The sequence below is a fragment of the Mucilaginibacter sp. PAMB04274 genome (assembly GCF_039634385.2).
GTDB lineage: Bacteria > Bacteroidota > Bacteroidia > Sphingobacteriales > Sphingobacteriaceae > Mucilaginibacter.
This window is the reverse complement of the sequence record NZ_CP155081.2, coordinates 3,460,008-3,517,678: the sequence shown is the minus strand read 5'-3', so window position 1 is coordinate 3,517,678 and position 57,671 is coordinate 3,460,008. Positions and strand designations below refer to the sequence as shown.

The window sequence follows — 57,671 nt, the reverse complement described above, 5'->3', positions numbered from 1 at the left end:
CAACCGTACCTGTCAATAGTTTAAATACCAAATTTACGAAAAAATTAGCTTTTTAGTATAGCGCTAAAGCGGCTTAAAGCAGTGCGCGGCAAACATTTAACAGTAGATACGTTTTATAATACTATTAAACATTCTGATCATGAAAATTGCAGTATTTGGCGCAAGCGGTAAGATAGGCAGCCGCATAGTTAATGAGGCTTTAAGCCGCGGGCATTACGTTACAGCGGTGGTACGCCACCCCGAAAATTACAACCCCGATAAACTGAACCTCAAGGTATCCAAAGGCGATCTCTTCGACTCGCAGGAGGTAGAAACCGGAGCATTCGATCATGATGTGGTAGTAAGCGCTTACAATAATACACATGGCGCACCGGCATCAACCATATACGAGGTCGTAGTACCGCTTTTAAACGGTGTACGGCAGGCGGGTGTTAAGCGCCTTATTATTGTAGGCGGTGCCGGTAGCCTGGAAGTCGCACCCGGTGTACAACTAGTTGACACGCCCGATTTTCCGGAAGCGTACAAGGCTGCGGCATTAGCTCACCGTGAGGCCTTAAAGCTGTACCAGCAGGAACAGGAGGTAGAATGGACCTATGTTAGCCCAGCTGCCGAGATTGCACCTGGTGAGCGTACCGGTGCCTTTAAAACAGCTACCAATCAGTTAATTGTTGACCAACAGGGCCACAGCTTCATCTCGATGGAAGATTATGCTGTTGCCATAGTTGATGAGATAGAGCAATCCAAACACATTAGGGAACGGTTTACTGTAGGGTATTAATTAAAGATTTGGTTAGGAAGGACTATGTGAAAAAGGACAAATGATTTAGTTTGTTAAAGATTTAGCGGGCTAAGTGGTTTTTGACATGCTCAGGTTATTTAAGGAGGCTGCTGTTAAGAGGATTATCATTATCGTCGAGCATTTGTACTAACAAATTACTTTTAAAGCCCGTAAGCTTACCGGTTATTTTGTAGGCTTAGGCTTGAGCAAACCGATAGCCAGCGTTGCTAACACACTAAAAAGCAGTAGTTTTTTCATTTCAATAGATAAAAACTTGGTGCTATTTCGCTGAGTCGTTCTTCACTTAGTCTTTCGTCCTAAATGTATATTTCGCCCTTTAAATAAGTAACTGCCTTTCCGCTCATTAGTACACGGTCGCCTTTGTGCTCGCACCACAGCTCGCCTTTGCGGGCCGATAGCTGGTAGGCATGCAGTTGGGTTTTGCTCAGTTTTTCGGCCCAGTAAGGTATAAGGTTGCAATGCGCCGATCCGGTAACCGGGTCTTCGGGCACACCCGCAGCAGGGGCAAAAAAGCGCGATACAAAATCAACATCCTTGCCAGGTGCGGTAATAATTACACCAATGGCATCTACTTTGGCCAGGGCAAAGTGGTTAGGCTCCATGTCGAGTATGTCCTGCTCATTCTCGTAAACCAAAAAATAATCGCGTGAGCGAAGCACCTGAACGGGCATTTTGTTATTCAATCCTTCCAGTAAACCATCAGGTATTTCGGCCGGGTAGGGTGGGCGCGATGGGAAGTCGAGCGTGTAGCGGTCGCCGTTTCGGGTTACCATGAGGGTGCCTGCTTTTTCGGTACTGAAGTGTACGGTCGCTTCGGCGTACCCCAACTCAGTATAAATAATATGTGCGGTAGCTAAGGTGGCATGGCCGCAAAGGTCAATCTCCAGCTCTGGTGTGAACCAGCGCAGGTGGAAGCCTTGGGCTGTTTTTACAAAAAATGCAGTCTCGGCCAAGTTGTTCTCAGCCGCAATCTTTTGCATTTGTGCATCGGGTAGCCACTCCGTTAAAGGGCATACAGCGGCTGGGTTACCGCCAAACAGCTGGTCGGTAAAGGCATCGGCTTGGTATATGGGGATAGTCATGGTTTAGCGGTATTACTTACCGCTAAGATAACCGTATGTAATTAACTCGTCTGCATTTTCGATTAATTTTGTGGCACCATTGGCAAGCAGTACTATCTTATCACTTACTTCCAATATATTGTAGTATTGATGATCGGTTATGATAAAGCCTTTATGAGCTTTACGTTTGCGGATAATGGCTTTGATCTCCTCGGCCTGTATGGGCGATACATGGGTAAATGGCTCATCGAGCAATATGTAATTGGCTTTGCTGTATAAGATCATCAGTGTTTCCAGCTTACGCAATTCGCCGCCCGACAGCTGGCCCGGCGTTTTATCATAAAAACGCTGGTATAGGTCGTATGCTGTAAACTCGTGCCAAGCCTCATCGTCAACCAACAAACGGGCCGATTGCTGTATGCTTAAATGACTGGGCAGGTAATTATGCTGAGGCAGGTAAGCAATATGGTTACCCACGTAGCCTTTTGCAACGGGTTTGCCGTTTATGCTGATATACTTGTACGAGGGGTTAAGTGTACCAAAAATTATCCTCAGCAAGCTCGATTTGCCACTGCCATTACGGCCCAGTAAACCGGTTACCTCGCCAGCTTTACAGTCAATATAAATATCCTGTAGTATTTTGCGGTTACTAAATTCCAGGTAAACACTATCAGCCTTAAGCATATCTGTTATGGATAAATATGCTTAAGCAGGCCAATAGTGAATACAAACAAAAATCGGGAATACATGAGTATAGATACAAGCGCCGCATAGATATGCCTGCATTGCGGTAATAAAAATACTCGCGCTGATGAAAGTAATGCTGATAGAACACGAAACCTACATAGCCCATCATTTTTAGCGGTAAAGCGAGTATAAAAGCAATAGCTCCCTGACTAAGCAGTAGATACAAACTTAGTCCGGAAAAAGATAAATGGTAATACAAAAAAGGCTTATAGAATTGGAATAGCAGCGTACGTGTTTTTTGCATAGCTGGCGCAATGATTCAGGTTAAGTTAATGAAACTGCGTTTTGCGTGGTTTATTGTAAGCAGCTGAAGGAATTTAAAACATAGACAACTGCGAATGCTCGCCTGGCCCGTTCTCTACCCGAATTTTGTTCACCAATATATGTGCCTGCCGGGTGGGTTCGGGTATACGGTAGCCCTTTAGGCAGTGTTTAATAATCTGTACGCTTTGCTCCATGCTTACACGGTGGCCTGGGGAAATGAAGATGGGATTACAGTTGCGTTTGCTGCGGATAGCCACGCCAATAACTTCCTCGCGGTCGTACATCGGGCTTTGCGCAAAAGGCTCATTGGCAGGGTCATCGTAGCGGCCAAACAAGCGGCTTTTGGCGCTGCCGATGGTGGGCGTGTCGGTTATCACACCAAAGTGCGAAGCAATGCCCATACGGCGGCGGTGTGCAATGCCTTGTCCGTCGAGCACCAACAGGTCGGGTTTGGTTTCCAGTTTGTCCCAGGCTTCCAGCAGGGCCGGCACTTCGCGAAAGGCCAGCAGGCCTGATATGTAAGGAAACGTAGTTCGGCTAATGGCTGATGAGTGCCCGATAATCTCCATCTCCGGATATTTAAGCAACACAATACCGGCATAAACTACTTCTGAATATTTGTTAAAGGAGATATCAGAACCGGCTATGATACGGATCGGTTTATCCAACGGCTCAATCCTGATCTTTTGCCTTAGCTCTTGCTGTAAGGCTATAGCCTGTTCGGGCGTTAGTTGCTCATATTGTGTTGGTAGCATGCCTATATAACAAAAAAGCCCTCCCGATGTGTCGGGAGGGCTTCATATGCAGTAGGATTAACCTAAATACGATTTTAAGATTTTGCTTCGCGATGTATGGCGCAAGCGTTGTAAAGCTTTGTCTTTAATCTGACGTACACGTTCGCGGGTCAGGTTAAATTTCTCGCCAATCTCTTCAAGAGACAGGGGATGGTTGGTGCCTAAGCCAAAGAACAATACGATGATCTCGCGCTCACGCTCTGTTAAAGTTGACAGTGAACGTTTAATCTCTTCAGACAACGATTCGTTGATGAGGATAGAGTCGGTATTAGGCTCCTGGTTTTCCAGTACGTCTAACAGCGTGTTTTCTTCACCTTGTACAAACGGCGCATCCATAGATACATGGCGGCCGGAGTTGCTCAGCGTGTCTGATATTTTATCAACCGTAGTTTCCAGGATGTCGGCTAGTTCTTCAGGAGAAGGCTCGCGCTCATACTCTTGCTCGAGTTTAGAGAACGCCTTGCTAATTTTACTTAATGAGCCTACCTGGTTTAATGGCAGACGTACAATACGTGATTGCTCAGCAATGGCCTGCAAAATGGATTGACGGATCCACCAAACGGCGTATGATATAAATTTAAAACCCTTGGTTTCGTCGAAACGTTTGGCCGCTTTAATCAAACCCAAGTTACCCTCATTAATCAAATCGCCCAGGGTAAGGCCTTGGTTCTGGTATTGCTTAGCAACCGATACCACGAAACGTAAGTTGGTTTTAGTTAAGCGTTCTAAGGCGGCCTGGTCGCCTTCGCGTATTTTTTGGGCTAATATTACTTCTTCCTCGGCAGTTATCAGGTCAACCTTACCAATTTCGTGCAGATATTTGTCAAGCGATTGTGACTCACGGTTGGTAATGGATTGGGTTATTTTGAGTTGTCTCATCTACGTTATTACCTCGATTCTTGTTTTAGAATTGAACGTGCAAAGGTATAAATTTGTTACTGAATATCCTTATTGTATTTGATAATTACAATATAATTATTTATACAAATTCACTTTCACACGCAATTGTTTGCATTTATTGCCACATCAATTGTACCAAACACTTAATTTTGAATTAAATGTCTGTCAATTTAAAAACATCTTTTGCACGTATGCCTTTTTCTGTTTGCTGCAATGTGCAGCATTCATTAAGTGCGTCATGCTCAAAAAACAGGATATAATCATTCTCCAGCGCCTGCTGTAAGTAAGTACGTTTTTCATCCATGGCTTGTAAGGGAAACGTGTCATAAGCAGCTACGTAGGCAATAGGCAAGTGGCCAACAGTGGGAAACAGATCGGCCACGTAAAGTATTTTTTTGCCCTTATACTGCAACAATGGCAGCATCATGGCCTGCGTATGGCCGGATACAAAGAATACCTGCATGTTGGCAGTAAAAGATTCGCCCTCTTGTACGTCTACAAACTTTAGCTGCCCGCTTTCCTGTAGCGGTATGATGTTTTCAGTTAAGAAGGATGCCTTCTCACGAACGTTGGGGTTAACTGTAGCCCAGTCCCAATGCTTTTGGTTACTCCAATAGGTAGCGTTTGGAAAGGCCAGAACCAGTTGCCCGCCTTCTTTTGCTACCGCACCACCCACATGATCCACATGTAAGTGCGTCAGAAATACGTCTGTAATATCAGCCGGGGTAAAGCCGTGTTGCGCTAAAGATTTTTCCAGCGTATCATCACCGTGCAGGTGGTAATAAGGCAAAACTTTTTCGCTGAGCTTATTGCCTATCCCGGTGTCAATCAAAATCAGTCGGTCGCCGTCCTGCAGCAGTAGGCAGCGCATGGCCAGGGTGCACAGGTTGTTATCATCTGCCGGGTTGGTTTTGCTCCATATAGCCTTAGGCACTACACCAAACATGGCTCCGCCATCCAATTTAAAAAGCCCTGTGTTAATGGAAAATAGTTTTGCTCCCCCGCTTCCTGAAGGGGAAGCAGAAGATTGACGATTGATGATCATATATAAGTATCAAGCCCTCCTGATACGAAGAACAGGAGGGCTTAAAATGTGTTTGGTTATTTTCGTACTCCGCCTTTTAGGCGGCTGGTGATTATAAATGGATCACTTCGCCGTACGCGTCGGCAGCAGCTTCCATTACAGCCTCGCTCATGGTAGGGTGAGGGTGCACCGATTTAATAATTTCATGACCGGTTGTTTCCAGCTTGCGGGCAGTCACAACCTCGGCAATCATTTCGGTTACGTTGTAGCCAATCATATGCGCGCCTAAGAATTCGCCGTATTTGGCATCAAATATCACTTTAACAAAACCGTCTTTTGCACCTGCTGCACTGGCCTTGCCTGATGCTGAGAATGGAAAACGACCAATTTTAACTTCGTATCCGGCTTCGCGGGCCGCTTTTTCGGTATAACCTACTGAAGCAATCTCCGGAGAGCAGTAAGTACAGCCCGGAATGTTATTGTAATTTAACGGCTCCACATGCTGACCTGCAATTTTCTCAACGCATATAATACCTTCGGCCGATGCCACGTGTGCAAGCGCCTGGCCTTTAACAATATCACCAATGGCGTAAATGCCTTCAACGTTGGTTTTGTAAAAATCATCAACCAGTACTTTGCCTTTGTCGAATTTAACGCCAGCTTCTTCAAGGCCTATACCTTCCAGGTTGGTAGCAATACCAACGGCCGAAAGTACAATCTCAGCTTCAAGCGTTTCAACACCTTTAGCGGTTTTAACGCTTACCTTGCACAAATCGCCTTTGGTATCAACCGATTCAACAGTTGAGCCGGTCATGATGTTGATACCTTGTTTTTTTAATGAACGAGCCAGTTGTTTTGAGATTTCTTCGTCTTCAACAGGTACAATGTTATCCAGGTATTCAACTACAGTTACCTTGGTACCCATAGCATTGTAGAAATAAGCAAACTCAATACCTATAGCGCCCGAACCTACAACTACTATGGATTGTGGTTTTTTAGGCAACACCATAGCCTGACGGTAACCTATAATTTTTTTACCATCCTGCGGCAGGTTAGGTAACTCGCGTGAGCGGCCGCCGGTAGCCAATATAATGTGTTTAGCTGTATGCTCGGCAACGGTACCATCGGCAGCTTTAACCTCAACGGCTCCTTTGCCTTTGAGTTTGCCGAAGCCCATAATTACATCAATCTTGTTCTTCTTCATTAAAAACTGAACACCCTTGCTCATGCCATCGGCTACGCCGCGGCTGCGTTTTACAACCGCGTCAAAATCAGGTTCGCCTTTTACGTCTACTTTAATACCGTAATCGGCCGCATGGTTTATGTATTCAAACACCTGGGCGCTCTTTAATAAAGCTTTGGTTGGTATACAGCCCCAGTTAAGGCATATACCACCTAATGATTCTTTTTCAACGATGGCTGTTTTTAAACCCAGCTGTGAAGCGCGTATAGCTGCTACATATCCACCAGGACCAGATCCGACAACAATTAAATCGTAGTTCATTATGTTTTACTTTTTCAGTTCGGCACCAAAGCTAAATAAAAAGGCTGATACAATAAAGAGCACTGGGTACCTTAACGAGGGTATAAACAGTAATATGATTTGGCTGTGATTTAGGTGGTAACACACTGTTAACACACCTTGGGTAAATTATAGGGCATTATGTGACTAATTTTGCACAATGTTTAATGAAATGCAATTTTATACGATATTATGTTGAATATATCAACAATATTTTTACGAAATGTGAAAAATTTCTAATATTTATTAACATTAACTTAACACTGAAACTGAAGCCTTTGTATATCTTTGCATTGAATTTAAAACTATTTAAACGTTCATTAAACAAAAACAAAAAGCATGAGAAAAAATTTACTTCTCGCACTTCTATTCTTGTTTACTACCGCTATTGCCTTTGCGCAGGTAACAACCGGTACCATAACAGGAACAGTAAAAGACTCTAAGGGGCAGCCGCTGCCGGGTACAACTGTTGTTGCTACCCACGTACCAACCGGTACTAACTACAGCACGGTAACCCGAGGTAACGGCCAGTACACTATTCCCAACGTACGTGCCGGTGGTCCTTACACCATTAAAATTACCTTTGTTGGCTTTACTACAGTTACTTACAACGATTTAGCTGCCAGCTTAGGTCAGCCGTTAAAGGTTGACGCCGTATTGTTGGAAGAAGGCCGTCAGTTAAGCGCCGTAACGGTAAACGCTGCACGTCGTGGTAGCGTAATCAGCCCGCAAAGAACAGGTACTGCAACTAACGTATCATCAGCGCAATTACAAAGCTTGCCTACTGTTAACCGTAACATTCAGGATTTTGCCCGTTTAACGCCACAAGGTGTTTCACGTAACGGTAACAGCGATGGTTCGGCATTTGGTATGGAGTTCGCCGGTCAAAGCAACAAGTACAACCAGTTTACAATTGACGGTGCTTTGTCTAATGACGCGTTTGGTTTAGCAAGCTCTGGTACTAACGGTGGCCAGGCAAGCACTAACCCTATCTCTATCGAAGCTATCCAGGAGTTGCAAATCCTGCTTTCTCCGTATGATGTTACCCAAGGTGGTTTTACCGGTGGTGGTATTAACGCAGTAACTAAAAGCGGTACAAACACTTTCCATGGTTCGGTTTACGGTTTGATGCAAAACGAAGACCTGCTGGGTAAAAGCGTTTTAAACGACACTAAATACCAGCAATTTAAAAATCAAACAGCCGGTATCAGCTTAGGAGGTCCTATCATTAAAAACAAATTGTTTTTCTTTGGTAACTACGAGCGTATCCGTAACTCAACGCCTTTGCAAAATGACCCAACCATTGCTGGTTCGGGCTCGCAATTTAACCCTACTGTATTGGAGGATTTACGCAATTATGTGTTAAACACTTATAAATATGATATAGGCGGTTACGGCGAAATATTGAAAAGACAAGAATCTGACTATGTATTTGGTCGTTTAGACTGGAACATTAACGATAAAAACCGTTTAACTGTTCGTCATAACTACACCAAAGGTTTTAGTGATAACCTAAGCCGTAACGCAACCACCATGACGTTTGCTAACAGTGGTTACACTTTTAATTCTAAAAACAACTCTTCGGTTGTAGAATTAAACAGTACTTTATCAAACAATGCTTCAAACGTATTGCGTTTTACTTATACATCAACCCGCGACTTTAGAACAACCGGTGCATTCCCATCTGTATATATACAGCAAAGCGGGTTAAACTACAACTTAGGTTCTGAAGCTTCATCTGCTCGTAACAGGTTAAGTCAGGATAATTTTACCATTACTGATAACTTCACACTTTATAAAAACAAGCACACGATTACCTTTGGTACCGATAACTTCTTTTATAAATCGAACAACATTTTTGTTCAGAACTATTATGGTTATTATAACCGTTATACCACTATACAAGCATTTAAGGATAACACCACAGCACCAACTGGTTACCAAGCTTACTATTCTGTTGATCCAAGCAGCCCTGATGCTCCGTCAATCGTTAAATCGGCTCAGTTAAGCGTTTACGGTCAGGACGTATGGTCAATCAGCGATAAGTTCCGTTTAACTTACGGCTTACGTGTTGATGCACCTATCTTCTTTAACGATCCGGCCGAAAACCCTACTTTCAACAACTCTAACATTGCACAGCAATACGACCTGAAAACCAACAGGCCGCCAAGCACTTCATTACTGTTTGCACCACGTGCAGGCTTTAACTGGGATATCCATGGTGATGCATCTACTCAATTACGTGGTGGTGCAGGTTTGTTTACAGGCCGAGTACCTTACGTTTGGATTTCAAATCAGTATGGTAAAACCGGTGCTACCATTGTTAGCTACAGCGCAACTGGTACTGCTTTAGCGCCAATTCGTTTCAACTATAATCCGAACGATTTACACCTGGGCGCTACTACCGGTGGTAGCAATGCTCCTAATGAGATCAACGTTACCGACAAAGACTTTAAATTTACTCAAACTTTACGCGCTAACTTAGCCGTAGACCAAAAATTAGGTTTCTGGGGTTTAATTGGTACGTTTGAAGCGTTGTATACCAAAAAGATCAACGATATCCTTTATCAAAACTTAAACGTTGGCCCACAAGTAGGTACAGTTAAAACAGGTAATATTAACCGTCCGTTTTATAACGGTGTGAGAGCTAATACCGGCTTTACTGATATTATTTACTTAACCAATACCAACAAAGGTTCTGCTTACAACTTAACCTGGCAGGTGCAAAAACCAATGAGCAATGGGTGGGTAGGTAGCTTAGCTTACACCTTCGGTCACTCTACATCATTGAACGATGGTACCAGCTCAACTGCTTATTCTAACTGGCGTTTTGCTTACTCAGTTAACGGTCAAAACAACCTAGATTTGGCTACTTCTAACTACGATCCGGGATCACGTTTTGTAGGTTATATATCTAAAACTTTCCGTTATCTGCACGATCGTATGGCTACTACCTTTGGTTTAGTGTATACAGGTCAATCAGGTCAGGTATTTAGCTGGTTATACAACGGCGACATCCACGGTGATGATGCAACCAACAGAGGAACTGGTGCTGCGGATTTAGCTTATGTTCCGGCTACTTTAGCTGAAGCACAATTTGGTACTACTTCAACTTTCATTGTTCCAGCTGCACAGCAATGGGCCGATTTCCAAGCGTTTATTGCTGGTAACGAGTACCTAAGCAAGCACCAAGGCCGTGTGGTTGAGCGTAACGGTGACCGTTTACCATGGGAAAATCACTTCGACTTAAAAGTTAGCCAGGATTTTTACGTGTACAAACAACATAAACTTTCAATCACTGCCGACGTATTAAACGTAGGTAACCTGTTGAAAAAATCATGGGGCCGTTCATACTTCTTAAGTAACTTAAGTGCACCATTATTCTACAATGCAACTACTACTGCAAACCCTCAGTTTTACTTTGACAAATCAAGGCTTAACTCAATTGATGGCAAATTGCAACCGTACCAAATCAGCGACTTCAACTCACGTTGGAGAGCACAGTTAAGCGTACGTTACTCTTTCTAAGCTATTATCATTGCAATAGTTAAAAGGCCGGTTCAGTATTTGAACCGGCCTTTTTTTGTTTAAATATCTCATCCTGAAATAAGTGAGCCTCGTTGTTAACCTATTTATGAAGGTTCAAAATATTAGCAGGTAGCCAATTAACCGGATGTTTTTAATGTTTATACGTATTAAATAACCTGTCCCAAATGGAGGTATAAAAGCCAAAGTTGTAGCCTTCATCGCGGTGATGGTTATGATGAAATGAAGATGTGCCCAATAATTTTAAGGGCATTTTGTTTTGAACACGTTTTGGCAGGGGTTCGATACCTAAATGGCCAATAATGCCAAATAGCACGTTGAGCGTAAGGTATATGGCTACAGCATAAAAATTAAACGCATACGCGCAAAGTACCATAAGCCAGAGTGCACCAAAGCCAACTGTTTCTAAAGGATGAAGAACATATAGATCAACTGGCGTTGGATCCTGATAGGTATGATGAAGGCGGTGTACCCATTTGTATGCAAATGAGTGGTGAATGGCATAATGGAAAAGATACATAGCCAAATCCATAGCCAGAAACAAAAGCAGGCTATCTGCCATCATCCACCAGTTAAACGAAAAGCTTAAGGCTATGTAATGATATACCCAAAGCTTAAAACCTGCATAGGTAACGGCTGTGTTTATTAAGTTAGTACCTATTCAAATAACATATTCGCGTGGAGTTGCCTTGCCTTGTTTTACTTTGCAAAGCCTAAGTATCAGGGCGCCAAATAAAAGCGAACTAACGGTAACTGCTAAATTTTCAAGTAAAAAAACGAGCCAAAGCATTTCATCCGTTTGGCAGCTTAAATACTTTAACAGTTCCACTTAATTATATACAAACTCGCCAAACTCCGATTTAACGGTCACTTGCTTTTTGCCACCTTCAACACGGCCAATAATTTGGGCGTCGATGCCAAAGTTTTGTGATATTTTGATCAAGTCGGCAGCAATCGATTCGGGTACATAAAGCTCCATACGGTGGCCCATGTTAAATACCTTGTACATTTCCTGCCAGCTGGTGCCCGATTGTTCCTGGATTAGCTTAAACAGCGGTGGAATAGGAAACAGGTTATCTTTAATCACATGCACATCATCCACAAAATGCAGCACCTTGGTTTGCGCGCCACCGCTGCAATGCACCATACCATGTATCTGGCTGCGGTAACTGTCTAAAATAGTTTTAATAACCGGTGCATAGGTACGGGTAGGAGATAACACCAGTTTACCGGCTGTGATGGTTCGTCCGTTGCCAATGTCAATTAAATCCGTAAGATTTTTACCGCCCGAAAATACCAGGCTCTCAGGCACGGCAGGATCAAAGCTTTCGGGATATTGTTGTGCTACGGTTTTATTAAACACATCATGGCGCGCAGATGTAAGTCCGTTGGAGCCCATGCCGCCGTTGTATTCTTTTTCGTAAGTGGCCTGCCCGTATGAGGCTAAGCCAACAATTACATTACCCGCCTGTATGCGGTGATTGGAAATTACATCTTCGCGCTTTAAACGACAGGTTACAGTAGAGTCTACAATAATGGTACGTACCAGATCGCCTACATCGGCGGTTTCGCCACCGGTAGAGTAAATGCCGATGCCGTGGCTGCGTAAATCTTCTAAAATTTCTTCGGTGCCGTTAATAATGGCGGCAATAACTTCGCCGGGTATCAGGTTCTTGTTACGGCCAATGGTTGATGAGAGCAGGATATTGTCAGTAGCGCCAACGCATAGCAGATCGTCCAGATTCATGATAATGGCATCCTGAGCAATGCCACGCCAAACTGAAACGTCGCCGGTTTGTTTCCAGTACACGTAAGCCAGTGATGACTTGGTACCCGCGCCATCCGCGTGCATAATATTGCAGTATGCAGGGTCGTTGGTTAATATGTCGGGGATAATTTTGCAGAATGCTTTGGGGTATAAGCCTTTATCAATATTCTTGATGGCCTGGTGCACATCATCTTTAGAGGCCGAAACCCCACGCTGATCATATCGTTGGTCAGAAATCATGGTCAAATATACGGCTTACCGTATTAAAAATCGTTACTTTGCCTTACATCATCCGGCCTATGTTAAAAACAATATTAGTAAAACTGAACCATTGGCGTGCACGACAAACCTCGCAACGTAGCTTCTTGATATTTTGCAGCGTACTGGTAGGCCTTGTTGGTGGCCTGTCGGCAGTAGCATTAAAGTATATGGTGCACTTAATGGAACACTTAAGCCGTGAGCTGGCTTTACATGTTCCATATCATTACAGCTTTTTATTACTGCCTGCCATAGGTTTACTTTTGGCTGTGGCCTACCAGCACGTCATAAACCGCGACCAGATACAGAAAGGGATCGGCAGCATTCTCATTAGCATTAAGAAGAATAAAGCGAACATGGCCTCCAACAATGCTTATTCTCACCTTATCAGCAGTTCGTTAACGGTAGGCTTTGGCGGCTCGTCGGGTTTGGAAGCACCAATTGTGTGTACGGGCGCGGCCATAGGGTCTAATATTGGCCGGTTCTTTAAACTAAATACTTACGAAAAAACCATACTGCTGGCAGCAGGTGCGGCGGCCGGTATTGCTGCTGTATTTAACAGCCCTATAGCAGGGGTGCTGTTTGCACTCGAAATTTTAATCGGCGAAATCACTATTCCTACATTTATTCCGCTACTAATTGCTTCGGCAACCGGCGTTGTAGTTGGTAAGGCATTGCACTCCGGTCAATTATTCCATTTGGTTACCGAAGGCTGGCTTATTGAAGCTCTGCCATTTTACCTCATATTAGGTATATTGAGCGGACTGATAGCGGTATATATTACCAAAGTTGCCGATAACCTGGAGAAAGGTATTTTTATGAAGCAAAATCGCTATGTACGTGCGGCTGCAGGCGGTTTGCTCCTGGGTATACTGATCTTGTTATTCCCGCCGTTGCTGGGCGAGGGGTATCATTACCTGCAAGCAATTCTGAATGGCAATATTGAGGTGCTGAAAGAAGAATCTCTGTATGCCGATTGGCTGTCGGAGCCATTGGTTATGCTGTTGTTTATTGCGGCATTAATATTAATTAAAATTATAGCGGCAGGAATAACCCTCGGAGCTGGGGGTAACGGTGGTACGTTTGCGCCCACCATGTTTACCGGCGCGTTTTTAGGACTATTGCTGGCTTATGGCGTTAACCAAACCGGCCTTATACATTTAAACACCAGTAATTTTATTGCAGTAGGTATGGCTGGCGCACTAAGCGGCGTTTTGCACGCCCCGCTAACGGCTATATTTTTGATTGCCGAAATTACCGGTGGGTATGTTTTGTTCATTCCGTTGATGGTGGTTTCTGCTATATCTTACATTATTGCACGGGCGTTTAATCCGCACAATATGTACTGGCATACGCTTATTCACGAAAAAGAGGTATATCCGGATGCTGACTACAGCACATTGAACAACATACAATTGGAAAGCATTATTAACAAGCAGTATACGGCGTTAAACCGGGATATGCCGGTGTCAGAATTTTATAATATTTTATCAGCCAGTAACGCCAATATTTTTGCGGTGCTTAACAACCATCACCAGTTGGAGGGCGTGATATGGATGGACGAAATACGCAAGCAACTGTTTAAGGCTAACCAACCTGATGCAGTAGTGGCCGACATAATGGTGCAACCTCCGGCTGTAATTAGCTACAGCCAGCCTGTAAGCAGCGTAATGAATGTATTTGACCAGTTGGATGTATGGCAGTTGCCTGTAATACGTGATGGTAAATTTGCAGGGTTTATATCTAAATCGGGCTTGCTTAACCAATACCGGCAAGTATTTATTCAACAGCACAAGGATGCTGATTTATTTGCAGCCCGTTCGGTACAGTCTCCGCACAGATAATTAAATGTGCATAATAGACACCGCAATGGTAAAGTAGATAATAAGCCCGGTAACATCAACCAGTGTGGCTACAAATGGTGCAGATGATGTGGCAGGGTCTAAGCCAAGGCGTTTAAGCAGTAATGGCAGCATGGAACCGGCTAATGATCCCCATAATACAATGCCAACCAGTGCCAAACCTACCGTTAAGCCAACTGATACCCAATGCGGACCATAAATATTGCTGAACAGTGTCCACATAAATATCCTGAAAAAGCCAATAACTCCCAGTGTAACGCCCAGCAATAGGCCCGACAGGATCTCGCGGCGCATTACGCGCCACCAATCTTCCACCGTAACCTCGCCCAATGCCATGGCCTGTATGATGAGGGTTGATGCCTGTGAACCGCTGTTACCACCGCTTGATATAATTAGCGGAACAAATAACGCCAGCACCACTGCTTTTGCAATTTGCCCTTCAAAATATCCCATTGCCGTAGCCGTTAGCATTTCGCCCAGGAAAAGAATAATAAGCCAGCCTACACGTTTTTTAACCAGCTTAAGCAGGGGCATATCCAGGTAAGGCTCGTCCAGTGCTTCGGTACCACCAATTTTTTGTATGTCTTCGGTATACTCTTCGTTGGCTATCCACAAAATGTCATCAACTGTTACTATACCCAGTAGTAGGTTGTTGTTGTCGGTAACGGGTAAAGCCACGCGGTTGTTCATCCTGAAGATGTTGATGGCTTCTTCCTGAGGGTCGTTCACTTTTAAAGAGATCAGCCGGTCGTCCATCAGGCCGCTTATTTTAGTGGCCGGGTCAACCAATAGTATTTCGCGTATACGTATATCATCCAGCAGAACACCGTTTTCGTCAATTACATAAATTACGTCGATGGTTTCGGAATTTTTACCATACCGCCTGATGTGCGAAAGAACCTGCACCACATCCCAGTTTTTTTTAACGGCAATGTAATCGGGAGTCATGAGCCGGCCAACGCTGTCTTCCTCATAACCCAGCAGGGCCAGGGCTTGCTTGCGGTCGTGCGGTGGCAGGTGCAGTATGAGGTTCTTTACTGTGTCGCCGTGCATTTCACTAAACAGCGATGTGCGGTCGTCGGGCGGCAGCTCGTTGATCAGTTCTGCAATCTTTTTTCCTGAAAGTTTTTTGAGCAGGCGTTCCTGGGTGGGGAAGTCGAGAATACGGAAAACGTTTACCGCCCGGTTAAGCGAAAGCAGGTCGAGAAAAACAGGGCCATGCTCGGGCAGTTCGCCCATCAGTTCCTCCACCTCCGATATGTTTAGGTTGTTCAAATAGTCGCGTAGCTGTTGTTTATCGTCGCTTTCCAGTAACAGCTCTACTTGTTCAACCATTTCTTCCATATCAGGCCCTCTTGTTTACATTTTTAGTGAATGTTTTCCGTTTACTTAACGCCCGCAAAAGTCGTTTATTTTTTCAAATTTTAAGGTTGTTTTTATATTATCTTTGCGGGAATTTTTGGTGGTGGTTATTGAGTTACTTTGTTATTAAGTTGATACAAGTAAGTTATTAAATAGTTGTAATATGAATTGCGCTATAAACCTCAATAACCTATGAGCCAATAACTAAAAAACGAAAAATGGGTTTACAATGTGGTATAGTAGGTTTGCCAAACGTGGGCAAATCAACGCTTTTTAACTGTTTATCAAATGCCCGCGCACAGGCGGCCAACTTTCCTTTCTGTACAATTGAGCCCAATGTGGGTGTAATTACCGTTCCGGATGAGCGCCTCACTAAGTTAACCGAACTGGTTAATCCGCAGCGCGTGGTGCCTAACGTAATTGAGATTGTTGATATTGCCGGTTTGGTAAAAGGCGCCAGTAAAGGTGAAGGCCTGGGTAACCAGTTTTTGGGCAATATCCGCGCAACCAACGCTATTATCCACGTACTGCGTTGCTTTGACGATGATAACGTAATACATGTTGACGGCTCTGTTGACCCGATACGCGACAAAGAAATTATTGATACTGAGCTACAGTTGAAAGATTTAGATTCGGTTGAAAAGAAATTACAAAAGATAGAGAAGGCCGCAAAAATTGGCGATAAGGATGCCAAAAAAGCGTTTGAAGTACTGAGCGTGTACAAAGATCATTTGCTTAGCGGTAAATCGGCCCGTACAGCACCGGTTGTTGAAGAAGATAAGGAACATATAGGTGACCTTTGGTTGCTTACCGCCAAGCCGGTGATGTATGTATGTAACGTGGGCGAAAGCGATGTAAACACGGGCAATACTTACGTTGAAAAAGTGCGTGACGCCGTTAAGGAAGAAAACGCCGAAGTGCTGATCATCTCTGCCCAAATTGAATCGGAAATTGCACAACTGGAAACCTACGAAGAACGCCAGATGTTTTTGGAAGACTTAGGGTTGGAGCAATCAGGCGTTACTAAACTTATTAAAGCCGCTTATAAGCTGTTAAACCTAAGTACCTACTTTACCGCGGGTGTGCAGGAAGTACGCGCCTGGACCATCACCAAAGGCTTTACAGCACCACAAGCAGCCGGCGTTATTCATACCGATTTTGAGAAAGGCTTTATCCGAGCTGAAGTAATTAAATATGAAGACTTTGTAAAGTACGGTTCAGAAAATGCCTGCAAGGAAGCCGGCAAACTAAGCGTTGAAGGCAAGACCTATATTGTAGAGGATGGCGACATCATGCACTTCAGGTTCAACGTATAGCGTTTGAGATCCAGGAAACAGGAGCCGGGAGCTAAGACTACAATATAAATAGGAAGTTTTCTCTTGGGTAGTGTTTCTTGGCTCTTGGTTCTAAAAAAACAATATATTTGCACCCGCAATGCTCCCGTAGTTCAATGGATAGAATTATGGTTTCCGGTACCATCGATAGGGGTTCGAATCCCTTCGGGAGCACGTCAAAGCGCTTTGGGATTGTCCTGAAGCGCTTTTTTATTGGATGTGTATAATTATTAATCAATTTAAACTGCAGTTCTTGTTTACGACTGCCAACTTGGTAAGTCTAACCCGATAGAACAAATGGCAGTGCCAGCACGGTCAGAACCATTGCTTTGGTATCCCCACTTACTTAACGAGCTTCTCAAAATCGATTTCTGGATCCTCATCGCCATAATAAGAGACTATACCATATTTGAATGCAACATGACAGAAGCTTAATCCATATTTGCGATAATATTGCTTGAAGAACTTTGTGTTCATCCGGTTCAGTTCTTTAGATAGCTTATCATAAGTGGTTTTACGTTGTTTAATTAAATAATCATTCAAGCTCTCTCGCAACTTGCACATCTGAGCTAGACTATCTCTCAGGTGATTCGAACAATAAGGTTTGCAATAGTCTTCTTACGTCTAAGTTGATATGTTTGAAAGTATAAAAGCTTAAGAGCTTCTTTATTTTTATATGAAAAGGTACTGTCTGCAGTATGTGCTAGAAGTTTGCGTACAATGCCGGCATGCTTTAATGTTGCTGACTCTTCTGACAAAGACCAGTGTAAAGACTGTATGCTTGCACTTATCTCTTTTGTTTGACCTGAATTGAGGTCCTTGACTGTAATAACAAGAATACTGGGCGCTGTAGATGGACCGGATTTGACAACTTCTAAATATGCTTTCTCCTCAAAACTTTGTGCATAAGTTAGTAAGGATATAAACACAAGGTACAGCAAAATGGCAAGTCGGTGCATTGAGGAAAAGGTTCGATGCTAAAGTAACAATTAATTAGTTAAGCCTGTGCTTGTACAAGTGCAGGATAGGTTTCTACTAAACTAGAATCTTTAACATGAGGATAGGTCGACATACAACGACTTTAACTTTATTTGGTAATATACAGTATAGTAAGTTATCACTAATCCTTAATCGATCCTTCAAATGTAATTCGGTAGTGATAAAATTGTACAGACAAGTGTCACTACAGTCAGAACCATAGCATCCCTTAGCTCGAAGAGGTTGTTTACGCGAGAAAGGCATGCTCTGGATCTTTAGGTTAGTCCGCTTTGAGACACGAGGAAGATAGGTATTACGCAACACCAATGCTTCTCAAAAGCAACCGCCAGATTTCGTTACGTTCAACAAGCTTTGCAAGCACGTTTCACTCCACTGCTCCATACGCGCAATGCAGCACATTTTTATTTCAATTCCTATATACTAATACCATCCGGAAATAGAATGTGCAGTTATTTTTGCCCTAGCTTCGCAATCTGTCACTCGCTTTGAGTTTAAGCAAAGGTGTTGCTCCATGAAACCTTTCTCTGCCGCTGGTAGCATTACGCTAACGCTCCATTACAACCAAAGTCAAGCGGTTTCCACAATTTTACTCACCTACGTATCGGAGAAGACTTCACAACTGTCATGGGATTTGATTACCTAAACGCACAGGCCCCAGCTTCAAATCCAACGCCAGTTTTTTGTGTGAAGCATTCCTTGTAGTCGCACTCCGTGCTTTCTCTACAAGGATCTTCTCCTCAATTCGTAGCCGGTTCGCGACGATTTGCAAATGGCAGACAAACTAAGTAAGTTGGGGCTACATATGAAACGCCTAACGATTACATCATTTATACTGCTCTTAGCCTTGTTCTCTAAGCTCAAATGCAAGAAAGTGATAAAATTTATTGGACAGCGCTTGATGAGTATACTAAGTATTTAGATACCGCTTACTCACAAAGGTCAGGTACTTTAGTTGAAAAAAGAGAGCTGTTTACTTGAAGAAGCAGGATTTTATTGATACAATTCCTGAGAAAGTAAATGGGTATCCGATAATACTTCTAACCTCTGAAAATTATAAAAGGCTATACAAAGAGCATAAAGGAAGGTTAACTCATACAATTATGTCTCCTGTTAAAGTTAGTGATAGTACCTTAGAGGTTACAATCGTACCTTATTCCGGAAATTTGAAGCGCAACCATCTTAAATTAGGAGTAAGTGGAGGATCCACAATTACCTTTCAATTTGATTGTGTGCAGCACAAGTTTATTGTTAGCAAAGTAAATAGTTGGGGCATATAACATGAATTGGATAATAAGATATAGTAGCAAGATGGAGTTCCATACTCATCTGAATGCGGTGCTGAAACCGATCATGGATGAAATCAAAGGTTGGAACTGGCTCATATCAGACCTGGATTACTTTCCGGACACAATAGCTAATCTACCTGTTGACTTCGAGCGCGATTACTTTATTCTTTCATCTGAAGAGTTTCGAACGCTGGTTGATGCAAACCCACAAATCATTTGGGGAGTGGTGTTAGGTATGCCAAGGACATCTACTATAAGGGTTGATGAGGAAAACTTGCCATATGCAGAATTCAATGAACTCATCTGGAAGAACGGCAACATACAGCACCCTAATGCGCAAGTAGAGATCGTTTGCTTTGATAGTGGTTACACCATAGTGAAATTCAGAGATCAGCACTTGTCGGATAAGTTTAAAGCTTACTTCGAAGAAGCTATTGAGCTTGAGTCGTTCAGCAATGATTCAGCGCCTAATTACTAGTATTTATAATTCTGTTAATTATGATGGAGAAGCTGCAAGCAAGACATATTAGTGATCAAGAGCTTCAATTGGTTAGCTATCTAATCAGTATGACAAAGATAGACCAGATGGACTCATTATACCAAATACTGTATATCCAATGAATGATGGTGGTATGGGAAGTATTCGCTTTGTAGAGAATGATGATCCCTACATATATCAAAGAGATTTAGTTCAAGCAGATTATACCGACGAAGATGATGTGCCAGTATTCATATCACTCAACTTGAATACAGATGATAAGTTATTCGAGCTTGACATCTTCAAAGGTGACTTTAGTCCATTGAAGATGTATCCTACACCTCAAGACTTGCGTCCCATGAGATAGTCCAAAGCTTCTTCCATTCAGGCCCTCACCCTCACTCCACTCGCATACGGCTTCGCAATCCTGCACTATAAATACAGATTGAAGCATTATATTTGACTTGAGTTGTTATTTTTAAAATCAGTTTCACGGTAGGTATGAGAATCACAGAACAAGAAATTCGAGAGGTATCAACCTTAATACCAATTGAACGTTACAAATACACGATTAAGAGAATTGCTGATGCAGAAAAGTTGTACTATTTGCAAGATAGCGATGGAAGTTGGGCAGTATCCGAAGTTAGGGATAAAACACTTTTTCCGATATGGTCTGCAGAAGAGTTTGCTAGGATGTGCATCAATGGCGCTTGGGCTAACTTCAATGTCATTGAGGTTGTCTTAGAGTTGTTTCAGGAGGAACTAATTTATGCAATTCAAGATGAAGGCTTTCTGTTAAATGTATTTCCTGTCAATGACACAACGGGTTTCGTGGTTAATATTGAGGAGTTTGTGCGGGACTTAACAGACGAACTACAGAATTATTGACAGAATCAATTACACTCAGCTGCTATTAAGCTCTTCTATCCTGTAGTTTATTTTCATTTATAAATGATTTGAGACGTTGACGAAGTGTTAATCACAAAAGGGTGCCTCACGCTCGCAAATAGTCACAGACGCATTAAGCTTAAACTCCATTAAAGATCATCCTGTCTTAACTTAAAGTGGGATGAATTCCTATTACGGCATCTTTGCAAACAGTACAAACCAGTCCAACCTCTAAGCCTGACCCTAGGTAGTCATTGTGATGGTTAATAACAAATTCTGGTAGGCTATATTTAAGACGAAGTTTCTCAATATCTAACACACAATTAAAGTATACCCACTCACGGCAGTTAGACGACCATGCTTTACCTCTAAATGTTTCTTGTTTGCCTGCCCAATAATAGGTCTCCTTCTAAAGCTTGTAGGTGTTCACATACTAACATAGTTTAAAGATATGGATTGTAACGTCATCTATTCTCTTCTCAAAGTTAGCTGAGCCATCCGCACACAGGTTGAGCTATGGTTAAAATATATATTACCTTAGCAAGATATGCCCTTTACCTTTGCTCATCCAGCTATTGTGTTACCATTAGGTAACTTAAGTAAAAGATGGTTTTCTTTGACTGGCTTAGTAATAGGCAGCATGACACCAGACTTTGAATACTTCATACGCATGAGGGTTAAAAGTATCTACAGTCATACTTTAACAGGGTTGTTTTGGTTTGACTTACCTCTAGGTCTGATACTTGTTTATATTTATTTGAGATGGGTTAAAAAACCTTTAATAGATCATCTCCCCAAACCGTTGAACGAAAGATTGTCATCTTTCAAAGCACACTCAATAGATATAGGGTTCTCTTGGATGTACTTCGCAGTTTTAAGCGTATCTATACTTATAGGTACCGCATCACATTTACTTTGGGATGGCTTTACGCATCCGACAGGATACTTTGTTTCTGCCGTACCCATACTAAAACATATAGAACACATAGGAAGTCATCAGGTTTACACTTATAAGCTGTTCCAGCATCTTAGTACTTTACTTGGTTTGGCCGTTATCTTAATTGCCACTTTTAAGCTACCTAAGCATAGGCAAATCTTACATGTAGACATTAGTAGCTATTGGTTTCAAACAGCAGGAGTTACAGCAATAACACTTTTAATACGATTACTTAGTGGTCTTTCCTATCGTCAGTACGGCCACGTAGTTGTTACCGCCATTGCTGGTTTTTGGTTGGGTTTGCTCTTAGCATCAGTACTGTCTTTGAGAAAAGGAAGATTAGATTGACTTCATTCTCACCACAAAGTTACCCTCACATCCGCACATAGTCGCTAACACTTCAAGGTAGTATCTCGTAATTGGGTATCCTTTAAGTAGCGCTCGCCACAACTCTGTGTGCTCTCATTACCCCACCACATGAATACCGGACTGGGGTAGTTTAAGCACATTATTGAATGCGAATCTAAAATAATATTAAAACCCTTGGATTAGCTATAGAAATCCTCATTCTTGAAATATGCGTACCAGCTTAAAACTCATTATCTTAGTTTGTTTCTGTATAGCTTCCTGTAAACCAACGCCATCGGGAAAGCTACCAGCCGACTCGTTTTATACTGACACCGGGGACTTTGACATGGCCCGGATTCCGCTTATTAAGCCTTATGAGGCTACTGTTCCAGCTACAGGTAACCAAGATTGGATTGTGGTATCAACTGATACAAGTGTAGTACCGTTAACTATTCCAGGAACAAAGGAAGTAAGGGTTGTAAAGGACATCATATTGGTACATAGCAAAAACACTGCGTTGGATTATCAACCTATCAAAGAAGCTTGGTTCGTAATTCTTCGAGCTAAGCGGAAAGTGAAAGGCTTTAAGTCTCATCAGGAGCACTTAACCTTAATTAAACAGATGGGACTTCCGTACGAGCCTGAGTTATACAGAATGAGCGATGTATTTGACTACTTTGATCGCTATGGCTATATCAACTGGAAGAAGATGTAATGGAATTGATTAGCCAACTACTGACATTAGTATATAATAGCCAGGGGTATTCCTTCTCTCGTCTAAAGTAAGCTTCCGGCCATCAAATTGTACACTTCGTTTAAGGTAGTACATGAACCCTGGGTATCCTTTTACAGTCTCAATATCTCCAGCTTGCTGTCAGCAATTCCCGTCTTAATACAGGCGCAATACATTGTAAGCATAGATTGCAAACTTAGCCTGAACCTGGTTGTTAGGGTTTAATGTTATTTTATAATAAGCAGTTATAAACATTTGAAAATGGAAACAGCAGTGCCCGGTTTATTTTTGTACCCTGATTTTATTGACGAGGCCAGAGAAGAGCAGTTGTTAAACGAAATTGACAGCCAAACTTGGATTGTAGATTATTTAAGAAGACTGCAATATTACGGCTATCGCAATGAACTGGACAAACCTTATGATCTGATACCTTTTCCGGTCACCATGCCGCCACTGATGCACCAACTATCCCAGGAAATGGTGGAGAAGAGTATCATACTGCTGCAGCCGGATCAGGTAATTATTAACGAATATGTTCCGGGTGAGGGCATCAAGCCCCATAAGGACAGAGCTTACTACGAAAATCAGATCTGTGGCGTAAACCTTGGAAGCGGCTGCATCATGCGGTTTATCAGGGGTAAGAACGAGGAAGTGATAGACGTGGAAATTCCGAGACGCTCTGTATACGTTATGCAGGATGACGCCCGTAAAAAGTGGAAGCATGCGATCCCGCCCAGGAAGAAAGATAACATAGACGGTAACATAAAGCACCGCGAAAGAAGGGTGTCTATTACATACCGTAAAGTCAAACCTAAAAAAGTACGCCCTATCAATCCTGAGGGTAAAGTTGCTAAACTGTTAGACGAGACATTTGGTATAAGCCTTGAGCAACTAAAAGACTTAGGCTTAGCTTAATGATTATACACAGTCGTTGAACTTATAATTAAACCCCATTTTGGCGGAAAGAAGTAATCAATGCGCTGGTGGGAGCTTTGGAAGTTTACCTGACTCTTTACAAGTTGAAATAGCTCACATGAACTCACTAAGCAATGACTTTTACAGAGGCTACAAAGTGAGCACTACAGTGGTTAATGGTTACTACATGCCTTACTATATCGAGTTTACAGAGCCTGAGCAAAGCTATATGTGGCTTAAAACTTTAAAGGAACCTGCATCTAAGTTTGATAAACCATTTGAACCTGTAAGAGCAATGCACAGCCTATCAATGGCATTCAGGGTAGCTTATTTTAGACAGGCTACTATACCTTAACGACACATACAAACTAATTATTATCTTGGACATCATTTTGCATAAAACCACATGTTCAAATCACTTCTAGCATTATCACTTTGGTGCTCTTTCGCATGCTTACACGCCTTTGCTTAGCAGACGAGAAACATCCCTTTGGTAGTCCAGGTCAATGATGAATTAGAACTTCACTTAACAGCATTGAAGTTAAGCATTCAAAATGGTGACTCTATCAAAGTGATTTATGCTGATTATGCTCCGGGGCGTTTAATAGTTAACGAAACGGATGGAGAAAGTGTGCTTGATGCGTCTAAAGTAATACTTACGTTTGACCACTATGCTTATCCAAAAGGTAATCAGACTTTGGACAATTTAAAGGTGACCTTCTCATCTGAACTATTTAAGCAACGCTATCTAATCATAAACTTCTATGTTTTCAGTGATAAGCGATACAAGCACTGGTACAAAATGAACGATGACCAAGAGTTTGCTGTCAATCTAACTTATCCCAACAGTGGCATCCTTGTAAGAAAGAAGTAATAGTAAAATTGGGCTTTCTATCCCATATTCCCTTAATGGTATTCAAGGTAGCCGCTTTTAGAGGTTTACCGTTTAAAGTAGTTTACTTAGCTTTATACCTAAATCTATGTCGATTATGCGTAAAGTCGCCTATAACGTTGCCCACCCAGACGTTTTGAAGCTAATGATATATGAATTTGATGGTGGAGCATACCTCTTCGGTTATGATAATCTTGCTGACACTGCATGCACTTGGGATGAGTGGTATGAGTCAATTGAAGAGGCAGAGGAACATGCCAATAGCAAGTTCAATGTAAACACAGAAGACTGGATTATAATAGCAGAACCTTGCTCAACCTGCAAACATGATCTTATAACTACTACGGGCGTTGAGTTAAGCGGTAGGAAGTTACTTAACTTTAAGGGCCTGACCGGGAACGAAAGGTTGTATTTAAGTGGATTGATAAAAGAGTTTGACAAGGCCAACGTAGCTGATAAATTAAAAGCTAGGAGGATACTCGAAGCACTGAACTTTGATCAACTATCCATTACGGAGTTGCTTTAACATATTCCTTTACAATCTTCCCTTATAAAGAGTAGTCAAGCGCTCAATTGATTCTTTAAAAGTTAAACTGCTTAAATAAACACCTTATAGTTAGATTAGTACTCCTTTATACAATGAGTAGTCTCGACATTAAGCAACACCAGTTCAATCTTGTCTCCATTAAAGACCTGGTCAATGACATAGATATTAGTGAAAGCAAATGGAACGACACGTTCGATAGCTTAACAAAAGACTGTGAGGCATTTTATTTCTATAGCAGCAGATTGAATCTTATGGATGACGAGTACCAGCCCTTACTAAACTCTCTTGCTGATAAGACTATGATTGACGACAATGGCAGCTACTGGCGGGTGCTATGTAGACTTAAACCAATTGCTTTGATGTTCAACCGGAAGCAACTGGCAAAGCTGTGGCAATACTATGAGCATCCGGCATTAATTGCTCTCAAGCACGAAAGAGATGAAGTTACATTAGTTGCAAAGTGTAAGACCAAGTGCTACTACGATGAAATCATCAGCGCTATCAATGGCGCAGCGGTTATATACCAGGGCATGGAACTGGATGTTGTGTGGATAAAGACCAGCTAGAGAAATGCAACATTATTCTTATTCAGGTATAGATGCTATACCTGAATAAGAATAATGTTGCACTATATTTGAATACGAGTACCTAACTGAAGGCTATTAGTTACTACAATCGCTGGTTTACGCTTGTAGAGCGTAACCTTACCACTGACATGCATCTTGCTGTCAATCCATGTTCTAGGATCGGATATAATATTTCTTCCTTTAATGAGAATGGCGAGAGCATCCTTTTGAGTTCTAGTTCCGATGTAAAGTACAACCAGCCTATCATTAATGACCTTGTAACTGTATATAGTGTCGTTAACGTAAACATCAGAACCGACCAACTTACTTGCCTCCACCGCTGATAATCCTGGTTCGTCCTGATTCATCAACTTATGACCAAGTAGCTTTTCAACTTCCTCCTTGGTTTGCGCTGATGCTTTACAAGTTAACAATGCTACAAAGGCTATGATAAGCAGGCGTTCCATACTATGAAGATAAGGAAAGATTGCTACATTGCAGTAAGTAAATTATGAACCTAAGAGCGTCAACTTTTAAACAAAGAATGCTAAGTCCACTCGGCATTGCTACCATATGTTCTCTCTTAGCGTGCAATCAAACTGTCCACAGGAAAAACGAAATAACAAAGATAGAGTTCGCAACGAGTGGAATGTGTAGATTACCTAAAAGGGCTATGATGCTTGACAGTTCTCTTGCTTTCAAATTTTATGTTGATAGTGGATATTGCAATACTGAAGGGCCACCAATTAAGCTTTACAATGGAACTGTAAGCCGGGAGCTATGGGATACTTTGAACATAAAGCTGGAACAAGTCAACTATAAGCAGATTGATTCTATAAATAAGGAAGAGCGTGAGATCAATGATGCTTACGGAGTAGAGATAATTGTTCACTTGAATGGAAAAACAAAAAGAATAAGCAAACATCTCTCGCCATATCCGATAACACCTTTAGACAGTCTTATTAATTGGTTGATTAACACTCCCTCTACAATACTCTTAAAACCATCGAAAGATACATTCCAACTTACAACTACCTACCAGAAGCGCACTTTTGTTGATTAGACAGATCCGTTTTACGCCATATTGGTTAGAATCTTAATTTGTAATCGAAAATGCTACATTGCAGAGAGTAACCATGAACTTAACAGCCTTAACTTATAAACGAAGCACCCAATTGCTTGCTATGGTAAGCCTAGGCTTATTGACGGGATGTGTAAGACAAGAGATTAAGGAAATCACTCGGGTAGAATATGCTAAAAGCACTTGCTTAACCCCATGCATTCCTATGGCTATCAGCATGGACAGTTCTCTTCGTTATCAGTTTTATGCCGATAGTTCCTATGTTAAGCGTGCAATTGCGCAAAGAAGTTATAGAGGAAGGATTAATAGACGATTGTGGAACGAATTAACTGACAAGCTTGACAGCATTGATTACAAGCACTTGGATACATCGCGCATGCAGTTCCCGAGTGATGTTCAGCATGTTGAGCTAATTGTGTATAGAGGTGATAACAAGATAAGATTGGAGACAGAAGGCAGTAGCAGTAAAGTTGGTAAAGTGCTTGCATGGATTGGTGACACCTATAAATCTGTCAAGCTAAAACCAATAACAGACACTCTACAGTTTAATGCCACCTTACAGCTTGATCCACGTCTTAGACAAAGACAATAGCTTGAACGCTCTCTTACAACAGGTGTAAGCGTCTTAGCTTGTAAACGGAATATGCTACTTTAGACACTCATATGGGCCTACTCAATCGACTCTGTAGCAAACGCCTACCTAAGCCAAATACGCTATTAGGTATGGTTCTTTTACCTGATGAGACATCGTTTTCCATTAAACGCCTGGTTGAAGATTACCGTCTTTATTACAGTGAAGTCATAGAACCGAATGGTGACAACGTATCATCAGCATTCAAATTACAAGGTGAACAGATAGGGCTAATGAATATCAACGGTCCGGTGCCAGCTGATGATATTGCGGAAACAGCACAATACACTTATAGCTGGAAACATGCAAGTGAAGATTTAAAAGACCAAAAAGCCCATATCATCATTGCCATCATGGATGGTAGTTATGGTATAGTTAAACGCTTTAAGCTGCAAACCCAACTCATTTGCAGTGTGCTCAGAATAGGCGTTTACATTAGAGAGCAATCGCTACTTATACCCAAAGAGCAATACTTGCGAGACGCACAGGACATCGGAAGCACAGCCTTACCAACGTAGATGCTGTAAATACAGACTTGAAAAGACAAAAATTTCAGGGACATTATCTCTGCCGAATATGGATATAATCGGTAGAGGTAATGCCTCAGATGTACAGCCAGTGTTAGATATTTTTAGACGGATACTATTGAGATAGTACTTACTGCGGAGTTCCGAAAATATCGATCTTTTCGGCACCTTTAGAGCTATTGGTCTCTGTAACCCTGATGTGTGTAGCATCGCTGCAACGCATATCGGTGAACCTTGCCTTGGTCATTGGCCATTCTTCATTTTTAGATCCACGGTATAAAGTGGTGTAAAGCCATTCTGCACCGGTAACGTGCGCTTTGGTTGGCTGTACGGGCTTGCCTTCATTGCGAACCTGATCTATGGCGTTCACCCGCTTGAACTGCTTGGCTGCCTCGTATGTGAAGCCGGATGCGTCAACGTTGGTTTCAAATCTTTTTTCTGGATGGTTCATGTCCTGAATAATCATGCGCAGCTTTTTGGGGCCTGCCATTTTGATCGTCATCTGTATTTTATCTCCGGGGTGCCAGGTGTATTTAGCTGAATCGGGAGCGCTTTTCCAATAACCTGCTCTCCAGAAAGGCCTCCATGCGTTTCGGCGTGCACTTTTGCGACCGGATGCATCGGTTGAGAACTCCCAGGTTAAACCGGCATCAAGTTCCTGATCGGCCGAATTACCACCCATATAAACAGAAAAGTTATCTAACGGCTGCTTGGTACGGGAATCCAAGCGGTCCTCATCAACAGTGGGCTGGCCAAGTACCACTACTCCCGTTATACCACTCCAGTTATCAAAACTGGTTACTGCCTTGCGGTAATAAGCACCCGGGAAGCAGTCAATGGATGCCGCTGGCGGCACTTCTTTCTCTACGAGGGTCGTATTTTGTGCCTTACAAGCAGCCAATGTAATAGCTACACCGGTGTACAGTAGTAATTTCTTAAAGTTCATTTTGATTGATATTGGATTTGTAACCATTAACACCATAAAAAACGAGATATGCATAGCAAACAACAGGAATCATGAAAGCGATGAGCCAGGTAGCATGATCCTTTACGTATCCTTGCGAGAAGGAGACGATCGCCCCGCCGGCTATGGCTGTTGAAAGTATGCCCGAGGCCTGCGTAGTGAACTTACCTACACCTTGTACAGACAGCGAAAATATGATAGCGAACATTACAGAGTTACATAAGCCAACGGCTATCATGCTCCATACGGCCAAAGAACCGGCGCTGTTTACCGATACAAGAATCAGGATAGTGGCCATAGTTGCACAAATAGTAAGTACCGCCGACGGCTTTACCGACCGCAGAACCCATGAACCAACCAAACGCCCAACCAACATACTTCCCCAATAAAAAGCAACGTATGTATTAGCCTGGTCAACAGGAATGTTCAAAGTGTCAGCAATATAATTGGTTAGGAACGTGCCAACCGATACTTCTGCGCCTACATACACAAAAATGCCAATGGTGCCGAAGTTGAGGTTACGGAACGAGAATAAATTAGTGTTGGTGTATGAAACGGTGTCGACGTTACTACTAGGCTTTAGGTTCGGAAGCTTAAGAAATGCCACCACCAAGGCTATCAATACAAGCAAACATCCAATACCGATGTACGGATACCGAACAGCATCGCTTGAACTTGTAGATTCCTGCAGGCGCGAAAGAATGAAGTAAGCTCCGAAGATAGGGGCGATTGTTGTCCCGATGGATCCAACAGCTTGTATTAGTGTAAGCCTTGATGATGCAGTTTTAGCAGGTCCGAGAATGGTAATGTAAGGGTTAGAAGCAACCTGTAGAAGCACAACACCTATAGCCAGCACAAATAGTGCCGCCAGAAATATATAGTACTGGTGAAATATGGACGCAGGTACAAATAAAAACGCACCGAATGCAGATACCAGCAGTCCCATCATCATACCGTTCTTATAACCCGTACGTTCTATAATTTTTCCGGCTGGGAACGACATGATACCATAAGTCAGAAAAAAATAGAATTGCACCAGTGATGATTCGGAGTAGGTAAGCGTAAATCCTTTTTTAAAAAAAGGCACAAGCGTATCGTTTAAACAGGTGATGAACCCGTTCATAAAATACAAAACTGCCAGCGAGGTAAGTGCAGTGGTATAGTTCTGCTGTTTGTGATCTAAGGGCTCAGTTAACACTGCTCCACCAGAGGGGATACTTGCCATTATTTATATTTTGTTAATTAAAAAATAAGCGTTGATTAATGAACTTTAAAGTCTATTTCTGCCTCGAATGTCCGTCCCCAAGGCAGGGCGAATGTCATACCCGACGGCTTAAAGCCAATGGCTGTAACCTGGTTTGAGGTATAACTATCACTAAGCTCTTTGAAGTTAATACTAAGTAGGCTCATACAATATGACTCCACTTTCTGTGTTTCCTCAAGCGTGAGCCGTAATGGATTGTATTTGTTATCTTGAATATAAGTTTTAGCCTTGCCTCTTACCAGCGTATGATAGTAATAATCATCCAGTACGCGGTGAAAAGTGAACCAGTGCTCTGCAAGCTCAATTTGCTTACTCACCTTCGGGCCAACTTGCTTCATCTTGGCCTTGGCAAGGGCGTATATTACGCCCTGTGGCAGGGTTGTACCGATGGTGTTACCAGCCGTGTTCCACGATGCATAGCTGTATAATCGCGGAAGCAACCGACGGCGAAGCAGCTCAGTAGAAAAGTTGGGGTCACCACCCTGAACGTCTCCTTTTGGATCGATATCGGCCACAATAACATGCTTACCATTGTCTGTCTGCTTTTCAATTTCTGACGCGAAACTTTGAGCATTACCCGTCTCAAACCGCGACGGGTAAACGTAAAAAAGCAGATCCGCTTTGGCTGCATCTGTGACCTCGGTAGCACCAATCGCTGCTATATCATAACTTACGGTTTGCCGTAGCGGGCGGTCTTCAAAAGGCATTGCTTTGTTACTAAGCTCTTCTGATGAGTAAACTGCTTTGATTTTGGGTGAAAAGTTGAAACGCTTATTTAACGCACGCGATAGTAACAACATCGATATTTCATCTGCGCCTGGCATCACCAGTATTTTGGAGGTTAGGTTGAATTTTTTAGATCTTTCAATTAGCTGTTCGCGATCAGCTACGTGAATGCCGCGTGGTTTTGCGTCGTCCTGAGAAAGAATAAGGTAATCAATGATACCGCTGCGAACAAAATCAATAGCTTTATAATTAACGGATAAGTTGCGCTTACGTGAGGCTTTATAATCGGTTAAAGCTTCCGTAGGTATATCCCTTACCAATTCAGCTGCGCGCTTTTTCGATACTTCATCCTCAGCTACAGATATTTCTGCCCAGTCGGCCAGCTTCTGGCGATAAGCCTCGTTCTTTCCATCACCGGTTGGGGCAAGGCGCATAATAACGCTTTGTCCGTATACAGGCAGATGAGGAGCCAATTGATGAATTTTTTTTATAACATCTATACGGCTCAACGCGGGTGCCAACTGCGTATGGTGTATACGTGAGGCAACCAGACCTCCGTAAGCGAGCATATCCAGCGAGATCACTGCTGCATTGAACATTTTAAAGTTCTGCTTATTCAACCAGGCAATTATTTTTTCTGGCTGGCCGGGCGTTGTAAAGTTGCCCAGCAATTCTTTAGGTGGCGAGACTACTTCTGCATTGCCTATTAATCCCATTTTTTGTGTAAACTGCAAACAAGGAGGTCTGTCATCTAAAGGGATCAATAAAACTCTGGTGCGGTAATTAGATACGTTTTGCGCACTGGCGTTAATGACTAGAAATAATACAAACAGCGTGAACAGGCTTCTCATATTTGGGAGGTTATACTCACAAATAATGTTAAAAAAATTTAATAATTAAACATTTGTTAAAAATAAATTTTAAAAAGTAGTTTTCACTCGTATTATTGTGCAGGGTATGTCGAGAATTTGATTTTGAAAGTTGTTGCGCCTACCCATCTGATGTCAGACAATAAGTATATGAAAAGACGTAATTTCATTGAACTATTAACAGTTACAAGCAGTGCTGCTGTGGTATCGCCGGCATTTGCAAACTCATCACTTAAAATTTCTCCAACCGACGTTAATAGCACCAAGGCCGTTCTATCGGCAGACGTTGTTATAGCAGGTGGTGGTTTAGGGGGATGTGCTGCTGCGTTGGCTGCGTTACGCAACAACCTGACTGTAATATTAACGGAACAAACGGATTGGATCGGAGGGCAGCTTACCCAGCAAGGCGTTCCGCCCGATGAGCATCCCTGGATAGAAACACACGGTGCAACACAACTGTACCGGAACTTTCGTAAAGGCGTTCGTGATTATTATATCAAGAATTATCCGCTAACAGATGAATCAAAATCAAAGGAATTCTTCAACCCTGGAGATGCGCCTGTATCGGCATTGTGCCATGAACCAAGGGTAGCACTTGCGGTGCTGCAAAGCATGATGGATCCATACTTAAGCTCAAAAAAACTAACCATTTTACTGGAGCATCAAGTTACCCGTGCCCAAGTTGCGGGGGATGAAGTTAAAGCGCTGGAGGCTGTTGATTTAGTTACAGGTGAGCAACTGATTTTAAAAGCGCCGTTTTTTGTGGATGCTACTGAACTTGGCGACTTGCTACCTATGACTGGCACTGAGTTCATAACAGGCGCCGAATCAAAGGTGCAAACCAAAGAACTGCACGCTCCTGTAAAGCCAGATCCCAACAACATCCAATCGTTCAATATGCCGTTTGCGATGGATTACGTACCGGGCGGCAACTTTATTATTCCTAAGCCTAAAGAGTATGATTACTGGCGGAACCTGGTGCCAAAACTCACACCCAAATGGTCGGGCAAATTGCTTGATCTTGCTTATAGCAAGCCAGCAACCTTAGTACGCAGAGAACTAGCATTTGACCCCACTGGCCCTAACGCCGGCGATCCGCTAAATCTTTGGCATTACCGCCGCATTATCAGCAAATCTAATTTTAAGCCAGGTACTTATGCGGGTGACATTACGGTAGTTAACTGGCCACAAAACGATTACTTTGAAGGTAATCTTATTGGCGCCACACCAGAGCAGTTTGTTCATCACGTAAACAGGGCTAAGCAGCTGAGCTTATCATTGTTATACTGGCTGCAAACCGAAGCTCCTCGACCGGATGGTGGCCATGGCTGGCCAGGGCTGCGGCTACGCGCGGATGTGATGGGCACACGAGACGGTCTTTCAAAATATCCATACATCCGCGAATCGCGTCGTGTTAAAGCCGTGTTTACTATCTTAGAGGAGCATGTAGGTCAGGACAACCGTGCACAAATCACCGGAAAAAAGACTGGAAATACCTCAGCTGATTTTTATGATAGTGTTGGTATAGGCTACTATCACATCGACCTGCATCCATCTACCGCAGGAAACAACTATATCGATTTTGAATCCATGCCTTTTCAAATTCCTCTCGGTGCATTGTTGCCGCGCCGAATGAAAAACCTTTTACCTGCAAATAAAAATATCGGCACAACTCATATCACAAACGGCTGTTACCGTCTGCACCCGGTAGAGTGGAGCATTGGTGAAGCAGTGGGCATGCTAATCACTTATGCTATGAACAAAAAAGTAATCCCTCGCGCAGTCCGTGAGCAACCGGGCATGCTGAAGGAATTTCAGGAATTCATCCATTCGCAAGGTATTGAAATTAAATGGCCAGCTTAAACCATTACGGAAAGCTGGTTATGCTTGCAAAACTCCGCCAAGCCAGGTGCCCAAGATGTTAGCGTAGACGGTACTCACATCAAACGCGCCACTGGCATTTGTCTCCTGGTTGCTGTAAATACCGCTGTGCTGAAGCTGGCCACCATAAATCATCAACACGCCTGCATGCCCATGATCTGTGCCCTTGCGGTTGTTTTCTGCTAAACTTCTGCCAAACTCAGACCAGGTAATTATCATGGTATTGTTCAACTCGTCCAAGGCTTTCAATCTATTCATAAACGTATTCATAGCATCTGCATAAGCTTGCAGCAAAAAGGCGTGTTTTACTTTTTGAAACTGATGGGTGTCAAAACCATCAAGACCAATGGCATAAACATGACGTTGTTGATGGGTGCTTATACTTGATGCAATGTTTAGCAGTTTTTCTTCAAAGTCAGATGCTGCTAAACCCAGGTCAGCAGCGGAGAATTCAATGATTTGCTTTTGATCTAAAGGATAAGTGGTTAAAGGCTTAACAAGCAAGTTCTTCCAGGCATGAAAGCAAGTGTGATGTGAATTATCCAGATTAGCGGAGGTAGCGTTAGGCACGATGAGCATATTACCTTGATCGTACCAAGGCTTCAACCCGGCTAAACTTGGATGGAAGCCATACCGCTCTGTTAACCTAATTACCTCAGTAGGTTGAACCGCTATATTGGGACGCAGCTTGTAGTAAGCTTTATCAGTATGAGGAACAATGGTATTGTAACCATCATTACCGCCGTTTAAATGAACAAATACAACGTTACGCTTTGCATATGCACAAAGGGAGGTGCTGCTTAAAACATCAAATGTGTGAGGAAGCAGTAGAGGGGTTACCACCACGGCGGCATTTTGTAAAAAGGCTCTTCTTTTCATACCATACGCCTATTTAAAGCTTCTGATATATTCTTTATAACGATCATACAAATGACCCGCCTGCAGGTAGGCAGACTGCGGACTCATGAAGTGCGAAAACTCGAAGGTGATAGCCTTATCATAGCCTGCTTTACGGGCAGCATCAAGCTTTAACATCAACTTTTCGAACTTAATCGGAAAAAACTTGATGGGCATATCGCGGTCGAAAGACTCGGAGTTCGTCCAGCATTGCATGCCATACTTGTCGGCCAGTTTCTTGTTAACTTCAAAAAAGTCTGGTAGCTCGTAAATCTCCACATGTCCGTCCTGAAAGGCAACCGCATCCACCGAGTCTTTAATAGCGTCAAATATTTCATTCCAAGCCTTCTCGTGCTCTTGTATGGTAATGCTATCCTGTTTCGTTAGTACAGAAGATGCCGCCATAACGGCCTTCTTTCCATCAATCCACGGAGAAATAAAGGTTGGTAAATTGCCTGATATATCTTTGCAATGCCGGCCTAACTGCGCATACAAGCCCGACACCTTACCCGTACGGCCACTTATTTCCTGTGTAAGGTACCAGCCTCTAAACGATTTATAATGACCGTATTTAGCCCACACTTCGTCAATTACTTTTTTGTTGAGATCAATCTCCTGCTGAAAGTCACCATTCCACCAGTACTTGCCCGAGTCATACAGGCCAAAGTAAAACTTCATATCGTGCTTATCTGCAAGTTCAAGGTACATTTTTACCAGGTCAACCGGAGGAGTGTAGCAGTTTTCCTGCTTTCTCAAAACGTCAGAAGGATAAGTGAGCCAGCGTTTATAGCCACTTCTTATCAGAATAACGGTGTCAATTCCAACCGCTTTCATATGCGAAAAATCTGCGTCCCATTCAGCCCGCCCCCAGTTTTGATGGGGGATATCATGGCTTATTTCGTCTAAAAAAGTGCCTGTTATTTTCATTGTCGGTTACATTGATATTATAGCAGCCCTTTGCTTTTGAGGAGGTTCACCCAAAAAATATATGCAGGCATCTTAAGGTGAATGCCATCAGTGGTATAATCCCTGTTCATTTGCCCGTCTTTTCCCTCGAAAACAGGGTGCAAATCAACAAAGGTTAATTTTTCTGATGCTGCTAACTGTTGCAGTAGGCTGTTTACTTCATTCACACGAGCATTGGTAATTCGCTTGTATTCATTACCTAACATCAATTCATTGACTGGTAAAATACTTTGCAGAATAAGTTGCGTTTTAGGCGAGGTGAGTTTCACCTGGCCGATGATTCGTTTGTAATTTTTAACAATTATGGCAGCGGGGATGCCACGCTTCAAATCATTAATGCCAATCAGTAAAAATATTTTTTTAGGTTTAGATGAAAGTACCTCATCAAGACGCGCAATTACGCCAAAAGATACGTCACCGCTAATTCCCCGGTTGATGACATTCTTGCCAGGTATTAATTCCTGCCACTCACCGGCTTCAGTGATACTGTTGCCTAAAAAAACAATTTCATTTTTGCTATCGGGCATTTGCCTGAAAAATTGCAGCCGTTGTTTATAATGACTATTAGCATAACTGCTGTCGATTGGCAAATCTTGCGCAGAAGCGGCAAAGCTTAATAGAAAAAACAAAACTATTGTGGAGATATGCTTCATTGATTAACATCTTGGTTAATTATTAAGATGAGCATAGTTATTAAAATAATTACAAAACTAAAAGCCTTTGATTTAATAAATTTTTAATTACAAGAATGTAAATCTGAACACTAATATTTAGTTTTATACCATCTTAGGACTTCTATATGAGGAAAACTTTTTTTGAAGAGATAAGCGATGTTAATGCTTCAGGCGTAGCTTACAAAAATCTAAACCTTAAAAAGTTTATCTTATCTTACTTTGCCAACAGTGGTAACGGCACCATAGCCGATCTGTGCAAGGAATTGTATTTGAGCGCACCTAAGGTGAACAACTTGTTAAATGACTTAATTAGTGACGGGCTGGTACAGGAGATAGGTAAGGTTGATTCAACAACCGGCCGCAAGCCCAACCTGTATGGTTTGATTTCAGATTCCGTTTTTTTTGTAGGTGTTGATGTTCGTCATACTTATATAAACATAGGATTGTCTGATTTTCAAAAAGAACTGGTGAAGGTTTCTCATGGCATTCCGTTTAACTTAAAGAACAATCAGGAGTCATTAGAAGAACTTTGTGGTCTTATAAACAACTTCATTAAAGAATCCCCTTATTCAAAAGAGAAAATATTGGGCATTGGTGTAAACCTTTCTGGACGTATTAATTATGCCACGGGTTATAGCTATAGTTTTTTTCACTTTAATGAAGAACCCTTGAGCAAGGTTATGGAGGGATTGATTGGTATTCGGGTCTTTTTAGAGAATGACTCCCGCGCCATGGCATACGGGGAGTTTTGCTCAGGTGCGGTAAACGGCGAAAAAAATGTGCTGTTCCTGAATATTGATTATGGTTTGGGCATGGGTATCATGATTAACAGCCAGTTGTATTATGGCAAATCAGGCTATGCCGGCGAGATAGGCCACGTACCAATATTCAACAATGAGGTGATTTGTCATTGTGGCAAAAAGGGCTGCCTCGAAACAGAGGCTTCGGGCTGGGCGCTTACCCGTATTTTCAAAGAGGAACTGCAAAAAGGCTCATCTACTGTTATTAAGAAGAAGCCGGAGGATATTACACTTGATGACATTATTGATGCCGCCATTAATGATGATGTGCTTGCCATAGAACTCATTGCGCAAATTGGTGAAAAACTTGGGAGAGGCGTAGCATCGCTTATTAATATTTTTAACCCCGAACTGGTTATTTTGGGCGGTCGTTTAGCCACTACAGAAGAATATATCAGACTGCCAATTAAGAGCGCGCTTAACAAATATTCGCTTAGCCTGGTAAACAACGATACCCAGCTTAAAATGTCGAAACTGGGTAAGGATGCAGGTGTTATCGGCGCATTTCTGCTGGTGAGAAACAGGATACTAGCGCTGAATTAACAGCTTCAATGTTTAATGTATTGCTACTTGCATGTGTCACATTAAACCATTGAAGAAATTTCCCCATATATAAAAGCACAAAAGCCCGTTTGCAAAACACAAACGGGCTTTTGTATGAAGAAACAACATAGTAGGGGCAAACCGGTAAGCCATCTTCCGGAAAGGAAAACAGTCTTATTATTTCTTTGGAGTTGCGCGCTTATTCAAATCTTCAACTAATACGGTAATCATTCTACCTATGGGTTTATCGCCTCGGTAGGTAATTAAACGCAGCTGAGTAGCCTCTTTAGGCACAATGAGCGGTGCGGTGTATTTAGGGTAAAACTTATCTGGAAAAGAGTTATCAAACGTGTAGTAAATATCCAGTCCGGGTATTTCAGTATTAAGTTCCAGCTTTACACTTAAATCATTGGTTGTAGTAATATTAAAAATAGGATCATACACGCTCGGCGCATATTTTACGTCAGCAACATCAAAACGTTGGAAGTGCTTTTCCACCCGACCAAAAAAGTCAGGCCAGTTCTTTTTAACACGAGGTGACCATAACGATTCGGAAATTGCAAAACCACGCGGCCAGGTCATATATTCTGCATGGCGCATGTTGTAAACGTTTTCTGTCCATAAATTTGCCTGTCCTCCTTTAATATATTTAGCATCAACACTATCGGGTAGTGGTTCAAATTGGTAAGCCTTGTTCAAACGCAATGTGGCATATACGCGCGGCTCAATAGCCACATCGCCTTGCATATAATCGATATAGGCAAACGTTGTCGGACTCATGACCACGTCATGTTTCATTTGCGCTGCTTTGATACCACCCTGCATACCGCGCCAGCTCATTACCATTGCGTTAGGGGCGAGGCCGCCTTCCAGAATCTCATCCCAGCCCATAAATTTCTTGCCTTTTGATTCTACAATCTTTTCTACGCGTTTTTCAAAATAGCTTTGCACCTCGTTCAGGTCTTTCAAGTTTTCGCGCTTCATCAGATCCTTTATTGCATCGCTTTTTTCCCAAAAGTTTTTGGCAGCTTCATCACCGCCCATATGTATATACTCAAACGGAAATAACGCGGCTACTTCGGTGATCACTTTATCCAAAAACGCGTATACATTTTCATTTGCAGGGCATAAATTGTTATCAATAATAGCAGAATACTTTGGGCCGTTCCATTGCATAATGCGTTCACCGGATCGTACGTGGTAAGTGCTTGCCTCAGGTGTGCAGGATAACTCCGGGTAGGCGGCTATGGCAGCCAGACTATGCCCAGGAACATCAATTTCGGGCAATATATTAACATATCGATCCTGCGCATACTTAATAATTTCCTTAATGTCTTCCTGCGTATAAAAGCCTCCATAATTACGCGGTTCTTCAGGTTTGGGAGGATCGAATGTGCCGTAATAACCAACCTTTTTTACTGCCCATGCGCCAACCTCGGTTAGTTTAGGCAGGCTTTTGATTTCAATACGCCAACCTTCATTATCGGTAAGGTGCATGTGTAAAAGGTTGAACTTATAACGCACCATGTTATCAATGTACTTTTTCACCTCAGCTTTTGTAAAAAAGTGACGTGATACATCAAACATTAAACCCCGCCACTGAAAACGCGGATAATCAGTAACGTTTACACACGGAATTGTCCATCGCCTGTTTGGGACATAAGTTGCACTTTCAATTTCCTTTGGCAATAACTGCAATAACGTTTGTATGCCATAAAATAGTCCTGCTGGCTTGTTAGCATGTATGCTTACCTCTTTGGGGGTTACGGTCAACCGGTATCCTTCGTTACCAATGGCAGATTCATTAACAGCATTAAGAGTAAGGGATATGGTTGATGCTGAGGACTTAGCCGCACTTACACTTGCACCGGTTGCCTTACTTATATGCTGGTTGAAGTAAGCGATTACGGGCGCTGCTTCTGCAGCAGCATTAGTGCCAAAACTTATGTTTTTGGGCAATACAAATTCCCCTGGCATGCGTGCAATAGCTACAGGCTCGGGTATGATAGCAATATCGGTTTTAGCGGTTTGGCCGTGTGCCGCATAGCAAATGCAGCAGCACAGTACGTAGAACAGTCTCTTCATAGTTCTCAAATGTAATAGATTAACGCGTAAACATAACCACTCCAATCTTGATAAAAAAAAATTTAAATTTATTTAACATCATTATTAAATATTTTAAAAAACTATTACATTTACGAAGTCGCTAATTAATAATCGAATACAATCGTTGATTTTAAGTAAGTGGCGCTTTTTCGATTGAACTTAATATAAGCTCTAAATACCACACCTAAACCTTATCTAACAACCAATGATCATAAACCTAACAGTATGCTATGCAAAAAATGATTACTAAAAGCTTGAAAAAAGAGTTGCTGCTTTTATGCGCACTGCTGTTGTTTTGTTGCAGTGCTGCACTATCGCAAAACAAAGTGTTACGAGGAACAGTGACCAACAACCAGGGCGAAGCCTTACCCGGCGTAACCGTGCAATTAAAGGGTGCTAAAACCAGTCAGGTAACTGACGGCGGAGGCCGTTTCAACGTACCAGCCGGCCCAAACCAAAACGTACTGATCTTTTCCATGATTGGTTTTGCCACCCGGGAAGTTGCCATTACCGGAACCACGCCGGCTAAAGTAGTGCTTACCGAAACCACTACCAACATGAGTGAGGTAGTCGTTATTGGCTACGGCACAGCTCAACGTAAGGATTTAACAGGCTCGGTAGGTAGCGTAGATATTGCCGACTTGCAAAAGTCTGTTGTAAAATCGTTTGATGAAGCGCTTGCGGGGCGTGTTGCCGGCGTGCAGGTAAACTCGGCCGAAGGTCAGCCCGGTGCTGGTATCAATATCGTTATACGTGGTTATAATTCCATTACACAAAACAACTATCCTTTGGTTGTAATTGATGGTTTTCCTTTCGAGTCGCCTGCTGGTAATGCTGTTAACCCGCTTACCACACTTGACCCGAACGATATAGAATCAATTGATGTGCTGAAGGATGCTTCATCTACAGCAATTTATGGCGCACGGGGTGCTAATGGCGTAATTATAGTAACCACCAAACGTGGTAAAATTGGAGCTCCTACAATCACCTATAATGGTTATTACGGCTGGCAGGAGAATAAGAAGCGCATGAAGCTTTTAGATCCGTACGAATTTGTAAAACTACAATATGAGATTGTACCTACTACAACAACTTCGCTGTTTTTGCAAAACGGCCGTACTATAGATAGTTATCGGGATATAGCCGGCGTAAACTGGGAGGACCAAATCACCCGTGTTGCACCTATGCAGAACCATTATATATCTATGACGGGGGGTACAGATAGAACACGCTATAGCGTGTCGTTATCTACCGTAAGTCAGGATGGTATTATCATTAACAGCGGCACTAAACGTACTCAGGGAAGGATAAGCCTGGACCAGGATGTAAACAACAAACTCAAGGTTGGCATTAATGCTACCTATGCTTACAACTCCGTTAATGGAACGCCGGTATCGGCAACCAACAGCAGCAGTAATTTATACCTTTTGCAAAATGTATGGAGCTACCGCCCTGTTGCTACATCAGCCTCCGATGATTTGCTGAACTCACTGCGTGACCCATCGGTAGATCCAACAACAGACGCACGGGTTAACCCGGTATTGTCTGCACAAAATGAACTCCGTTTAAACTTTGGCACCAGTTTTAACAGCAATGCTTATGCAGAATATGCCATTCTTAAAGAGTTGAAGCTTCGGGTTAGTGGTGGCATAAACAGAAGTGTACGTGAAGATGACGCTTTCAACGGTGCTTTATCCCGTGTGGGTTCTACCGGTAATTACCGCGTTAGCGGTGGCGAAACCTTTTTTAACTCAAATACATGGCAAACAGCTAATACTTTAACGTATTTAAAAAGGTTCAACAAAAAGCATTTGGTAAATGCCGTACTGGGATTTAGTGCAGAAAGCGGCGATTCGAAGGTGTTTGGCGGGTATGCTGTATTACTTCCTAATGAAAACTTAGGCCTAAGTGGTTTAGATGAAGGCACGCCAAACACAATTACCTCAATCTCCAGCAATTATACCAGAAACGCAATTTTTGCGAGGTTGAACTACACCTACAACGACCGGTATATTTTCACGTTCACCGGCCGCCAGGAAGGCTCATCCCGATTTTCTACCGGCAAGCGCGTTGGTTATTTCCCATCCGGAGCTTTCGCATGGAAGTTTAGTGAAGAGGGCTTTGCCAAAAGAATGAACTTTCTATCAACTGGTAAATTCAGAGCATCATACGGCGCTACAGCTAACGACGGTGTAGGTAACTTTGCTATTTACCCGAGCTTAGCCATCACGAATACATCCGGATATATGTTTGGAGGTGTGGATACCAAAGGCATCATTGCATCAAGTTTGGGTAATGCTGATCTGAAATGGGAAACTACCCGGCAACTGGATATGGGCATTGATCTTGGTTTCTTTAAAGACCGGTTGTTATTAACAGTAGATGCTTACCGTAAAACTACTGATGACCTGTTATTGAACCGTGACCTGTCGCCAAGTACCGGTTATAGTAACGCTTTTCAGAACATTGGTAAAGTGCAAAATCAAGGGTTAGAGATCACATTATCGGGCACGGCTGTACGCACTAAAAACTTTAGCTGGAGCAGCAACTTTAACATAGCGTTCAATAGCAACAAGGTTTTGGCGCTCGCCGGTGGTCAAAACTTCATGACATCGAACCAGAACTGGTCGGCTGATTGGGCCAGCATTCCTGCTTATGTGGCTATTGTTGGCCAGCCTATATCTGCCTTTTATGGTTTGATTTATGATGGCACTTACAAGTATGAAGATTTTATCCAAACAGGTAACACCTACCTATTAAAATCTAACATTACCGCCAATGGCGAAGTGCGCGCTAATGTGCAGCCTGGTGATGCAAAATACCGTGACCTTAATGGCGACCTGATTATTAATGACCTGGATAAAGTTGCTATAGGTCGTGCTTACCCAATTCACCAGGGTGGTTTTTCCAACAATTTCAGTTACAAAGCTTTTGACCTGAGCGTATTTATGCAATGGTCATACGGTAATGATATTATCAATGCCAACAGGCTGATCTTGGAAACCGGATCGGTATTTAACACCAACCAGTTTGCCACGTTTGCCGATCGCTGGTCGCCTCAAAATCCTACATCTGATATTCCGGCTGCAAAGGGTCAAACTTACCAGTCTTATTCTACCCGTATTATTGAAGACGGATCCTTCCTGCGTTTGAAAACCGTATCATTTGGTTACACGCTGCCCACTTCAGTAGCATCAAAATTAAAGATGAAAACTTTAAGAGCGTACGTAACTGCACAAAACCTGTATACCTGGACCAAGTACACCGGCTATGACCCGGAAGTATCAGTACGTAGCTCAGCGCTTACACCTGGCTTTGATTACTCGGCCTATCCAAGAGCAAGAACAATTGTAATAGGCCTGAATACTTCATTTTAAACTACCTGTAATTAGATATTATTATGAAAAGAACTTTGATCACTATAATTACTTGTGCGGGTGTTTTATGCAGCACTGCGTGCAAAAAATTTTTGGATACCACACCTACAGACTTTGTTTCGCCTGCTAACTATTACCAGAACGAGGAGCAGGTTAATGCGGCACTTACCGGAGTTTACGATGCCTTAGGTAAAAGCGGTACTTATGGCCGGTATTTGTGGTTCGAAATGGATATAGCAGACGACAGCTTTTATTCGCTTCCATCATCTGTGCAAGACGTGGCTTTGTATAACTACAGCCCGGCCGACGCCAAGCTGTTATCTACCTGGACTACCTTATATCAGGGGATAAATCAGGCAAACATGCTTCTTGACAATATTGACAAGGCTAATATGGGCCAGGTAGCTAAAGATAATGCAAGAGGTCAGGCCTTATTCCTGCGGGCGTATTACTACTTTATACTCGCAAACAACTGGGGCGATGTGCCGCTGAGACTTACAGCAACTGCTACAGTATCAGAAACAGATTTCCCAAAATCATCTTACCGCGCTGTTTATGCTCAGGTGGTTTCGGATATGGAAAAAGCCGCTGATATGGTTAGCGTTAATACCGCTTACAGTTATAACAGCCGTGTAACCAAATCGGTGGTATGGGGTATGCTGGCCAGGGTAAATCTTAAAATGGCTGGTGCCCCTATGCGTGATGCCTCACGCTTTGCAGAGGCACGTAAATGGGCTAACAAGGTAATGACTGATGCTCCGCACTCGCTGAACCCTGATTACAAACAGGTATTCAAAAATATGTGCGCTCACATTTATGACCTGAAAGAAAGCATTTGGGAGGTTGAGTTTAACTTAAAAAATGGTACCCAAGACGAAGGTGGTTCGGTAGGAGTAATCAATGGCATAGGTACTACCAATCCAACGGTAGGTTACAGCTATGGCGCCAAACGTACTACGGCACGTTACTATAACTCCTTCGCTTTAGGCGATTTACGTCGTGACTGGTCTATCAGTCCTTATAGCTACACCTCATCTACTTCGTCTGTACAGGTTCCATTTACCGCCGCGCAGATTTATAACCGTTTTGATGCCAAATGGCGCAGAGAGTTTGAAGGGAATTCCACGAAGTTTACTAACACGTCGGCCATCAATTTTCCACTACTACGGTATGCTGATGTATTACTGATGTTTGCTGAAGCCGAGAACGAAGTAAACGGCCCAACAGCTGCTGCTTACAACGCCGTGAACCTTGTTCGGGAACGTGCGTATGGTGTTCCGCTTGGGCTGGCCACCGCCACACAGGCCGATTTGGCAACCGGTTTCGACAAGGCAGCATTCCGCGAAGCCGTGCGCAGGGAGCGCTCGCTTGAACTGGGTTATGAAGGCCTGCGCCGATTTGACCTTATCCGTTGGAGTGTATTTGTACCGACTATGAAGGCAGTAGCCAATGAGATTACCACCGGTGCAGGCTCAACATACAGCTACGGTGCACGTTCTGGCCAAAACGTAACTGACCGCGACACCCTCTTTGCCATACCGGCCAGAGAGCTGTCAGTTAACCCAAGCATGACACAAAACAAAGGTTTTTAATCAATCACATTTGAAAAAGATGAACAAGATACACACATGGAGATTGATCATAGGATTGATTGGTCTTACACTGATATATTCCTGCAAGGATAAAAATGTTGAAGCTCCCGAGTTCAACGTAGACACCGACAAGGCTGAGTACAAGGTAGGAGAGGTAGTAAATTTTAAAATATCAGGTGATCCTGATGTGATTAGCTTTTACTCGGGCGAGAAAGGCAAAGAATATCAATTTAAAGACCGTACCACAGCTAACGGAAAAGTTAGCTTAAGCATGACCACACAAGTGCTTTTCGGCCGTCAGCCCAATAACCTTGCTCTGCTTTATTCAACCGACTTTAATGGTTTATATGATGCCGCAAACGTTAGGGCCGCTACCTGGACAGATATCACTAGTAGGTTCAAGCTCTCAACCGTTGTTCCGGGCGGATCTGGTGTTCAGACCCCTTCAGGCGTGGTTGATATTTCGGATCTGCCGGTGTCAGGTAAACCTATTTACTTTGCTTTTAAATACACCGGGGATGCAGTTACAGGAACCACGCCAACACAAAATACCTGGCGTGTTTATGCGTTCGATTTAACCAATACCTTGCCTGATGGCAGTGTACTAAACGTATCATCAGCATCAACAGCAGGCTGGTTAGCTATAGACTTTGTTAACACCGCTAATAAGTGGACGATCCAAACTGCTGCACCATTCATTTTCTTCAACCCGAACAGTACGTTGGTAGCATCAGAGGACTGGGCGCTTACAAAAGCTTTGTTCCCCAATAATGTAGATCCCGATGTTGCTGCACCTATTAAAACCTATTTGCAAACGGTAAACGACTATAAATACACCTATACCACTCCAGGCACTTACACGGTAACATTTGTAGGCACTAACGGCAAGAATACTGGTTCGAGCAGTGTTGTTAAACAACTAACTATTGTAGTTAAATAATTGAACCTGAATAAATATAATGAGACAAGCAACTGGATTTAAGTTTTTAACAACTGGTTTGTTGGCGTTCTGTCTGGCTTATGCAGGCTTTGCGCAGGAGGTTAAGATTGACAGCAATTATATCAACAGCCATTATACAGAACGTATGGATTTTTTCCATGCGTTGCCGGTGCAGAAACATGCTATTGTATTTCTGGGCAACAGCATTACCGAACATGGCGAATGGCCTGAACTGGTTGCCGGGAAAAAGCCGGTAATTAACCGTGGCATTGGCGGCGATAACACCTTTGGTTTGCGTGCCCGCCTTAATGAGGTTCTGGCTGATGAACCATCTAAGATATTTCTGCTCATCGGCATTAATGACCTTTTTCGTAAGCTGCCTTATGAGGTCACGGTTAACAACTACAAGCGCATCATCAGCGCAGTTAAAACTAAGTCACCTAAAACAAAGCTTTACATCCAAAGCGTGCTTCCTATTAACGAAGATATGCTGAAGCAGCCTTATGCCGCGGGGCGGAACGCTATGGTGTTGGAACTGAACAAACGCATAGAGGCTTTAGCTACGACAGAAAAGATACCTTTTATCAATCTTCATCCGCTCTTCCTTGACGCAGAAGGTAAACTAAAACGCGAGCTCACGCTTGATGGTGTACACCTGAAGCCAAAGGCTTACGTCACTTGGATAGAATATTTAAAGAGCAGCCACTATTTATAATAGAGAAGGTTTCGCTTACTCTACAAATACCAAAAACAGATAACATTATTACTACATCAACAATGCAAGATTACAGTCTTCTTTACAAAAAAGAATTACTCGAAAATATCATTCCTTTCTGGAGTAACCATTCTATTGACAAGGAGCATGGGGGTTTCTTCACCTGCCTGGACCGTGCCGGCCAGGTATATGACACCGACAAGTTCATGTGGCTGCAAGGACGCCAGATTTGGACGTACTCTATGCTGTATAATAACGTAGAACGAAATCCTGCATTCTTGGACGTAGCTCGTCATGGAGCCGACTTTATTTTAAAAAATGGTAGGGATACTGATGGCAACTTTTACTTTTCGCTTAACCGTGAAGGAAAGCCACTTGTGCAGCCTTATAACATTTTTTCAGATTGCTTTGCCGCCATGGGCCTTGGTGCATTGTATAAAGCTGATGGTAAAGACGAATACGGCCAGGTAGCTAAAGACACATTCGAGAACATTTTGCGCCGTCGTGACAACCCGAAAGGCAAATACAGCAAAGGCTTTCCGGGCACGCGCGATCTGAAAAACTTTGCACTGCCAATGATCCTTTGTAACCTTTCGCTTGAGTTGGAGCATCTGCTGGACAAACAATTGGTGGACAATTTGATAGAAGAAGTGCTGCACGAGGTGCTTGATGTATTTTACGATGATGCAACCGGGATGATTGTAGAGAATGTATACCTCGATGGTAGCTTTTCTGACTCGCATGAAGGGCGTTTACTTAATCCCGGTCATGTGATAGAAGCCATGTGGTTCATCATGGACCTGGGTGTGCGGCGTAACGATCGCAGTTTGATTGAAAAAGCAGTGACTATCGCCCTGCGTACACTAAAGTTTGGCTGGGATGAAAAACACGGCGGTATACTTTATTTTAAAGACATTAAAGGCCACCCTGTGCAACAGTTGGAGTGGGATCAGAAACTTTGGTGGGTGCACGTGGAGGCTTTGGTTTGTATGGCCAAAGCATACCAGTTAACCGGTAATGAAGATTGCAAAGAGTGGTTCGATATACTGCACAATTATACATGGTCGCACTATCGTGATGATCAGTATGGCGAATGGTTTGGTTACCTCAACCGGCAGGGTGAAGTTTTGCTGAATTTGAAAGGTGGCAAATGGAAAGGTTGTTTCCATATACCAAGAGCGCTTTACCAGTTATATAAAACACTTGAGGTACAGAAAGCATTAACAGCCGATCCATTATCTTAATTACTTAGTAAGTCCTCTCTTTTAACTAAGAGAGGACTTTAATTTATTGCCTGTCTCATAAGGCACAAAGAGTAATTTCATGAAAATATATCATATAACCTCAAAATATAAATGGCGCGTTTAAACTTACTTGAAGAAACTAGGTTTGAAAAAATACCGGTAACAATTTATGAAAGCTCTACGCTGGCCAGTATTGCTGTAGCCCACCGCATAGGCGAATTGATCAGGTCTAAACAGGCAGAAAACAAAACTACAGTACTTGGTTTGGCTACAGGCGTTACACCAATAAAAGTATACGCCGAATTAGTACGCATGCACCGAGAAGAGGGCTTGAGCTTTAAAAATGTAGTCACCTTCAACCTCGACGAATACTATCCTATGAAACCAACGTCGGTTCAGAGCTATGTGGCTTTCATGAAGGAGAACTTGTTTAATCATATCGACATTGACGCCGGCAACGTGCACATTCCCGACGGTACGCTGAGTCAGGATCAGATTGCTGCATTTTGTCTGGAATATGAACGGAAAATCACCCATCTTGGTGGACTGGACCTGCAAATACTGGGCATTGGACGTACCGGGCATATAGGCTTTAATGAGCCAGGGTCGGCACCTAACTCCGGTACCCGGCTGGTTACCCTCGACGATCTTACACGTAGCGATGCCGCACGCGACTTTGGTGGTAAAGAGAATGTTCCTGCCAAAGCAATAACCATGGGCGTTGGCACTATATTCAAAGCTAAGGAAATCATTCTGATGGCTTGGAGCGCCAAAAAAGCGCCAATCATCAAAAAAGCTGTAGAAGGCGAAATTTCTGGTGAAGTGCCGGCCACTTATTTGCAGTTATCGCAGAATGTAGAGTTTGTTGTTGATCGGGACGCCGCATCTGAGTTGACACGCTTAGATACGCCGTGGTTGGTAAAAGATTGCGTGTGGGATGAGCAAACCATAAAAAAAGCAGTAATTTGGTTATCACAAACGTTAAATAAACCAATCCTCAAGTTAACCGAGGAAGATTATAATACCCATGGCATGGCACAGCTGGCTACCGAAAAGGGGCCGGTTTACAACATTAATATCCACATATTTAATAAACTGCAACACACCATTACCGGCTGGCCTGGTGGTAAGCCCAACGCAGACGATAGCCAACGGCCAGAACGCGCCCAACCCGCTGTTAAGCGGGCCGTTGTGTTTTCGCCACACCCTGATGATGATGTAATATCAATGGGAGGCACATTCATTCGCCTGGCCGATCAGGGGCATGAGGTGCATGTGGCTTACCAAACATCGGGCAACACCGCCGTATGGGATGATGATGTACTGCGCTTCATGGAATTTACCATTGACTTTAACAAGTCGCAGGGGCTTGACGTTGCCCAGCTGCAAAATATGTACGCCGATATGCGCATCTTTACCCAAAGCAAGCAGCCCAACCAGGCCGATACTAAAGAGGTGCGCACAGTTAAAGGCTTGATCAGAAAAGGTGAAGCCATTGCCGGTGCGCGCTTTGCGGGTTTACCTGATGAGCGTATTCATTTTATGGACCTGCCATTTTATGACCGTTTTAAATACGAGAAGGTGAGTGATTACGAGGATGATATCAGGCAGACCATGGAACTGCTCAACAGCATCAAGCCGCACCAAATCTTTGCTGCAGGTGATTTCGCAGATCCGCATGGTACGCATAAAATATGTTTTGATGTAGTTTTGAAAGCCCTGATCAGGTTAAAGGAAACCGAGGAGTGGACTAAACACTGCTGGTTGTGGTTGTACCGCGGTGCATGGCATGAATTCGCTATTCATGAAATTGAGATGGCCGTACCACTGTCGCCGCAAGAAGTAGAGCGCAAGCGTTTGGCCATCTTCAAACACCAATCACAAAAAGACATTCCGGTTTTCCCGGGCGACGATGCGCGTGAGTTTTGGGTGAGGGCGGAGGATCGTACCAGCGAAACCGCACGTTGTTACAACATGCTCGGCTTGGCCGAATATGAAGCTATTGAAGCCTTTGTAAGATGGAGGTTTTAAAAAGAACGCTAAGATTAAATTACTAAGATGAAGTTTACACCTATACGTTATATTCTGCTAATTTGCTTATTACTGACATTTTCGTCAAACGGGTTTGCCGTTCAAGGCCGTTTCTCGGTTTCAAAGCATGATACGCTGAAGATCTTTATAATTGGCAACAGCTTTTCGGGAAATGCTACTACCTACCTGCCGCAGCTTGCAAAAGAAGGTGGCCACATCATAAAATTTGGCCGCGCCGAACTGGGCGGTTGTTCATTGAAACAACATTGGGATGGCGTTGTCGCTGCAGAAGCTAATGCTGATGATGTAAAAGGGAAGATGTACAAAGGCAAATCAATGAAGGAATTGCTTGCGGCTGATAAGTGGGACATTGTTACCATTCAGCAATATTCGCGTTTGTCGTCTTCAGTAGCAACCTACGAGCCTTATATCAGTAACCTTTATGAGTTCATCAAAAAGCAGCAGCCAAAAGCAAGGATTGTACTTCACGAAACCTGGGCTTACAGGAGAGATGCCAAACAATGGGGCCTAATTACGGAAAAGGAAGAAGCTGCAAATGATGAACAGATGCACGAAAAACTAAAAGCTAATTACTTAACATTTGCCGGCAAGCTGCACACAGGTATAATTCCCACAGGCGAGGCATTCTGGATTATGCGGAACAACCGTAGCTGGGCATATCAACCAGTTAGCGAAGCTGTAGTAAAAGCGGTGGTATATCCAGCAGTCCCACCTCAACCATACTCCTTAAATATGGGCTATTATTGGTTACCTGATAAAACTCTAAAGTTTGATCCAAATCACGCCAATGTTGCCGGCTGCTACCTGGGATCATTGGTTTGGTATCACTACCTTTTCGGTGGTAGATTGAAAAAGGTAAAATATAAGCCAGCAGAAGTTAGTGACGAGTTTGCAACTCAGCTCAAGAAAGCTGCTACTTCCGCATTCAAAGTTTCAGGATTTTAAGTTAATAGCAAGCTCAGATTCAACACGCTAAATCTGAATTGCGGGGCAACTAGTGCAAGAAGTTGTCCTTGTAACTGCATCTTTGGCGCCTTTGGGAAAGTTCACTATCGTGTTTTGATGCTAGCCGTGCTTATGTTTGTAGAACCGGGTACTGCATGTAAAGCAGTTTTAATGTCTTCAGCGCTACTGTAAAGTGAATACATTACTTAGTAGGATGAGAGGGTACTTAATAGCTTTGGAACCTGGTGATGGGCTAATGTAAGTGGGCGACCAGGGGCGTATTAACCTGAAAAAATGTTTTCATACAGTGGCTTGTTCACTCGGTTGCAACAGCGTGATTTACCGGGTAGCCGTTATAATCCGGACATCAACTGATGAAAAACTGTTGTTGAAAATTACTTTCCATTATTAACAGCGGTGAATGTTATCAACGCTATGGACACGTTGCCAACGCAGCTATGGCCGACGTTTGTGTAGCATACTGGCCATTACCTGTAAGTGTAAGCGCAATGCTGGTTTCAATCACAGTGCGCGATGGTTTCGTATCAATTTGGCTGGGTATGTATCTTTTATATGAGTAAAGCGGTAAGGCATTTAGCAGAATTAATTGCTTTTTAAACGGACAAAGATCTGAAAGGGAGGGGTTGTTGGTTATGCTTGCCCAGGTTACATTCAAATTATCCAGGCCCGACAATGATGTTAGAACCGGATTGCCGGTTATTGTTAAACCTACGGGTTTGGCCGGCAATATACCATTGGTGCTGATTGCGTTGAGCGATAGCGAAGTGAGGTTTTCTAAACCTTTGAAACTTTTTAAGTTAGCACAGTTAGAAACTATAAGCTCGCTGACACTTTGCAGCTTCGCAAATGCACTCATGTCATTAACAGGCAGTTTAACCAGGTTTAGTGAGTTGGTTATTTTTGTTAACGTGCTAAAATCAATGTGATTAATCTGCGGGCAATCGCTAATTCTAAGGATCGTACTCTGCTGTAGTGCCCTAAAACTGATGGAACGCAAATTAGGCATGATGCTCAAGGTGATGTCAGATGCACTGGCTACCCTGTCTATGGCTAATGAATGGAGCCCAACCTCGTACAGGCGCATGCTTGCCGCCGAGGTGAGCGATGTGAAATCTGCTTCAGTAAGCAGCGGGCAGGCAAATATATATAGCGTATTCAAACTGCTCAGTTTACCTAACGTAAGTTTTGTAAGTTGCGGGCAAGAAACAATAGAAAGATTAGTTGCTTTAGTCAAACTGCTTAGATCGATGCTGGTTGCTGCTGAATGAGGTCCATTAGGAGCAAGGTCTACACCCGCAAATATAGAATTTGGACCTAAAGTTATAGAGCCTGCAGACGTCAATTTCCTTAGGTTGATATCACGCAGTATTAACGTGTTAATACTTATATCTTTGGTAACAGCAATCAGTATATTATCCAATCCGGCAATAGAAGTAATTTCAAACCCTGTTATGCTAAGATTGCCGGTGATGGTAAGTGCCGGATTGTCTTTATTCAATGTCACAAAAGCATCTACCTGCGCTTGTGTATTCAGTATCACATCGCCCGAAGTATAAGCAGATGTAGGCAAATCCTTGGCTTTATCATAATAAAAATCACCCCCTTCTGCCCATTGGCTGCCTATGGTTACTGTGACCTTTCCACTGTTTGTAACCGGCGCAATAACAGTAATTTTTGTATTAGTAACCGACTTAACTGTTGCGGGTACGCCATTTAATGATACAGATACTTCACTTAGTGAGGAGCCAAAATTGCTACCTAAGATATCCACAGACATTCCGGCGCTGATAGCTAATGGGCTTACACCTGTAACCGTTATGGCTAAAGCCGGTGTATTAGGATTTCCAGGTGTTGGAGTATTATTGCTTTGTGGAATGATTTCAGATCGGGGAGTGGAAATTTTGTCTTTCTTGCAAGCGGCAACAATAACTGCTACAAGGAAACTAAAGAGTAAAAGTTTTTTCAATGTGATAACGATGATTTGGTAAACAGGTACCATTCAAAGTTAAGGCGCAACAAACGCCTGTACAATCCTGCAAAATGGGGGATATTTAAAGGGAAACGTTTGGAGAGCTACCCAATCCACTTGTTGCTACCGGCAACTTTTAAGGCCTCGGCCTTGCTGTTAACTGCCAATTTTTGGTAGATATTTTTAATGTGACTGCGAACGGTTTCTTTACTGATGAACAGGTCAAGCGCTATTTTTGTATAGCTTTTACCTGCGGCAATGCCCCTGAGCACATCCGTTTCCCGTTCAGAGAGAGGCGAATTTTGCGGCCGGTTAAAGGATTGCACCACCATTTTTGCAATATTGAGGCTCATAGGTGCACCTCCCGAAAAAGCCTCATTGAGATTTCGGACAATTCCATCCGTATCTGAGTTTTTAACAATGTAGCCCCCTGCGCCTGCACATAACGAACGAAATACCTTGTCACTGTCTTCCAGTACGGTAATAATGAGAACAATGCACTCAGGTTGCCGTTTTTTGATTTGCATGGTGCCATCAATACCGTTCATGCCGGGCAGGTCAATATCCATCAGCACCAAGTCGGGGGTATCGGTCGCCAGCTTTTTCAATGCCTCTTCGCAGGAAGCATATTGGCCGCATATCTGGTAGTCGGCAGCACTGTCAATAACGGCAGCAAAACCGTTCCTGATCACAACGTTATCTTCAATAATGGCAATCTTCTTCTTCATGCGTTAAACAGCTGTACTTGTTGGCACGATGATCTCTATTCGGGTTCCGGCTGGCTGATTTGACAATGAAAACTCAAATCCATTCTTTTGGCAGCGCCGCTCCATATTAGCTAATCCATAATGTTGTTCATTAATATCAGCAGATTTCCAGTTGCCATCGTCCTGTATACTGTAAGTAAGCTGACCTGAACAGCAACGCATCTCAAATAGTACTTCACGCGCTTCTGCATGTTTTACTACATTGGTCATCGCCTCTTTGAAGATATATATAATATTTAACGCTGCTGATGGCGCAAGCTGAACAAGCGGACATTCATCGTTTGATGATGAAAAAGCAATATCAAACTGGTTGTAATAAAATTGTCCATAAGCGGTCATGTAGTCAAACAATTCCTGCGGATTGTCGCTGTCGTGGTTAAGATGCCATAAAAAGTCTTTACTGCTGGCGTATAAACCATTGCTGTTTTTAATAATACTTTCTACAATCGGACCTACGTCGTGCTGTTCGCCAAATTTCTGCTTTAACAAGGATGCCTGCCGGGTTATAGCCGATAACATATTGCCTGTCTCATCATGAAAATCTGTAGCAATAGTTTCGCGCATATTATTCAATTGTTCTGTTCTTTTTTTCACCGCTTCATCAAGCATAGTGATTTTTTGTTCCTTCAAGTTTTCAATTTTAAGTCGGTCACGTTCCTGGTCAAACTGCAAATACGCGAGGAATCCGCCAAAAAAGAGCGTAATCAAACAGTTCATCACCAAAGCATAGAATGGTCCGCCCAACGTTCTTTGCATTTGTACGTCTAAGCCGGCATGCAGTGTCTGGTTATAAATAAAAACAAACAGGATAAGGTTAGAAAATATAGCCCACCAGCCATAACGCTTATCGGCCCAAATGGCGCAAAGCAGGTACATGTGCAGAATACTTACATTAGAAGAATAAATCAGTCCGGAATTTTTAATCCAGTCGTAAATGATGAAATAGGTAACCAAGGCAGTAATCGTCATCGGAATACGGTAATGGCCTAAAAACCTTATACAAAACAGCGTTATGATCACCAATAGGTCATTGATCAGATAGCCGATTACCGGTTTGCCCATTGAATATAAAGGCAGCGGGAACAACAACATTAAAGGCAAGCCAATCAGGCACGTGCTGACCACAATTCTAAACTCATGATGGTTGGGATGGCTTGCGTTGTACCGCATTCCCTGGGGCATAAAAAACGTGACAATACGTTCGAATAGCATGGCCCACTAAAGTACGTCTTTTTAAACCTTAATACAGTTATTCGTGCTAAATCCCCCAATTTGCGGGATTGATGCCCAGATTGAGAGTTATAGCTTTGTAGAAGTATTGACACGGACTGAACTTTCATCAGCCGTAACCTCAACAGATGTCAAACCCCTTTGTCATGAAAAGCTTATTACCCCTGCTGCTTGTTTTCATCGCTTGCTTTTATTCCTGTAAAAAAAATGATTCGCCAATTGCTACAGCCGGCACATCGGGCGTTACAAGCCCTGCAACCGGAAATGCGCCTGCAACTGGGAGTGTCACTGGCGTCGTTAGCCCTGCAGGAGCAGCTACCGAAGTGTCAGTGTCTGATGGGTCAAAATTTTATAGGAAAGTGCAACCTGATGCAAGTGGCGTTTTTAGGTTTGCTGACCTTCCTGCAGGAACCTACACCTTATTGCCGTTCGCCTCAGCTGGGTATGCTTTACTGGGCAGTCAAACGTTAACCGTTACTGCCGGCCAGGTTACTGATGTAGGCACAATGACTTTCAGTGCAGCTGTAGGGAGCATTACCGGTTTTATTGCACCTGTAGGAGCAGTAGTTAAGATAACAGCTACCAACACAACCGGTAAGTTTAGCTATGACGTAACACCCGATGCAACTACCGGGGCATATAAATTTAACAGTGTAGTTCCTGGTCCGTATATTATACACTTTACCGCTGCTGCGCCGTCTATTGCACCGGCAGATCTTGACCGGACTGTACTCGGAAATCAAGATACATACCTGAACAAAGTCATCCTTGAAACGCCCAACGTGACAGGAATTATGAGCGGTACTATCGTTCCTGCTGGTACAGCCAAGGTTAATTTAACCAATGAACAAACCCGTGACCTGGTTTATATCGATCCGGATATATCCACCGGAAAATTTGTATCACCTGCACTGCTTCCGGGCACTTATACGGTAGGGTTTAATATCATCGATAGGAACCGCCGATCTCCCAATAAATTAACCGTAAGCATCGCTCCCGGCCAGAAATCTGACTTGGGAGAGATTAAGATTCCATTATATCTCCATACTTTAAACTGTTTGGTTAATGGCGTTAGGTTTAGCGGAGTTACCGTTGTAAGCTGCAACTATAATGCCCCAACGCTGACTATGGGGGCAAGTAATTCTGGAGGTTTTGATAACGCTATGACAAGTTTAAGGATCAATTTGGATAACATAACCGGAGTAGGAAGTTATACGATCCAAAACACACCGGCCTCCAACATTACATATTCAACAGGAACACTTGGCTACAAGCACTGGAGCTCCAATAATGGCGGTAGCGGAACAGTTACAGTCACCTCTATCGATCCGGTTTTAAAGATTATATCCGGCACTTTTACAGCAACTTTGTTACCAATCGGCAACTTAACCGGCAACGTGGTCATAACAGATGGTGTGTTTAATTTGACCTACTAGCCTAGAGACATTAAGTTTCTAGTGAGAAAGCTTGTTTATAATAAGGAAAGTCGAATTGTGCATGATGTTTATGTTTCGATCACACTTAACCCTAAGGCATTAGGCTAGCGGGTTCATTAAATCAACTGTTTAAAAGATTTTGCCTGTTCGGTTATCTTGTGTGAAAGGGTGGTAAGTGTTTTGAATACCTGGGGCGAGATAACTCCCGTTTTGAAAAAAACTACATACTTCAATCTTAGTGCTTCCTGACGAGATATGATATCAGCTATTTTATCTTTAGTCATCTTACTTAATCGTTAAATCGGCAAATATTAAATTAACTACGAGAAAATTAAGCGCTCGGTTTTGGCAACTATTATCACTATTACTAAAAGTGCGAATGCCTAATATCTTTTAACCTTAATAGTTAATTGCATTTTCACGCAATATCAAAGAATAAAAAGCGTTCTTAAGTTTAAGTATATATCAAAAGCTAAAACCGCTTTATAATAGAACTCAAATTATTATGGCTGATACTGCCCGTTCATTTTTTTTGAATGGGCATTTTTGTTGTTGTTTACAACCAACATGGAAATGCGATGGCAGCTTAGTTAAAGTTCTTTATCGCTATTTACACCTTATTGTTGTCTCACAACCGTATTTTTTCAATCCTAATTGGTCTGCATGTAACCGGATGTCACAAATGAAGCAAGTATGCCTATTTGGACAAGCAAATGCAACATGTATATCCTTACCAATCGGTGATTTACTCGCCTATTAAGGCACCAAGGCCTATAATTTTAAGAATATAGTTTGTGGTGTTGAAGGTAGTCTTACATTCTTTACCGGCTTTATAAGAGGTGCATGGTTGTCCTGTTTTTTTAGGCGGCAACGGGCCTTCTAAAAAAACAATAGCCAGGGCAGCAGTGACAATAAAGGTTTTCATGATTTGACCATTAAAGGGATCTAATATAGTTAATTATATTAAGATTACATTTTGATGATAAAATAAATTATTGCTAAAAGGTTTTACCTTGGCTACTGAGCTGGCTTAAGTACTGGTTTCTGTACGCATCAAAAGCAATTGCTATATTGGCCGGATTATTAACATCCAGTTTAGCCACTTGCTACCGTAGCAGCCAAACGTTCAATACTATTATGCAATTAAACCACCAACTAACCGCTAAACCGCATTACCCTATATTGGACGGCTTGCGGGGTGTGGCTGCCATTACCGTTGTTGCCTTCCACATCTTCGAAACCCATTCAACAAGTCATCTGGATCAGATTATTAATCATGGTTACCTGGCAGTTGATTTTTTCTTTTTGCTTTCGGGATATGTTGTTGGCTACGCTTATGACGACCGCTGGCATAAGTTAACCGTAGGTGGCTTCTTTAAACGTAGGTTGGTAAGGCTTCAGCCTATGGTGGTAATGGGTATGCTTATTGGTGCAACATTATTTTACTACCAGGATTGTGCGCTTTGGCCTGGTATACACGCAGTGCCACTTTGGAAAATGCTGCTAATTATGCTGGTGGGCTTCACCTTAATACCACTGCCACTATCGGCCGATATTAGGGGCTGGCAGGAAATGCATCCGTTAGATGGGCCCGGATGGTCACTTTTCTTTGAGTATATTGCCA

At 42.8% G+C, this 57,671-nt stretch carries 50 protein-coding genes and 1 tRNA gene (1 of these 51 only partly in view); 29 read left to right on the top strand and 22 right to left on the bottom strand.

The window, feature by feature from the left end:
- Positions 1-139 precede the first annotated feature (139 nt).
- Complete coding sequence (locus ABDD95_RS14725) at positions 140-778, top strand: NAD(P)-dependent oxidoreductase (RefSeq protein WP_345948100.1); 639 nt, start codon at positions 140-142, stop codon at positions 776-778.
- Positions 779-1,095: 317 nt separating this feature from the next.
- Here the strand turns inward: ABDD95_RS14725 and ABDD95_RS14720 are convergent, their stop codons facing one another.
- The 7 genes from ABDD95_RS14720 to lpdA form a co-directional block, all read right to left on the bottom strand.
- Positions 1,096-1,881, bottom strand: a complete 786-nt coding sequence (locus tag ABDD95_RS14720; RefSeq protein WP_345948099.1) for a PhzF family phenazine biosynthesis protein — start codon at positions 1,879-1,881, stop codon at positions 1,096-1,098.
- A 12-nt stretch (positions 1,882-1,893) separates the two neighbouring features.
- Positions 1,894-2,544, bottom strand: coding sequence for an ATP-binding cassette domain-containing protein (locus ABDD95_RS14715; protein ID WP_345948098.1), 651 nt, complete (start codon positions 2,542-2,544; stop codon positions 1,894-1,896).
- A complete protein-coding gene (locus tag ABDD95_RS14710) occupies positions 2,537-2,851 on the bottom strand; it encodes a hypothetical protein (protein ID WP_345948097.1) in 315 nt (104 codons plus the stop codon). Before ABDD95_RS14710 ends, ABDD95_RS14715 begins: the two co-directional genes overlap by 8 nt.
- 73 nt (positions 2,852-2,924) lie before the next feature.
- Positions 2,925-3,626 (bottom strand): deoxyribonuclease V, encoded by a 702-nt coding sequence (gene nfi, locus ABDD95_RS14705; RefSeq protein WP_345948096.1) that lies wholly within the window; start codon positions 3,624-3,626, stop codon positions 2,925-2,927.
- A gap of 57 nt (positions 3,627-3,683) precedes the next feature.
- Entirely contained in the window at positions 3,684-4,544 is an 861-nt protein-coding gene (locus ABDD95_RS14700) for an RNA polymerase sigma factor RpoD/SigA (RefSeq protein ID WP_090466905.1), read from the bottom strand.
- A gap of 175 nt (positions 4,545-4,719) precedes the next feature.
- Positions 4,720-5,610: an MBL fold metallo-hydrolase gene (locus ABDD95_RS14695; protein ID WP_345948095.1), complete on the bottom strand. Its 891-nt coding sequence runs from the start codon at positions 5,608-5,610 to the stop codon at positions 4,720-4,722.
- A 91-nt stretch (positions 5,611-5,701) separates the two neighbouring features.
- Complete coding sequence (lpdA, locus tag ABDD95_RS14690; RefSeq protein ID WP_345948094.1) at positions 5,702-7,093, bottom strand: dihydrolipoyl dehydrogenase; 1,392 nt, start codon at positions 7,091-7,093, stop codon at positions 5,702-5,704.
- 357 nt (positions 7,094-7,450) lie between these two features.
- Between lpdA and ABDD95_RS14685 the strand changes: the two genes are divergently transcribed.
- Positions 7,451-10,639: a carboxypeptidase regulatory-like domain-containing protein gene (locus tag ABDD95_RS14685; protein ID WP_345948093.1), complete on the top strand. Its 3,189-nt coding sequence runs from the start codon at positions 7,451-7,453 to the stop codon at positions 10,637-10,639.
- A 151-nt stretch (positions 10,640-10,790) separates the two neighbouring features.
- Here ABDD95_RS14685 and ABDD95_RS14680 read toward each other — a convergent pair whose 3' ends face one another.
- Entirely contained in the window at positions 10,791-11,222 is a 432-nt protein-coding gene (locus ABDD95_RS14680; RefSeq protein WP_345948092.1) for a sterol desaturase family protein, read from the bottom strand.
- A 264-nt stretch (positions 11,223-11,486) separates the two neighbouring features.
- A complete protein-coding gene (locus ABDD95_RS14675; protein ID WP_345948091.1) occupies positions 11,487-12,665 on the bottom strand; it encodes an AIR synthase related protein in 1,179 nt (392 codons plus the stop codon).
- A gap of 59 nt (positions 12,666-12,724) precedes the next feature.
- Here ABDD95_RS14675 and ABDD95_RS14670 point away from each other — a divergent pair, with 59 nt between their 5' ends.
- The gene (locus tag ABDD95_RS14670; RefSeq protein ID WP_345948090.1) at positions 12,725-14,527 is read left to right on the top strand and encodes a chloride channel protein; all 1,803 of its coding nucleotides are present in this window, start codon (positions 12,725-12,727) and stop codon (positions 14,525-14,527) included.
- Here ABDD95_RS14670 and mgtE read toward each other — a convergent pair whose 3' ends face one another.
- Positions 14,528-15,889 carry a magnesium transporter gene (gene mgtE, locus ABDD95_RS14665; RefSeq protein ID WP_345948089.1) on the bottom strand — a complete coding sequence of 454 codons (1,362 nt, stop codon included), beginning with the start codon at positions 15,887-15,889 and terminating at the stop codon, positions 14,528-14,530. It lies immediately after the preceding gene.
- Positions 15,890-16,125: 236 nt separating this feature from the next.
- Between mgtE and ychF the strand changes: the two genes are divergently transcribed.
- From ychF to ABDD95_RS14605, 12 genes are all read left to right on the top strand, one after another.
- On the top strand, positions 16,126-17,223 hold the full coding sequence (ychF, locus tag ABDD95_RS14660) for a redox-regulated ATPase YchF (protein ID WP_345948088.1): 1,098 nt from the start codon (positions 16,126-16,128) through the stop codon (positions 17,221-17,223).
- Between the two features lie 120 nt (positions 17,224-17,343).
- Positions 17,344-17,415 (top strand) — tRNA-Arg (locus ABDD95_RS14655).
- Positions 17,416-19,518: 2,103 nt separating this feature from the next.
- Positions 19,519-20,004 carry a hypothetical protein gene (locus ABDD95_RS14650; RefSeq protein ID WP_345948087.1) on the top strand — a complete coding sequence of 162 codons (486 nt, stop codon included), beginning with the start codon at positions 19,519-19,521 and terminating at the stop codon, positions 20,002-20,004.
- Between the two features lie 139 nt (positions 20,005-20,143).
- Entirely contained in the window at positions 20,144-20,371 is a 228-nt protein-coding gene (locus tag ABDD95_RS14645; RefSeq protein ID WP_345948086.1) for a hypothetical protein, read from the top strand.
- Between the two features lie 134 nt (positions 20,372-20,505).
- Complete coding sequence (locus ABDD95_RS14640) at positions 20,506-20,892, top strand: DUF2750 domain-containing protein (protein WP_345948085.1); 387 nt, start codon at positions 20,506-20,508, stop codon at positions 20,890-20,892.
- A gap of 547 nt (positions 20,893-21,439) precedes the next feature.
- On the top strand, positions 21,440-22,177 hold the full coding sequence (locus tag ABDD95_RS14635) for a DUF4184 family protein (protein ID WP_345948084.1): 738 nt from the start codon (positions 21,440-21,442) through the stop codon (positions 22,175-22,177).
- A 229-nt stretch (positions 22,178-22,406) separates the two neighbouring features.
- On the top strand, positions 22,407-22,892 hold the full coding sequence (locus tag ABDD95_RS14630) for a hypothetical protein (protein ID WP_345948083.1): 486 nt from the start codon (positions 22,407-22,409) through the stop codon (positions 22,890-22,892).
- A gap of 279 nt (positions 22,893-23,171) precedes the next feature.
- The gene (locus ABDD95_RS14625; RefSeq protein ID WP_345948082.1) at positions 23,172-23,825 is read left to right on the top strand and encodes an alpha-ketoglutarate-dependent dioxygenase AlkB; all 654 of its coding nucleotides are present in this window, start codon (positions 23,172-23,174) and stop codon (positions 23,823-23,825) included.
- Positions 23,826-23,943: 118 nt separating this feature from the next.
- The gene (locus ABDD95_RS14620; RefSeq protein ID WP_345948081.1) at positions 23,944-24,180 is read left to right on the top strand and encodes a hypothetical protein; all 237 of its coding nucleotides are present in this window, start codon (positions 23,944-23,946) and stop codon (positions 24,178-24,180) included.
- Positions 24,181-24,315: 135 nt separating this feature from the next.
- On the top strand, positions 24,316-24,699 hold the full coding sequence (locus tag ABDD95_RS14615; protein WP_345948080.1) for a hypothetical protein: 384 nt from the start codon (positions 24,316-24,318) through the stop codon (positions 24,697-24,699).
- A 115-nt stretch (positions 24,700-24,814) separates the two neighbouring features.
- Positions 24,815-25,243 (top strand): hypothetical protein, encoded by a 429-nt coding sequence (locus tag ABDD95_RS14610; RefSeq protein ID WP_352432908.1) that lies wholly within the window; start codon positions 24,815-24,817, stop codon positions 25,241-25,243.
- A 113-nt stretch (positions 25,244-25,356) separates the two neighbouring features.
- Positions 25,357-25,830, top strand: coding sequence for a hypothetical protein (locus tag ABDD95_RS14605; RefSeq protein ID WP_345948078.1), 474 nt, complete (start codon positions 25,357-25,359; stop codon positions 25,828-25,830).
- A gap of 62 nt (positions 25,831-25,892) precedes the next feature.
- Here ABDD95_RS14605 and ABDD95_RS14600 read toward each other — a convergent pair whose 3' ends face one another.
- Complete coding sequence (locus ABDD95_RS14600; RefSeq protein WP_345948077.1) at positions 25,893-26,297, bottom strand: hypothetical protein; 405 nt, start codon at positions 26,295-26,297, stop codon at positions 25,893-25,895.
- A gap of 206 nt (positions 26,298-26,503) precedes the next feature.
- Here ABDD95_RS14600 and ABDD95_RS14595 point away from each other — a divergent pair, with 206 nt between their 5' ends.
- From ABDD95_RS14595 to ABDD95_RS14585, 3 genes are all read left to right on the top strand, one after another.
- Complete coding sequence (locus ABDD95_RS14595; protein ID WP_345948076.1) at positions 26,504-26,893, top strand: hypothetical protein; 390 nt, start codon at positions 26,504-26,506, stop codon at positions 26,891-26,893.
- 73 nt (positions 26,894-26,966) lie between these two features.
- On the top strand, positions 26,967-27,503 hold the full coding sequence (locus ABDD95_RS14590; protein ID WP_345948075.1) for a hypothetical protein: 537 nt from the start codon (positions 26,967-26,969) through the stop codon (positions 27,501-27,503).
- Between the two features lie 131 nt (positions 27,504-27,634).
- Positions 27,635-28,060 (top strand): hypothetical protein, encoded by a 426-nt coding sequence (locus ABDD95_RS14585; protein ID WP_345948074.1) that lies wholly within the window; start codon positions 27,635-27,637, stop codon positions 28,058-28,060.
- A 139-nt stretch (positions 28,061-28,199) separates the two neighbouring features.
- Here the strand turns inward: ABDD95_RS14585 and ABDD95_RS14580 are convergent, their stop codons facing one another.
- Genes ABDD95_RS14580 through ABDD95_RS14570 form a run of 3 tightly spaced genes read right to left on the bottom strand, consistent with a single transcriptional unit; the run spans position 28,200 to position 31,874 of the window.
- Entirely contained in the window at positions 28,200-29,015 is an 816-nt protein-coding gene (locus ABDD95_RS14580) for a hypothetical protein (protein WP_345948073.1), read from the bottom strand.
- The gene (locus ABDD95_RS14575) at positions 29,005-30,258 is read right to left on the bottom strand and encodes a sugar MFS transporter (protein WP_345948072.1); all 1,254 of its coding nucleotides are present in this window, start codon (positions 30,256-30,258) and stop codon (positions 29,005-29,007) included. The genes ABDD95_RS14580 and ABDD95_RS14575 overlap by 11 nt, the downstream gene beginning before the upstream one ends.
- A gap of 35 nt (positions 30,259-30,293) precedes the next feature.
- Positions 30,294-31,874 (bottom strand): DUF4127 family protein, encoded by a 1,581-nt coding sequence (locus ABDD95_RS14570; RefSeq protein ID WP_345948071.1) that lies wholly within the window; start codon positions 31,872-31,874, stop codon positions 30,294-30,296.
- A gap of 168 nt (positions 31,875-32,042) precedes the next feature.
- Here ABDD95_RS14570 and ABDD95_RS14565 point away from each other — a divergent pair, with 168 nt between their 5' ends.
- Entirely contained in the window at positions 32,043-33,755 is a 1,713-nt protein-coding gene (locus ABDD95_RS14565) for an FAD-dependent oxidoreductase (RefSeq protein WP_345948070.1), read from the top strand.
- Between the two features lie 18 nt (positions 33,756-33,773).
- On the opposite strand, the gene ABDD95_RS14560 is transcribed toward ABDD95_RS14565, so the two are convergent.
- The 3 genes from ABDD95_RS14560 to ABDD95_RS14550 are packed head-to-tail and all read right to left on the bottom strand — an operon-like array spanning position 33,774 to position 36,289.
- Positions 33,774-34,652, bottom strand: a complete 879-nt coding sequence (locus ABDD95_RS14560) for a DUF1501 domain-containing protein (RefSeq protein ID WP_345948069.1) — start codon at positions 34,650-34,652, stop codon at positions 33,774-33,776.
- Positions 34,653-34,661: 9 nt separating this feature from the next.
- Entirely contained in the window at positions 34,662-35,597 is a 936-nt protein-coding gene (locus ABDD95_RS14555) for a DUF4434 domain-containing protein (RefSeq protein ID WP_345948068.1), read from the bottom strand.
- 17 nt (positions 35,598-35,614) lie between these two features.
- Complete coding sequence (locus ABDD95_RS14550; protein WP_345948067.1) at positions 35,615-36,289, bottom strand: GDSL-type esterase/lipase family protein; 675 nt, start codon at positions 36,287-36,289, stop codon at positions 35,615-35,617.
- 146 nt (positions 36,290-36,435) lie between these two features.
- Here ABDD95_RS14550 and ABDD95_RS14545 point away from each other — a divergent pair, with 146 nt between their 5' ends.
- Positions 36,436-37,653 carry an ROK family transcriptional regulator gene (locus ABDD95_RS14545; protein WP_345948066.1) on the top strand — a complete coding sequence of 406 codons (1,218 nt, stop codon included), beginning with the start codon at positions 36,436-36,438 and terminating at the stop codon, positions 37,651-37,653.
- A 177-nt stretch (positions 37,654-37,830) separates the two neighbouring features.
- On the opposite strand, the gene ABDD95_RS14540 is transcribed toward ABDD95_RS14545, so the two are convergent.
- Complete coding sequence (locus ABDD95_RS14540; protein ID WP_345948065.1) at positions 37,831-39,738, bottom strand: family 20 glycosylhydrolase; 1,908 nt, start codon at positions 39,736-39,738, stop codon at positions 37,831-37,833.
- Between the two features lie 251 nt (positions 39,739-39,989).
- On the opposite strand from ABDD95_RS14540, the gene ABDD95_RS14535 reads away from it, so the two are divergent.
- From ABDD95_RS14535 to ABDD95_RS14505, 7 genes are all read left to right on the top strand, one after another.
- Positions 39,990-43,136 carry a TonB-dependent receptor gene (locus ABDD95_RS14535; RefSeq protein WP_345948064.1) on the top strand — a complete coding sequence of 1,049 codons (3,147 nt, stop codon included), beginning with the start codon at positions 39,990-39,992 and terminating at the stop codon, positions 43,134-43,136.
- Positions 43,137-43,159: 23 nt separating this feature from the next.
- Positions 43,160-44,728, top strand: a complete 1,569-nt coding sequence (locus ABDD95_RS14530) for a RagB/SusD family nutrient uptake outer membrane protein (RefSeq protein WP_345948063.1) — start codon at positions 43,160-43,162, stop codon at positions 44,726-44,728.
- A 19-nt stretch (positions 44,729-44,747) separates the two neighbouring features.
- A complete protein-coding gene (locus ABDD95_RS14525; RefSeq protein ID WP_345948062.1) occupies positions 44,748-45,668 on the top strand; it encodes a DUF5017 domain-containing protein in 921 nt (306 codons plus the stop codon).
- A 19-nt stretch (positions 45,669-45,687) separates the two neighbouring features.
- Entirely contained in the window at positions 45,688-46,383 is a 696-nt protein-coding gene (locus ABDD95_RS14520) for a GDSL-type esterase/lipase family protein (protein WP_345948061.1), read from the top strand.
- Positions 46,384-46,445: 62 nt separating this feature from the next.
- Positions 46,446-47,627 carry an AGE family epimerase/isomerase gene (locus tag ABDD95_RS14515; protein ID WP_345948060.1) on the top strand — a complete coding sequence of 394 codons (1,182 nt, stop codon included), beginning with the start codon at positions 46,446-46,448 and terminating at the stop codon, positions 47,625-47,627.
- A 111-nt stretch (positions 47,628-47,738) separates the two neighbouring features.
- Positions 47,739-49,658, top strand: coding sequence for a glucosamine-6-phosphate deaminase (gene nagB, locus ABDD95_RS14510; protein ID WP_345948059.1), 1,920 nt, complete (start codon positions 47,739-47,741; stop codon positions 49,656-49,658).
- A 27-nt stretch (positions 49,659-49,685) separates the two neighbouring features.
- Positions 49,686-50,624 carry a DUF4886 domain-containing protein gene (locus tag ABDD95_RS14505; RefSeq protein WP_345948058.1) on the top strand — a complete coding sequence of 313 codons (939 nt, stop codon included), beginning with the start codon at positions 49,686-49,688 and terminating at the stop codon, positions 50,622-50,624.
- Between the two features lie 433 nt (positions 50,625-51,057).
- On the opposite strand, the gene ABDD95_RS14500 is transcribed toward ABDD95_RS14505, so the two are convergent.
- From ABDD95_RS14500 to ABDD95_RS14490, 3 genes are all read right to left on the bottom strand, one after another.
- Positions 51,058-52,611 carry an IPT/TIG domain-containing protein gene (locus ABDD95_RS14500; protein WP_345948057.1) on the bottom strand — a complete coding sequence of 518 codons (1,554 nt, stop codon included), beginning with the start codon at positions 52,609-52,611 and terminating at the stop codon, positions 51,058-51,060.
- 107 nt (positions 52,612-52,718) lie between these two features.
- The gene (locus ABDD95_RS14495; RefSeq protein ID WP_345948056.1) at positions 52,719-53,342 is read right to left on the bottom strand and encodes a response regulator transcription factor; all 624 of its coding nucleotides are present in this window, start codon (positions 53,340-53,342) and stop codon (positions 52,719-52,721) included.
- Between the two features lie 3 nt (positions 53,343-53,345).
- Positions 53,346-54,563: a histidine kinase gene (locus ABDD95_RS14490; protein ID WP_345948055.1), complete on the bottom strand. Its 1,218-nt coding sequence runs from the start codon at positions 54,561-54,563 to the stop codon at positions 53,346-53,348.
- A 194-nt stretch (positions 54,564-54,757) separates the two neighbouring features.
- Here ABDD95_RS14490 and ABDD95_RS14485 point away from each other — a divergent pair, with 194 nt between their 5' ends.
- Complete coding sequence (locus ABDD95_RS14485) at positions 54,758-56,047, top strand: carboxypeptidase-like regulatory domain-containing protein (RefSeq protein WP_345948054.1); 1,290 nt, start codon at positions 54,758-54,760, stop codon at positions 56,045-56,047.
- A 745-nt stretch (positions 56,048-56,792) separates the two neighbouring features.
- Here ABDD95_RS14485 and ABDD95_RS14480 read toward each other — a convergent pair.
- Complete coding sequence (locus tag ABDD95_RS14480) at positions 56,793-56,972, bottom strand: hypothetical protein (RefSeq protein ID WP_345948053.1); 180 nt, start codon at positions 56,970-56,972, stop codon at positions 56,793-56,795.
- 212 nt (positions 56,973-57,184) lie between these two features.
- On the opposite strand from ABDD95_RS14480, the gene ABDD95_RS14475 reads away from it, so the two are divergent.
- A protein-coding gene (locus ABDD95_RS14475; protein WP_345948052.1) for an acyltransferase crosses the window boundary here: on the top strand, positions 57,185-57,671 show its 5' end (the start). 632 nt of this gene lie beyond the right edge of the window; the window shows 487 of its 1,119 coding nt (coding positions 1-487); its start codon is at positions 57,185-57,187; the stop codon falls past the right edge of the window.

Excerpts from the sequence above, each read along its gene's own strand:
- ABDD95_RS14725 (WP_345948100.1), top strand. The coding sequence starts at position 140 with ATGAAAATTGCAGTATTTGGCGCAAGCGGTAAGATAGGCAGCCGCATA.
- ABDD95_RS14720 (WP_345948099.1), bottom strand. The coding sequence starts at position 1,881 with ATGACTATCCCCATATACCAAGCCGATGCCTTTACCGACCAGCTGTTT.
- ABDD95_RS14715 (WP_345948098.1), bottom strand. The coding sequence starts at position 2,544 with ATGCTTAAGGCTGATAGTGTTTACCTGGAATTTAGTAACCGCAAAATA.
- ABDD95_RS14710 (WP_345948097.1), bottom strand. The coding sequence starts at position 2,851 with ATGCAAAAAACACGTACGCTGCTATTCCAATTCTATAAGCCTTTTTTG.
- nfi (WP_345948096.1), bottom strand. The coding sequence starts at position 3,626 with ATGCTACCAACACAATATGAGCAACTAACGCCCGAACAGGCTATAGCC.
- ABDD95_RS14700 (WP_090466905.1), bottom strand. The coding sequence starts at position 4,544 with ATGAGACAACTCAAAATAACCCAATCCATTACCAACCGTGAGTCACAA.
- ABDD95_RS14695 (WP_345948095.1), bottom strand. The coding sequence starts at position 5,610 with ATGATCATCAATCGTCAATCTTCTGCTTCCCCTTCAGGAAGCGGGGGA.
- lpdA (WP_345948094.1), bottom strand. The coding sequence starts at position 7,093 with ATGAACTACGATTTAATTGTTGTCGGATCTGGTCCTGGTGGATATGTA.
- ABDD95_RS14685 (WP_345948093.1), top strand. The coding sequence starts at position 7,451 with ATGAGAAAAAATTTACTTCTCGCACTTCTATTCTTGTTTACTACCGCT.
- ABDD95_RS14680 (WP_345948092.1), bottom strand. The coding sequence starts at position 11,222 with ATGATGGCAGATAGCCTGCTTTTGTTTCTGGCTATGGATTTGGCTATG.
- ABDD95_RS14675 (WP_345948091.1), bottom strand. The coding sequence starts at position 12,665 with ATGATTTCTGACCAACGATATGATCAGCGTGGGGTTTCGGCCTCTAAA.
- ABDD95_RS14670 (WP_345948090.1), top strand. The coding sequence starts at position 12,725 with ATGTTAAAAACAATATTAGTAAAACTGAACCATTGGCGTGCACGACAA.
- mgtE (WP_345948089.1), bottom strand. The coding sequence starts at position 15,889 with ATGGAAGAAATGGTTGAACAAGTAGAGCTGTTACTGGAAAGCGACGAT.
- ychF (WP_345948088.1), top strand. The coding sequence starts at position 16,126 with ATGGGTTTACAATGTGGTATAGTAGGTTTGCCAAACGTGGGCAAATCA.
- ABDD95_RS14650 (WP_345948087.1), top strand. The coding sequence starts at position 19,519 with ATGAATTGGATAATAAGATATAGTAGCAAGATGGAGTTCCATACTCAT.
- ABDD95_RS14645 (WP_345948086.1), top strand. The coding sequence starts at position 20,144 with ATGAATGATGGTGGTATGGGAAGTATTCGCTTTGTAGAGAATGATGAT.
- ABDD95_RS14640 (WP_345948085.1), top strand. The coding sequence starts at position 20,506 with ATGAGAATCACAGAACAAGAAATTCGAGAGGTATCAACCTTAATACCA.
- ABDD95_RS14635 (WP_345948084.1), top strand. The coding sequence starts at position 21,440 with ATGCCCTTTACCTTTGCTCATCCAGCTATTGTGTTACCATTAGGTAAC.
- ABDD95_RS14630 (WP_345948083.1), top strand. The coding sequence starts at position 22,407 with ATGCGTACCAGCTTAAAACTCATTATCTTAGTTTGTTTCTGTATAGCT.
- ABDD95_RS14625 (WP_345948082.1), top strand. The coding sequence starts at position 23,172 with ATGGAAACAGCAGTGCCCGGTTTATTTTTGTACCCTGATTTTATTGAC.
- ABDD95_RS14620 (WP_345948081.1), top strand. The coding sequence starts at position 23,944 with ATGAACTCACTAAGCAATGACTTTTACAGAGGCTACAAAGTGAGCACT.
- ABDD95_RS14610 (WP_352432908.1), top strand. The coding sequence starts at position 24,815 with ATGCGTAAAGTCGCCTATAACGTTGCCCACCCAGACGTTTTGAAGCTA.
- ABDD95_RS14605 (WP_345948078.1), top strand. The coding sequence starts at position 25,357 with ATGAGTAGTCTCGACATTAAGCAACACCAGTTCAATCTTGTCTCCATT.
- ABDD95_RS14600 (WP_345948077.1), bottom strand. The coding sequence starts at position 26,297 with ATGGAACGCCTGCTTATCATAGCCTTTGTAGCATTGTTAACTTGTAAA.
- ABDD95_RS14595 (WP_345948076.1), top strand. The coding sequence starts at position 26,504 with ATGATGCTTGACAGTTCTCTTGCTTTCAAATTTTATGTTGATAGTGGA.
- ABDD95_RS14590 (WP_345948075.1), top strand. The coding sequence starts at position 26,967 with ATGAACTTAACAGCCTTAACTTATAAACGAAGCACCCAATTGCTTGCT.
- ABDD95_RS14585 (WP_345948074.1), top strand. The coding sequence starts at position 27,635 with ATGGTTCTTTTACCTGATGAGACATCGTTTTCCATTAAACGCCTGGTT.
- ABDD95_RS14580 (WP_345948073.1), bottom strand. The coding sequence starts at position 29,015 with ATGAACTTTAAGAAATTACTACTGTACACCGGTGTAGCTATTACATTG.
- ABDD95_RS14575 (WP_345948072.1), bottom strand. The coding sequence starts at position 30,258 with ATGGCAAGTATCCCCTCTGGTGGAGCAGTGTTAACTGAGCCCTTAGAT.
- ABDD95_RS14570 (WP_345948071.1), bottom strand. The coding sequence starts at position 31,874 with ATGAGAAGCCTGTTCACGCTGTTTGTATTATTTCTAGTCATTAACGCC.
- ABDD95_RS14565 (WP_345948070.1), top strand. The coding sequence starts at position 32,043 with ATGAAAAGACGTAATTTCATTGAACTATTAACAGTTACAAGCAGTGCT.
- ABDD95_RS14560 (WP_345948069.1), bottom strand. The coding sequence starts at position 34,652 with ATGAAAAGAAGAGCCTTTTTACAAAATGCCGCCGTGGTGGTAACCCCT.
- ABDD95_RS14555 (WP_345948068.1), bottom strand. The coding sequence starts at position 35,597 with ATGAAAATAACAGGCACTTTTTTAGACGAAATAAGCCATGATATCCCC.
- ABDD95_RS14550 (WP_345948067.1), bottom strand. The coding sequence starts at position 36,289 with ATGAAGCATATCTCCACAATAGTTTTGTTTTTTCTATTAAGCTTTGCC.
- ABDD95_RS14545 (WP_345948066.1), top strand. The coding sequence starts at position 36,436 with ATGAGGAAAACTTTTTTTGAAGAGATAAGCGATGTTAATGCTTCAGGC.
- ABDD95_RS14540 (WP_345948065.1), bottom strand. The coding sequence starts at position 39,738 with ATGAAGAGACTGTTCTACGTACTGTGCTGCTGCATTTGCTATGCGGCA.
- ABDD95_RS14535 (WP_345948064.1), top strand. The coding sequence starts at position 39,990 with ATGCAAAAAATGATTACTAAAAGCTTGAAAAAAGAGTTGCTGCTTTTA.
- ABDD95_RS14530 (WP_345948063.1), top strand. The coding sequence starts at position 43,160 with ATGAAAAGAACTTTGATCACTATAATTACTTGTGCGGGTGTTTTATGC.
- ABDD95_RS14525 (WP_345948062.1), top strand. The coding sequence starts at position 44,748 with ATGAACAAGATACACACATGGAGATTGATCATAGGATTGATTGGTCTT.
- ABDD95_RS14520 (WP_345948061.1), top strand. The coding sequence starts at position 45,688 with ATGAGACAAGCAACTGGATTTAAGTTTTTAACAACTGGTTTGTTGGCG.
- ABDD95_RS14515 (WP_345948060.1), top strand. The coding sequence starts at position 46,446 with ATGCAAGATTACAGTCTTCTTTACAAAAAAGAATTACTCGAAAATATC.
- nagB (WP_345948059.1), top strand. The coding sequence starts at position 47,739 with ATGGCGCGTTTAAACTTACTTGAAGAAACTAGGTTTGAAAAAATACCG.
- ABDD95_RS14505 (WP_345948058.1), top strand. The coding sequence starts at position 49,686 with ATGAAGTTTACACCTATACGTTATATTCTGCTAATTTGCTTATTACTG.
- ABDD95_RS14495 (WP_345948056.1), bottom strand. The coding sequence starts at position 53,342 with ATGAAGAAGAAGATTGCCATTATTGAAGATAACGTTGTGATCAGGAAC.
- ABDD95_RS14490 (WP_345948055.1), bottom strand. The coding sequence starts at position 54,563 with ATGCCCCAGGGAATGCGGTACAACGCAAGCCATCCCAACCATCATGAG.
- ABDD95_RS14485 (WP_345948054.1), top strand. The coding sequence starts at position 54,758 with ATGAAAAGCTTATTACCCCTGCTGCTTGTTTTCATCGCTTGCTTTTAT.
- ABDD95_RS14480 (WP_345948053.1), bottom strand. The coding sequence starts at position 56,972 with ATGAAAACCTTTATTGTCACTGCTGCCCTGGCTATTGTTTTTTTAGAA.